The organism is Azotobacter chroococcum (assembly GCF_004339665.1).
Lineage (GTDB): Bacteria > Pseudomonadota > Gammaproteobacteria > Pseudomonadales > Pseudomonadaceae > Azotobacter > Azotobacter chroococcum.
The window spans coordinates 1-55,576 of sequence record NZ_SMMU01000005.1 but is presented as its reverse complement, the minus strand read 5'-3'; the positions used below and the strand labels follow the sequence as shown (position 1 = coordinate 55,576).

General features: G+C 66.9%; 49 protein-coding genes, 1 tRNA gene and 1 pseudogene (1 of these 51 cut by a window edge). 28 read left to right on the top strand and 23 right to left on the bottom strand.

Annotated elements, in window-relative coordinates; genetic code table 11:
- Positions 1 to 2,028 carry the 5' portion of a DNA mismatch repair protein MutS gene (gene mutS / locus EV691_RS06555; protein WP_131301283.1) on the bottom strand. It extends 540 nt beyond the left edge of the window, so only the first 2,028 of its 2,568 coding nucleotides appear in the window; the start codon lies at positions 2,026 to 2,028; its stop codon lies off the left edge, out of view.
- 71 nt (positions 2,029 to 2,099) lie between these two features.
- Between mutS and EV691_RS06550 the strand changes: the two genes are divergently transcribed.
- From EV691_RS06550 to recX, 3 genes are all read left to right on the top strand, one after another.
- Positions 2,100 to 2,633 carry a CinA family protein gene (locus EV691_RS06550; RefSeq protein WP_131301281.1) on the top strand — a complete coding sequence of 178 codons (534 nt, stop codon included), beginning with the start codon at positions 2,100 to 2,102 and terminating at the stop codon, positions 2,631 to 2,633.
- Between the two features lie 86 nt (positions 2,634 to 2,719).
- The gene (gene recA, locus EV691_RS06545) at positions 2,720 to 3,769 is read left to right on the top strand and encodes a recombinase RecA (RefSeq protein WP_131301279.1); all 1,050 of its coding nucleotides are present in this window, start codon (positions 2,720 to 2,722) and stop codon (positions 3,767 to 3,769) included.
- 8 nt (positions 3,770 to 3,777) lie between these two features.
- Complete coding sequence (gene recX, locus EV691_RS06540; RefSeq protein WP_131301277.1) at positions 3,778 to 4,248, top strand: recombination regulator RecX; 471 nt, start codon at positions 3,778 to 3,780, stop codon at positions 4,246 to 4,248.
- A 232-nt stretch (positions 4,249 to 4,480) separates the two neighbouring features.
- On the opposite strand, the gene EV691_RS06535 is transcribed toward recX, so the two are convergent.
- Together EV691_RS06535 and EV691_RS06530 are read right to left on the bottom strand one after the other, a co-directional pair.
- Positions 4,481 to 5,560, bottom strand: coding sequence for an LOG family protein (locus tag EV691_RS06535; RefSeq protein ID WP_039802693.1), 1,080 nt, complete (start codon positions 5,558 to 5,560; stop codon positions 4,481 to 4,483).
- A 147-nt stretch (positions 5,561 to 5,707) separates the two neighbouring features.
- Positions 5,708 to 7,114, bottom strand: a complete 1,407-nt coding sequence (locus EV691_RS06530; RefSeq protein ID WP_131301275.1) for an MBL fold metallo-hydrolase RNA specificity domain-containing protein — start codon at positions 7,112 to 7,114, stop codon at positions 5,708 to 5,710.
- Between the two features lie 248 nt (positions 7,115 to 7,362).
- Between EV691_RS06530 and EV691_RS06525 the strand changes: the two genes are divergently transcribed.
- Positions 7,363 to 9,792: a phosphoketolase family protein gene (locus tag EV691_RS06525; RefSeq protein ID WP_131301273.1), complete on the top strand. Its 2,430-nt coding sequence runs from the start codon at positions 7,363 to 7,365 to the stop codon at positions 9,790 to 9,792.
- Between the two features lie 31 nt (positions 9,793 to 9,823).
- Here EV691_RS06525 and EV691_RS06520 read toward each other — a convergent pair whose 3' ends face one another.
- The gene (locus EV691_RS06520) at positions 9,824 to 10,222 is read right to left on the bottom strand and encodes a quorum-sensing-regulated virulence factor family protein (protein ID WP_131301271.1); all 399 of its coding nucleotides are present in this window, start codon (positions 10,220 to 10,222) and stop codon (positions 9,824 to 9,826) included.
- A gap of 199 nt (positions 10,223 to 10,421) precedes the next feature.
- Between EV691_RS06520 and EV691_RS06515 the strand changes: the two genes are divergently transcribed.
- Together EV691_RS06515 and erdR are read left to right on the top strand one after the other, a co-directional pair.
- The gene (locus EV691_RS06515; protein WP_165496607.1) at positions 10,422 to 11,132 is read left to right on the top strand and encodes a tRNA-uridine aminocarboxypropyltransferase; all 711 of its coding nucleotides are present in this window, start codon (positions 10,422 to 10,424) and stop codon (positions 11,130 to 11,132) included.
- A 197-nt stretch (positions 11,133 to 11,329) separates the two neighbouring features.
- Positions 11,330 to 11,977, top strand: coding sequence for a response regulator transcription factor ErdR (gene erdR / locus EV691_RS06510; RefSeq protein ID WP_131301267.1), 648 nt, complete (start codon positions 11,330 to 11,332; stop codon positions 11,975 to 11,977).
- A gap of 22 nt (positions 11,978 to 11,999) precedes the next feature.
- Here erdR and EV691_RS06505 read toward each other — a convergent pair whose 3' ends face one another.
- On the bottom strand, positions 12,000 to 12,926 hold the full coding sequence (locus EV691_RS06505; RefSeq protein ID WP_131301266.1) for a LysR family transcriptional regulator: 927 nt from the start codon (positions 12,924 to 12,926) through the stop codon (positions 12,000 to 12,002).
- Positions 12,927 to 13,042: 116 nt separating this feature from the next.
- Between EV691_RS06505 and fpr the strand changes: the two genes are divergently transcribed.
- The gene (gene fpr, locus EV691_RS06500) at positions 13,043 to 13,819 is read left to right on the top strand and encodes a ferredoxin-NADP reductase (protein ID WP_131301264.1); all 777 of its coding nucleotides are present in this window, start codon (positions 13,043 to 13,045) and stop codon (positions 13,817 to 13,819) included.
- Positions 13,820 to 13,883: 64 nt separating this feature from the next.
- Here the strand turns inward: fpr and tsaA are convergent, their stop codons facing one another.
- Positions 13,884 to 14,576 carry a tRNA (N6-threonylcarbamoyladenosine(37)-N6)-methyltransferase TrmO gene (gene tsaA / locus EV691_RS06495; protein WP_131301477.1) on the bottom strand — a complete coding sequence of 231 codons (693 nt, stop codon included), beginning with the start codon at positions 14,574 to 14,576 and terminating at the stop codon, positions 13,884 to 13,886.
- A gap of 146 nt (positions 14,577 to 14,722) precedes the next feature.
- Complete coding sequence (locus tag EV691_RS06490; RefSeq protein WP_131301262.1) at positions 14,723 to 16,243, bottom strand: fumarate hydratase; 1,521 nt, start codon at positions 16,241 to 16,243, stop codon at positions 14,723 to 14,725.
- A 185-nt stretch (positions 16,244 to 16,428) separates the two neighbouring features.
- Between EV691_RS06490 and EV691_RS06485 the strand changes: the two genes are divergently transcribed.
- Positions 16,429 to 17,586, top strand: coding sequence for a GGDEF domain-containing protein (locus EV691_RS06485; RefSeq protein WP_131301260.1), 1,158 nt, complete (start codon positions 16,429 to 16,431; stop codon positions 17,584 to 17,586).
- 46 nt (positions 17,587 to 17,632) lie between these two features.
- On the opposite strand, the gene pyk is transcribed toward EV691_RS06485, so the two are convergent.
- Together pyk and EV691_RS06475 are read right to left on the bottom strand one after the other, a co-directional pair.
- On the bottom strand, positions 17,633 to 19,084 hold the full coding sequence (pyk, locus tag EV691_RS06480; RefSeq protein ID WP_131301258.1) for a pyruvate kinase: 1,452 nt from the start codon (positions 19,082 to 19,084) through the stop codon (positions 17,633 to 17,635).
- A gap of 60 nt (positions 19,085 to 19,144) precedes the next feature.
- A complete protein-coding gene (locus EV691_RS06475) occupies positions 19,145 to 20,071 on the bottom strand; it encodes a universal stress protein (protein WP_131301256.1) in 927 nt (308 codons plus the stop codon).
- Between the two features lie 203 nt (positions 20,072 to 20,274).
- Between EV691_RS06475 and EV691_RS06470 the strand changes: the two genes are divergently transcribed.
- A complete protein-coding gene (locus tag EV691_RS06470; protein WP_131301254.1) occupies positions 20,275 to 20,640 on the top strand; it encodes a PilZ domain-containing protein in 366 nt (121 codons plus the stop codon).
- Here EV691_RS06470 and EV691_RS06465 read toward each other — a convergent pair.
- From EV691_RS06465 to EV691_RS06440, 6 genes are read right to left on the bottom strand one after another with little or no spacing between them, the layout of a single operon-like run.
- Complete coding sequence (locus tag EV691_RS06465) at positions 20,637 to 21,968, bottom strand: DUF58 domain-containing protein (protein ID WP_131301252.1); 1,332 nt, start codon at positions 21,966 to 21,968, stop codon at positions 20,637 to 20,639. The two genes, EV691_RS06470 and EV691_RS06465, sit on opposite strands and share 4 nt — an antisense overlap.
- Positions 21,965 to 22,951 (bottom strand): AAA family ATPase, encoded by a 987-nt coding sequence (locus tag EV691_RS06460; RefSeq protein ID WP_131301250.1) that lies wholly within the window; start codon positions 22,949 to 22,951, stop codon positions 21,965 to 21,967. Before EV691_RS06460 ends, EV691_RS06465 begins: the two co-directional genes overlap by 4 nt.
- Complete coding sequence (locus EV691_RS06455) at positions 22,948 to 24,105, bottom strand: DUF4350 domain-containing protein (protein ID WP_131301248.1); 1,158 nt, start codon at positions 24,103 to 24,105, stop codon at positions 22,948 to 22,950. Before EV691_RS06455 ends, EV691_RS06460 begins: the two co-directional genes overlap by 4 nt.
- The gene (locus EV691_RS06450) at positions 24,102 to 25,595 is read right to left on the bottom strand and encodes a DUF4129 domain-containing protein (protein WP_207390277.1); all 1,494 of its coding nucleotides are present in this window, start codon (positions 25,593 to 25,595) and stop codon (positions 24,102 to 24,104) included. The genes EV691_RS06455 and EV691_RS06450 overlap by 4 nt, the downstream gene beginning before the upstream one ends.
- Positions 25,582 to 26,559, bottom strand: a complete 978-nt coding sequence (locus EV691_RS06445; protein ID WP_131301246.1) for a stage II sporulation protein M — start codon at positions 26,557 to 26,559, stop codon at positions 25,582 to 25,584. The genes EV691_RS06450 and EV691_RS06445 overlap by 14 nt, the downstream gene beginning before the upstream one ends.
- The gene (locus tag EV691_RS06440) at positions 26,556 to 27,284 is read right to left on the bottom strand and encodes an RDD family protein (protein WP_131301244.1); all 729 of its coding nucleotides are present in this window, start codon (positions 27,282 to 27,284) and stop codon (positions 26,556 to 26,558) included. Before EV691_RS06440 ends, EV691_RS06445 begins: the two co-directional genes overlap by 4 nt.
- Positions 27,285 to 27,406: 122 nt before the next feature.
- Between EV691_RS06440 and sbcB the strand changes: the two genes are divergently transcribed.
- A complete protein-coding gene (gene sbcB / locus EV691_RS06435; RefSeq protein WP_039802730.1) occupies positions 27,407 to 28,837 on the top strand; it encodes an exodeoxyribonuclease I in 1,431 nt (476 codons plus the stop codon).
- 76 nt (positions 28,838 to 28,913) lie between these two features.
- Here sbcB and mvaT read toward each other — a convergent pair whose 3' ends face one another.
- Positions 28,914 to 29,294, bottom strand: a complete 381-nt coding sequence (gene mvaT / locus EV691_RS06430) for a histone-like nucleoid-structuring protein MvaT (protein ID WP_039802732.1) — start codon at positions 29,292 to 29,294, stop codon at positions 28,914 to 28,916.
- Positions 29,295 to 29,816: 522 nt separating this feature from the next.
- On the opposite strand from mvaT, the gene purU reads away from it, so the two are divergent.
- The 12 genes from purU (at position 29,817) to pcaC (ending at position 41,087) form a co-directional block, all read left to right on the top strand.
- A complete protein-coding gene (gene purU / locus EV691_RS06420; protein ID WP_039802735.1) occupies positions 29,817 to 30,668 on the top strand; it encodes a formyltetrahydrofolate deformylase in 852 nt (283 codons plus the stop codon).
- A gap of 140 nt (positions 30,669 to 30,808) precedes the next feature.
- On the top strand, positions 30,809 to 31,741 hold the full coding sequence (gene pcaQ / locus EV691_RS06415; protein WP_131301242.1) for a pca operon transcription factor PcaQ: 933 nt from the start codon (positions 30,809 to 30,811) through the stop codon (positions 31,739 to 31,741).
- Between the two features lie 125 nt (positions 31,742 to 31,866).
- Positions 31,867 to 32,586 (top strand): protocatechuate 3,4-dioxygenase subunit beta, encoded by a 720-nt coding sequence (pcaH, locus tag EV691_RS06410; RefSeq protein ID WP_131301240.1) that lies wholly within the window; start codon positions 31,867 to 31,869, stop codon positions 32,584 to 32,586.
- Between the two features lie 13 nt (positions 32,587 to 32,599).
- On the top strand, positions 32,600 to 33,205 hold the full coding sequence (pcaG, locus tag EV691_RS06405; RefSeq protein WP_131301238.1) for a protocatechuate 3,4-dioxygenase subunit alpha: 606 nt from the start codon (positions 32,600 to 32,602) through the stop codon (positions 33,203 to 33,205).
- Positions 33,206 to 33,209: 4 nt separating this feature from the next.
- Positions 33,210 to 34,256 carry a cell division protein ZapE gene (zapE, locus tag EV691_RS06400; RefSeq protein ID WP_131301473.1) on the top strand — a complete coding sequence of 349 codons (1,047 nt, stop codon included), beginning with the start codon at positions 33,210 to 33,212 and terminating at the stop codon, positions 34,254 to 34,256.
- 114 nt (positions 34,257 to 34,370) lie between these two features.
- Positions 34,371 to 35,210, top strand: a complete 840-nt coding sequence (locus EV691_RS06395) for an IclR family transcriptional regulator (RefSeq protein ID WP_131301236.1) — start codon at positions 34,371 to 34,373, stop codon at positions 35,208 to 35,210.
- Between the two features lie 183 nt (positions 35,211 to 35,393).
- Positions 35,394 to 36,248, top strand: a complete 855-nt coding sequence (locus EV691_RS06390; protein ID WP_131301234.1) for a CoA transferase subunit A — start codon at positions 35,394 to 35,396, stop codon at positions 36,246 to 36,248.
- On the top strand, positions 36,245 to 37,027 hold the full coding sequence (locus EV691_RS06385; protein ID WP_131301232.1) for a CoA-transferase subunit beta: 783 nt from the start codon (positions 36,245 to 36,247) through the stop codon (positions 37,025 to 37,027). The genes EV691_RS06390 and EV691_RS06385 overlap by 4 nt, the downstream gene beginning before the upstream one ends.
- On the top strand, positions 37,024 to 38,229 hold the full coding sequence (pcaF, locus tag EV691_RS06380) for a 3-oxoadipyl-CoA thiolase (RefSeq protein ID WP_131301230.1): 1,206 nt from the start codon (positions 37,024 to 37,026) through the stop codon (positions 38,227 to 38,229). Before EV691_RS06385 ends, pcaF begins: the two co-directional genes overlap by 4 nt.
- A gap of 211 nt (positions 38,230 to 38,440) precedes the next feature.
- A complete protein-coding gene (locus EV691_RS06375) occupies positions 38,441 to 39,793 on the top strand; it encodes a 3-carboxy-cis,cis-muconate cycloisomerase (RefSeq protein WP_131301228.1) in 1,353 nt (450 codons plus the stop codon).
- Positions 39,794 to 39,803: 10 nt separating this feature from the next.
- The gene (gene pcaD, locus EV691_RS06370; RefSeq protein ID WP_131301226.1) at positions 39,804 to 40,592 is read left to right on the top strand and encodes a 3-oxoadipate enol-lactonase; all 789 of its coding nucleotides are present in this window, start codon (positions 39,804 to 39,806) and stop codon (positions 40,590 to 40,592) included.
- Positions 40,593 to 40,694: 102 nt separating this feature from the next.
- Complete coding sequence (pcaC, locus tag EV691_RS06365; RefSeq protein WP_089168853.1) at positions 40,695 to 41,087, top strand: 4-carboxymuconolactone decarboxylase; 393 nt, start codon at positions 40,695 to 40,697, stop codon at positions 41,085 to 41,087.
- Between the two features lie 49 nt (positions 41,088 to 41,136).
- Here pcaC and EV691_RS06360 read toward each other — a convergent pair whose 3' ends face one another.
- The 4 genes from EV691_RS06360 to EV691_RS06345 form a co-directional block, all read right to left on the bottom strand.
- Positions 41,137 to 41,970 carry an aldo/keto reductase gene (locus EV691_RS06360; protein ID WP_131301224.1) on the bottom strand — a complete coding sequence of 278 codons (834 nt, stop codon included), beginning with the start codon at positions 41,968 to 41,970 and terminating at the stop codon, positions 41,137 to 41,139.
- A gap of 17 nt (positions 41,971 to 41,987) precedes the next feature.
- A complete protein-coding gene (locus EV691_RS06355; protein ID WP_131301222.1) occupies positions 41,988 to 43,697 on the bottom strand; it encodes an FAD-dependent oxidoreductase in 1,710 nt (569 codons plus the stop codon).
- A 211-nt stretch (positions 43,698 to 43,908) separates the two neighbouring features.
- The gene (locus tag EV691_RS06350; protein WP_131301220.1) at positions 43,909 to 45,174 is read right to left on the bottom strand and encodes an OprD family porin; all 1,266 of its coding nucleotides are present in this window, start codon (positions 45,172 to 45,174) and stop codon (positions 43,909 to 43,911) included.
- Positions 45,175 to 45,622: 448 nt separating this feature from the next.
- Positions 45,623 to 46,903, bottom strand: coding sequence for an OprD family porin (locus EV691_RS06345; RefSeq protein WP_131301218.1), 1,281 nt, complete (start codon positions 46,901 to 46,903; stop codon positions 45,623 to 45,625).
- 459 nt (positions 46,904 to 47,362) lie between these two features.
- Between EV691_RS06345 and quiC the strand changes: the two genes are divergently transcribed.
- Both quiC and EV691_RS06330 read left to right on the top strand, forming a co-directional pair.
- On the top strand, positions 47,363 to 49,261 hold the full coding sequence (quiC, locus tag EV691_RS06335; protein WP_131301216.1) for a 3-dehydroshikimate dehydratase QuiC: 1,899 nt from the start codon (positions 47,363 to 47,365) through the stop codon (positions 49,259 to 49,261).
- Between the two features lie 96 nt (positions 49,262 to 49,357).
- Positions 49,358 to 50,023, top strand: coding sequence for a TetR/AcrR family transcriptional regulator (locus tag EV691_RS06330; protein ID WP_131301214.1), 666 nt, complete (start codon positions 49,358 to 49,360; stop codon positions 50,021 to 50,023).
- A gap of 111 nt (positions 50,024 to 50,134) precedes the next feature.
- Here EV691_RS06330 and EV691_RS06325 read toward each other — a convergent pair whose 3' ends face one another.
- Positions 50,135 to 50,989 carry a shikimate dehydrogenase gene (locus EV691_RS06325; protein ID WP_131301212.1) on the bottom strand — a complete coding sequence of 285 codons (855 nt, stop codon included), beginning with the start codon at positions 50,987 to 50,989 and terminating at the stop codon, positions 50,135 to 50,137.
- Positions 50,990 to 50,993: 4 nt separating this feature from the next.
- Positions 50,994 to 51,437, bottom strand: coding sequence for a type II 3-dehydroquinate dehydratase (gene aroQ, locus EV691_RS06320; RefSeq protein ID WP_131301210.1), 444 nt, complete (start codon positions 51,435 to 51,437; stop codon positions 50,994 to 50,996).
- Between the two features lie 337 nt (positions 51,438 to 51,774).
- On the opposite strand from aroQ, the gene EV691_RS06315 reads away from it, so the two are divergent.
- The 3 genes from EV691_RS06315 to EV691_RS06305 all read left to right on the top strand — a co-directional run bounded on the left by EV691_RS06315 (position 51,775) and on the right by EV691_RS06305 (position 54,577).
- A tRNA-Gly gene (locus tag EV691_RS06315) sits at positions 51,775 to 51,848 on the top strand.
- An 825-nt stretch (positions 51,849 to 52,673) separates the two neighbouring features.
- A complete protein-coding gene (locus tag EV691_RS06310) occupies positions 52,674 to 53,843 on the top strand; it encodes a hypothetical protein (RefSeq protein WP_131301208.1) in 1,170 nt (389 codons plus the stop codon).
- A gap of 11 nt (positions 53,844 to 53,854) precedes the next feature.
- Positions 53,855 to 54,577: a DUF892 family protein gene (locus EV691_RS06305; protein ID WP_131301206.1), complete on the top strand. Its 723-nt coding sequence runs from the start codon at positions 53,855 to 53,857 to the stop codon at positions 54,575 to 54,577.
- On the opposite strand, the gene EV691_RS23280 is transcribed toward EV691_RS06305, so the two are convergent.
- Positions 54,561 to 54,737, bottom strand: coding sequence for a hypothetical protein (locus tag EV691_RS23280; protein ID WP_165496606.1), 177 nt, complete (start codon positions 54,735 to 54,737; stop codon positions 54,561 to 54,563). The two genes, EV691_RS06305 and EV691_RS23280, sit on opposite strands and share 17 nt — an antisense overlap.
- A gap of 237 nt (positions 54,738 to 54,974) precedes the next feature.
- Between EV691_RS23280 and EV691_RS06300 the strand changes: the two are divergent.
- Positions 54,975 to 55,496 (top strand): annotated as a pseudogene (locus EV691_RS06300) (IS5 family transposase); the annotation flags it as partial.
- Positions 55,497 to 55,576: the final 80 nt, after the last annotated feature.

The window sequence follows — 55,576 nt, the reverse complement described above, 5'->3', positions numbered from 1 at the left end:
GGTTTCGCTCATCTCCACCATGAAGGTGGAGCGTCCGCCGGCCAGGTCGTCGCTGGAGCCGATGCGGGTGAAGATGCGATCCACCAGAGACAGCTCGCAGCTCTGCGCCGGGACGAAGCTGCCGATGTGGGCGAGCAGCACGATCAGCGCCGTCTGGCGCATGTAGGTGGATTTGCCGCCCATGTTCGGCCCGGTGATGACCAGCATCCGGGTGCTGTCGTCGAGTTCCAGGTCGTTGGCGACGAAGGGCGTATCCAGCACCTGCTCGACCACCGGATGGCGGCCCTGGCGGATGCGCAGGCAGGGCTCGTCGACGAAACGCGGGCGATCGAGGTCGAGGTTCAGCGCCCGTTCGGCCAGATCGGCCAGCACGTCCAGTTCGGCCAGGGCGGCCGCAGTGTCCTGCAGCGGCGCCAGCTGGGCGATGAGTATTTCCAGGAGCTCCTCGTAGAGCGCCTTCTCCCGCGCCAGGGCGCGGCTCTTGGCCGACAGGGCTTTGTCTTCGAAAGCCTTCAGCTCGGGGGTGATGAAGCGCTCAGCGCCCTTCAGGGTCTGCCGGCGGATGTAGTCGGCCGGCGCCTGTTCGGCCTGCACTCGCGGCAGCTCGATGTAGTAGCCGTGGATGCGGTTGTAGCCGACCTTGAGGTTGGGCAGGCCGGTGCGCGCCTTTTCCCGCGCCTCCAGATCCATGAGGAACTGGCCGGCGTTCTCGCTGAGGGAGAGCAGTTCGTCCAGCTCGGCGTCGTAGCCCTGCTTGAGCACGCCACCGTCGCGAATCACCGCGGGTGGGGTGTCGATGATGGCGCGGGCCAGCAGGTCGGCCAGCTCCGGATAGGTGCGGATGCTGCCGGCCAGGGCCTGCAGGTGCGGCGCCTCCAGAGGGATCAGTGCCGTCTGCAGCTGCGGCAGTGCGGCGAGGGCGTCGCGCAGGCGAGCGAGGTCGCGCGGACGGGCGTTGCGCAGGCCGATGCGGGCGAGAATTCGCTCGACATCGCCGATCTCCTTGAGCTGCGGCTGCAGGCTCTCGAAGCGGTAGCTCTCCAGCAGGCAGGCGACGGCGTCCTGGCGTGCCTCCAGTACGGTGCGGTCGCGCAGCGGGCGGTTCAGCCAGCGGCCGAGCAGGCGGCTGCCCATGGCGGTCTGGCAGCGGTCGATCACCGACTGCAGGGTATTGTCGCGCCCGCCGGTCAGATTGACGTCCAGCTCCAGGTTGCGGCGGCTGGCGCCGTCGAGGATCACGGTGTCGTCCAGACGCTCGTGGCGCAGACTGCGCAGGTGCGGCAGGGCGGTGCGCTGGGTTTCCCTGGCGTAGGCCAGCAGACAGCCGGCGGCGCCGATGGCTAGGCTCAGGCCGTCGCAGCCGAAGCCTTTGAGATCCTGGGTGGCGAACTGCTGGCAGAGACTTTTGTAGGCGCTGTCTCGGTCGAAGTCCCAGGGGGCCCGGCGGTGTGCGCCGCGGCGCTTCTCCAGCGGCAGGCCGGCCGGCCAGTCGTCGGGGTAGAGCAGTTCCGCGGGGTTGAGACGCTCCAGTTCGGCCAGCAGATTTTCCCAGCCCTTGATCTCCTGCACACTGAAGCGCCCACTGGTGATGTCCAGCACCGCCAGGCCGAACAGGCGCTCGTCACCGAGCACTGCGGCCAGCAGGTTGTCGCGGCGCTCGTCGAGCAGCGCCTCGTCGCTGATCGTGCCGGGGGTGATGATGCGCACCACCTGGCGCTCCACCGGACCCTTGCTGGTGGCCGGATCGCCGATCTGTTCGCAGATCGCCACCGATTCGCCGAGCTTGACCAGCTTGGCTAGATAGCCCTCGACCGAATGGAAGGGAATCCCGGCCATGGGAATCGACTTGCCGGCCGACTGGCCGCGGGCGGTGAGGGTGATGTCGAGCAGCTTGGCGGCCTTCTTGGCGTCCTCGTAGAACAGCTCGTAGAAGTCGCCCATGCGATAGAACAGCAACTGGTCCGGATGCTCGCGCTTGAGCTTCCAGTATTGCTGCATCATGGGCGTGTGTTCGGAGAGATCGCTCATCAACCAGGCCTTGCGTACAAAAGGCGCTAGTGTACGGTATCGCCCTGCTGAGATTCAGCTTGGAGAACACCATGGACGAAATCACCCGACTCGCCAGCGAACTCGGTGCAGGCCTGCGCACCCTCGGCGAGCAGGCGAGCACCGCAGAGTCCTGCACCGGCGGCGGCATCGCCGAGGCGATCACTCGCATCCCCGGCAGTTCGGCCTGGTTCGAGGCCGGCTACGTCACCTATTCGAACCGCCAGAAGAGTGCCCAAGTGGGGGTGCCGGCCGAGTTGCTCGAATGTTTCGGTGCGGTCAGCCGGGAGGTTGTCGAGGCCATGGCGCGTGGCGCCCAGGTGCGCAGCAGTGCCCGCTATGCCGTGGCGGTGAGTGGCGTCGCCGGGCCCGATGGCGGTTCGCCAGAAACTCCGGTCGGCACCGTCTGGCTGGCCTGGGCCGATGGCGAGCGGCTGTTTGCGGCGCGTCGACAGTTTCCCGGCGACCGCGGTGAGGTGCGCCGACAAACGGTGCAGGAGGCCTTGGCCGGTCTGATCCGCCTGATTGCCGGTGAGGCGCCCGAAGGAGGTGCTGGACATCACGGAAATGGGCTGGAGCAGGGGTAGGCGAGCGGACTTTTCCTGTGCTCTAATACTGTCTACTTATACAGTGTGCGATGGCCGCAAGGCCTTCTGAATACGCGAGGTCTTCAATGGACGAGAACAAGAAGCGCGCCTTGGCTGCGGCTTTGGGCCAGATTGAAAAGCAGTTCGGCAAGGGCGCTGTCATGCGCATGGGCGACCACGAGCGCCAGGCGATTCCGGCCATTTCCACCGGCTCCCTGGGGCTGGACATCGCACTCGGCATCGGCGGCCTGCCCAAGGGGCGGATCGTCGAGATCTACGGCCCCGAATCCTCCGGCAAGACCACCCTGACCCTGTCGACCATCGCCGAGGCGCAGAAGCAGGGGGCCACCTGCGCCTTCGTCGACGCCGAGCACGCGCTCGACCCGGATTATGCCGCCAAGCTTGGGGTGAACGTCGACGACCTGCTGGTCTCCCAGCCGGACACCGGCGAGCAGGCCCTGGAGATCACCGACATGCTGGTGCGCTCCAATGCGGTGGACGTGATTATCGTCGACTCGGTGGCGGCACTGGTGCCCAAGGCGGAGATCGAGGGCGAGATGGGCGATGCGCACGTCGGCCTGCAGGCGCGTCTGATGTCCCAGGCGTTGCGCAAGATCACCGGCAACATCAAGAACGCCAACTGTCTGGTGATTTTCATCAACCAGATCCGCATGAAGATCGGCGTGATGTTCGGCAACCCGGAAACCACCACCGGTGGCAACGCCCTGAAGTTCTACGCCTCCGTGCGTCTGGACATCCGCCGTACCGGCGCGGTCAAGGAGGGCGACGAGGTGGTGGGCAGCGAGACCCGCGTCAAGGTGGTCAAGAACAAGGTGGCGCCGCCGTTCCGCCAGGCCGAGTTCCAGATCCTCTACGGCAAGGGTATCTACCGCAACGGCGAGATCATCGATCTTGGCGTGCAGCTCGGTCTGCTGGAGAAGTCCGGTGCCTGGTACAGCTACCAGGGCAACAAGATCGGCCAGGGCAAGGCCAATGCGGCCAAGTTCCTCGAGGACAACCGGGAGGTCGCCGCGGCCATCGAGAAGAGCATCCGCGACCAGCTGCTCGCCGCGCCTGCCGGTGCCCGGCCGGCGGCCGTGGCCGACGAGCCGGCCGACGCGGACCTCGACTACTGAGTCCGTCCATGACGAGCCTGCTCGACAGCCCCGCCGCGGTACGGCGGGCCGCCATGGATCTGCTGGCGCATCGCGAGCACGGCCGGGTCGAGCTGGCTCGCAAGCTGGGCCGGCGCGGCGCTCCGGCGGAACTGATCGAGGCGGCCCTCGACCGTCTGGCGGACGAGGGGTTGCTCAGCGAGGCCCGCTATCTGGAGGCCTTTGTGGCCAGCCGCGCCCGGGCTGGCTACGGCCCCCTGCGGATTCGCGAGGAGCTGGCCCAGCGCGGCCTGCCGCGCCAGGCCATCGAGCAGGCGCTGCGCGAGAGCGGTCTGGACTGGGCTGAGCTGCTGAGCGAAACCTGGCGCCGCAAGTTCGCCGGCTGCCTGCCCGGCGATGCGCGCGAGCGTGCTCGTCAGGGGCGTTTTCTCGGCTACCGCGGCTTTCCCCCCGAGCTGGTCGGTCGGCTGCTGCGCGGCGGTCTGTCCGACGACTGCTGAAAAGTTCGGTGTCGCCGGAGGGAGGCATTCGGCGGTTGCCGCGATATTGCCCAGGTCGAGGCGCTTTCCTCCATCTCGCCATGCCGCTGACCGTAGACACGCTTTTGCCATGTCATGATGACGGTGCGTGGCTTTTGTGTGCCCGCACCCGCCCCGCGCTGGTATCGCGTCGATGGAGACGTTGAGCGGGCGCGGGCAGCCTGGCTGTGCAGGCCCAATGGCGTCGTGCGGGTCAGGCCTTGACGGCCCAGTTTTGCGAGAGGTTGATGAAGTTGAGCAGTTCGCGCAGCCGGCCGTGGTCGCGGGCGTTGAAGATGAAGCTCAGACGCATCAGGTGGCAGAGCTCCGGTTCGTCCTGTTCGCTTTCGCAGTAGCCCTGTTGCTCGAAGGTGCCACTCAGGCAGAGGTCGGTGAACTCGCTGCGCAGGTGTTCCAGCGCTGCTTCGCTCAGGGCGTGATGCAGGCGGATGACGAAGCGGTCCTTGATCCAGCGGCTGGAGTGGTAGTTGCGGTAAAACTGGGCGATTTCCTCGGCCGCCTCCTCGGCGCTGTTGGCCAGGTGAAGCAGGTGCATGTCGCTGGGCAGGATGTAGCGGTTGCCTTCCAGCTGCTTGCGGATGAACTGCAGGGCATCCGCCCAGTAGGTGCCGCCCGGCTCGTCCAGCAGGACGATCGGAACCAGCGGACTCTTGCCGGTCTGGATCAGGGTCAGCACTTCCAGCGCTTCGTCCAGGGTGCCGAAGCCACCCGGGCAGAGGATCAGCGCGTCGGCTTCCTTGACGAAGAACAGCTTGCGCACGAAGAAGAAGTGGAAGGACATCAAGTTCGGCGTGCCTTCGACCGTGGCGTTGGCATGCTGCTCGAAGGGCAGGGTGATGTTGAAGCCGAGACTGTTTTCCAGGCCGGCCCCTTCGTGCGCGGCGGCCATGATGCCACCGCCGGCCCCGGTGATGACCATCAGGTCGTGGCGTGCCAAGGTGTGGCCGAGCTCGCGGGCCAGGGCGTACAGCGGGTGTTCGATCGGCGTGCGCGCCGAGCCGAATACGGTGACCTTGCGGCGGCGCTTGAACTGTTCGAGGCGGCTGAAGGCCAGTTCCATTTCGCGTAGGGTCTGCAGCATGATCTTGGCGTCCCAGCGGTTGCGGTCGGCCTGGGCCATGCGTATGACGGTGTAGAGCATCTCCCGGTAGAGGGGGAGGTTGGGACTGGTTTCGGGAACGATCTCATCGACCAGCGCATCGACGAGGGTGTTGATGTCGACGCCGCTGGTCTGGAAATGACGAGAGAGGAACTCGTCCGATTCGAAAGCCATGGACTTCTCCTTGGGCGCGGAATCTTGACGATGCTGCGGGCAGCATCGCTCCGATGGCAGGCCTGGTCATCATGACGGCCCGGTATGGCGGTGGTCGGTCCATTATCATCATTCCGGCTCGCGCAACCATCTTACTGCCGCTTTGGCTTAGATTGCTATTTGCTCGCCTCGCTCGGGAATGTTGGCTGTCCAGTTCAGGCGCTCGTGCAGGACCTGCTGCAGAACCTGCATCTTTTCCAGCTCCCCGTGGACCAGATAGAGCTCGGGGCGGTGGTCGAAGTGCCCTACCCAGTCGATCAGTTGGGACTGTCCGGCGTGGGCCGAGAAGCCGCCGAGGGTATGCACCTGGGCGCGCACGGCGATGCGCTGGTGAAGCACCTTGACGGTGCTGGCGCCGTCGACGATGCGCCGTCCCAGGGTGCCCTGCGCCTGGAAGCCGGGGAACACCAGATGGCATTCCTCGCGCCACAGATTGTGCTTGAAGTGGTGGACGATGCGTCCGCCGGTGCACATGCCGCTGCCGGCGATGATGATGGCGCCGCTCTTGATCCGGTTGATCGCCATCGACTCCTCGGGGGTGGGAGTCGTGCGCAGGACCGGCAGCCAGTCCTCGGCACGCTTGACGCCCCTGGCCTGCAGCAGGCTGCGGTCCACCGGATCGAATTCTTCGGCGAAGCGCGAATAGATGGCATTGGCGCGGATCGCCATGGGGCTGTCGAGGAACACCGCCTGCTGGGGCAGGCGACCCTCCTGGTAGAAGCGCCCCAGGTAGAAGAGCAGATCCTGGGTGCGGCCGACGGCGAAGGAGGGAATCAACACGTTGCCGCCGTCGCGATGGGCCTTCTGCAGGATTTCGGCGAGTTCGTCGAGGGTTTCCTCGCTGTGGCGGTGGTCGCGGTCGCCGTAGGTGGATTCGAGCAGAACCACGTCGGCCCGCGACAGCGGCGTCGGGTCGCGCATCAGCGGCGTGCAGGTATTGCCGAGGTCGCCGGAGAACACCAGATGGCGGGTCAGATGGTGATCGTGCAGTTCCATCTCGACGATGGCCGAGCCGAGGATGTGCCCGGCCTCGTGGAAGGTGACGATCACGCCCGGGGCCACTTCCAGCGCGTTGCCATAGGGCTGCGGGCGGCACAGGGAGAGTGCCTTCTCGGCGTCGGCCGTGGTGTAGAGCGGTTGCACCGGCGGTTTGCCGAGGCGGGCCCGCCACTTGTTCTCCCATTCGGCATCGTTTTCCTGCAGGTGGGCCGAGTCCAGCAGCATCAGGTTCATCAATTCACAGGTGGCTTCGGTGGCGAAGATCGGCCCCCGGTAGCCGGTGGCGGCCAGGCGCGGCAGCAGGCCGCTGTGGTCGATGTGCGCATGGGAGATGACCACGGCATCGAGGGTGCCGGGGTCGAAGGGAAACGGCCGGGCGTTGACCTCCTCTTCCTCGCGGCGTCCTCCCTGGCGCATGCCGCATTCGAGCAGCACACGGCTGCCGTCGCGGGTTTCGACCAGGTAGCAGGAGCCGGTCACTTCTTGAATCGCACCGAGAAAGCTGAGCAGGGCCATGATATTTCCTTGACTGCAGACGACTGGGACGGCGTGCCGGCGATGGCCGCCAGCCTGTCCTGATATGAGTCATCATAGTCGCAGACCGAACCAATCGATATATGAGCGCGCCTCGTTCCTGCCCGATCAGGAAAGGCTGGCCGGGAATGTCGTGCCTGCGCTGCCGGTCGGCCGATGGGCAGTGCCGGCGAGTCCAAGCGCGGGGAAGATGGCATAGACTGCAATGGATATTCACGATGGAGCCCGCAATGCCACAGATTCTCCCGCCCCTCGCCGAGCTGGACGAGCACGCCCGGGTCGAGCCTTCGTTTGAGCAGTGGCGCCAGGGCTACGGCCCCCTGCAGCATGCCGCCGAAACCCAGGCCGGGGTGTTCCGCCTGGCCCACCAGCTGGTCCAGACCGGCCTGCAGCCGGATGTGGCCAGCGTCTACCGCCTGCTGCACGCGCTCGACCGGCTGACCGCCGCGGGGCTCTGGCTGGTGGTGCACATGACCTATGCCCGGCGCGTGCGCCTGGACGGCGCGCCGCTCGAGGCCGCGGACTTCAAGGCCGATCCGGAAGGCCATACCGGCGGCGCGCTGAACATGGTGCCGGCCTATGCCGGCTACCTCGCGCTGAACGTCCTGAGTGGCGAGAACCGCGGCTGGCTGATGGGCCAGGGGCACTGCGTGGCGGCCATCGATGCGCTCAATCTGCTGACCGGCAACCAGCTGCCCGAGCAGGCCCTCGCCTATCCCTGCGACGAGGCCGGCATGACCCGCTTGGTGCAGGACTTCTACGGCTACCGGCAGGCCGCCGACGGCCGTCCGGCCGCGCCGCTGGGCAGTCACGTCAACGCCCATACCGCCGGCGGGATCGCCGAAGGCGGCTACCTGGGCTTCGCCGAACTGCAGTACGCGCACTTGCCCCTGCCGGGCGAGACCCTGGTGGCCTTCCTCTCCGACGGTGCCGCCGAGGAGCAGCGCGGTAGCGACTGGATGCCGCGCTGGTGGCGCGCCGAGGACTGCGGCGTGGCGCTGCCGGTGATGATCGCCAACGGCCGGCGCATCGAGCAGCGCACCGAGCTGGGCAGCCACGAGGGACTGGAGGGCTTCCGCCAGCACCTGCGCCGCTGCGGCTTCGATCCGATCGGCTTCGACGGCCGCGATCCGGCGGCCTTTGCCTGTACCCTCTGGGAAATGCAGCAGCGCCTGGGGCGGCGGGTGGAGGAGCTGGAGCGGGGTATCCTGCGCTACCCGCTGCCGATCCCCTACGGCATCGCCGAGACGGTGAAGGGTTTCGGTTTCTACGGCGCCGGCAGCAATGCGGCGCACAACCTGCCGCTGCCGGACTGCCCGCAGCGCGACGCCGATTCGCGGGAGCTGTTCAACCGCCATGCGGCAGCCCTGTGGGTACCGCCGCCGGAGCTCTCCGCCGCCTGCGGCCTGTTCAGCGCGGCGCGTCAGGGCCGTCCTCTGGCGCGCGACAACCCGCTGGCCACCCGCCATCCGCCAGCGCCGGCACTACCTGCGCTGCACTACCGCAAGGCGGGCGAGCAGACCTCGCCGATGAGCGCGCTGGACCGCTTCTTCGTCGACCTGGTGCAGGCCAATCCGGGGTTGCGCCCGCGGGTCGGCAACCCGGACGAGCTGGCCAGCAACCGCCTGGGCGGCGTGCTCAAGGCGCTCAGGCATCGCGTCTGCCAGCCCGAGAGCGAACTCGAGGCGCTGGACGGCAAGGTCATCACCGCGCTGAACGAGGAGGCGGTGGTCTCCGCCTGTCTGGGCAACCAGGGCGGGCTCAACCTGGTGGCCAGCTACGAGGCCTTCTGCGTGAAGATGCTCGGCGCGGTGCGCCAGTGCCTGATCTTCGCCCGCCAGCAGAAGGAGGCCGGCCGTCCGGCCGGCTGGCTGGGCTGGCCGCTGGTGGCCACCTCGCACACCTGGGAGAATGGCAAGAACCAGCAGTCGCACCAGGACACCACCTTCAGCGAGGCGCTGCTCGGCGAGATGGGCGACATGCTGCGGGTGCTCTTCCCGGCCGACCACAACAGCCTGCTGGCCCTGCTGCCGTCTGTGTACGAGGCGCGTGGCCAACTGGCCTGCCTGGTCGTACCCAAGCGCGAGCGCCCGGTGCTCTTCGAGCGCTCGCAGGCCGAGCAACTGGCCCGCGAGGGAGCGCTGATCGTCGAGGAGCAGGCCGGCGCCGAGCCGCTGCTGCTGATCGCCAACGGCAGCTACCAGCTGGCGGAGATGCTCCGCGCAGCCGCGCGCCTGAAGGCGGCAGGTCAAGCCTACCGACTGGTCTATCTGCAGGAGCCGGGACGCTTCCGCGCGCCGCGTGACCGCTGGGAGGCGACGGCGCTGGCCGACGGCGAGCTGATCGCCCGGCTGTTCCCGGACAGCCATGGACGCCGCGTGCTGCTGAGCCACATGCGTCCGGAGGTCGCCCGTGGCCATCTCTGGCCGATCCTGCCGGACGCGCGCCGCACGCTGGCGCTCGGCTACCGCAACGCCGGCGGCACTCTGGACGAAGCCGGCATGCTGTTCGCCAACCGCGCCAGCTGGGCCCACGTCCTGGAGGCCTGCAGCACCCTGCTGGGGGGGCCGGTCACTGCGCTGCTCACCCGGGAGGAGGCCGACCTCCTCGCCGGCCACGGCGATCCAGCGCAGTTGCGCGCCTTCCGCCCAGGCAGCTGAGCGACACCTGTCGCGTTGCCGGCTGCACCGCTTACAGGTTGCAGTCGGCGGCGCGGTAGCGTTCGGTGGTCACCGGGCGGTTGCTCTGGTATTCGCTGAACTGGTAGCGCAGCACGGCGCCCTTGGCGAGCAACTGGCGAAAGCCCCGGTTGCTGCACACGCTGCCGAGCAGCTGGTTGCGCACGGTGTCGGGATGAGAGCGCATTTGCTGGGCATGCGAGGCGCGTACACTGAGGTGGTTGACCAGTTCGTTGCCTTCCACCGTGTAGCCTTGGTCGAGGATGTCCTCGTTGATCGCACGCGGGGTGCCTACGCTGCTTTCCTTGGCCACCTTCTCCAGCATCTTGGTCAGCTCGAAATCCTTCAGGGAGGCGGCCAGGGCGGTCGTCGGCAGAAGGAGGCAGAGGGCAAGGGCAGTCGGTCGCAACATGGGAATCTCCTGAAGGTGGGTTGCCGGCGATCCGGGCCGATATTCCGGCAAGTCGAGGCGTCGCATTATAGGTGCGTCGGCGGCGGCGACAATCGCGGCATCCCGCCCGGTTGGCCCGCACGCTCTGCTAGACTGCCGTCCCCGATTCCTGCCCGTACCGACGATTGTGCCCATTCCCTGTGACCCTTGTGCCTTACCTGTGAGCCATGCTGTGTCCCGCCTGCGCGAGGAGCGCCTGGCGCGCAGCCTGAAACCCTTTCAGGCGCGCGGCTCGCGGACGCCGCGCTGCCCGGCCTGCCGGGTGCCGCTCAGCCACTGCCTGTGCGCCTGGCGCCCGCGGGTCGAGACCGAATCCGGCGTCTGTCTGCTGATGCACGACATCGAGCCGCTCAAGCCGAGCAATACCGGCTGGCTGATCGCCGACGTGGTGGCCGATACCGCGGCCTTCGGCTGGTCGCGTACCGGGGTGGATGCGCGCCTGCCGGCGCTGCTCGGCGATCCGCAGTGGCAGCCCTATGTGGTGTTCCCCGGCGAGTACGCGGCGCCGCAGCGGGTGGTCGGCGAGGTGCACCGCGAGGCTGGCCGGCGACCTCTGTTCATCCTCCTCGATGCCACCTGGACCGAAGCGCGCAAGATGTTCCGCAAGAGTCCCTATCTCGACGACCTGCCGGTGCTCGGTCTGCAGCCGGAGCAGCTGTCGCGCTACCGTCTGCGCCGCTCGAAGCGCGACGATCACCTGTGCACCGCGGAAGTGGCCGCGCTCTGTCTAGAGCTGGCCGGCGACCGGCGTGCCGGCGAGGCGCTGGCGGCCTATCTGGATGTGTTCACCGAGCACTACCTGGCGGCCAAGCGGGGCCGTTCCGCGGGCCTCGACGACGAGCTGCACCGGCGTCTGCGCACCTTTCTGTGAGGCTGCTCGCCGCTGGAAAACTGCATACCGGGCAAGCTAAGCGGCCCGCCCATTCCGAAAAACGCGTAAACTGCTGTTTTCCGCCTGAATGATCGGCCGCGCCCGTTCTGCGGGTGTGGAGTCGTTGGTCAGGTTGCCTTGGCCTGTCCCGGCTCGCTGTCGCATCAGGTCTTCACGACAAGAAACGGAATCCGCCAATGCTTTCTTATGAAATCCTGATCGCCGATGACCACCCGCTATTCCGCAGTGCCTTGCAGCAGGCGCTGACCATCGGGCTGGGCCCCGTGGTGCGGCTGGTGGAGGCGGACAGCATCGCCGCGCTGGAGGCCCGCCTGGAGGAAAAGGCGGACTGGGACCTGGTCCTGCTCGATCTCAACATGCCCGGCGCCCACGGCTTTTCCGGGCTGGTCCTGCTGCGCGGACAGTACCCGCAGATTCCGGTGGTGATGATTTCCGCCCAGGAGGACGCCGCGGTGGTGGCACGGGCCCGCGAGTTCGGCGCGACTGGCTTCATTCCCAAATCCAGCGCCCTGGAGACCCTGCAGCAGGCGGTGCGCGCGGTGCTCGACGGCGATGAGTGGTGGCCGCCGCAGCTCCAGGAAACGGTCAGCGTTTCCGCCGAGGCGAAGGCCGCCAGCGCCGGTCTGGCCAGCCTGACGCCGCAGCAGTTCCGGGTGCTGAGCATGGTCTGCGACGGCCTGCTGAACAAGCAGATCGCCTATGAGCTGAGCGTCTCCGAGGCGACCGTCAAGGCCCATGTGACGGCGATTTTCCGCAAGCTCGGGGTGCGCACCCGCACCCAGGCGGCCCTGCTGCTGCAGCAGCTGGAATCGCTGCCGGCCTGACCCCTGGTGCAGCCGCCGCTCGTCAGGCGATCGGCGGCAGGACGATCTCGTCGCTGCGCCGCACCCCGGCGGTCAGTGCCCGGCACTGTTCGAGGAATTCGCGCATGGCGGCGGTGTGCAGCTTCTGCTTGTGCCAGAGGAAGCAGAACTGCCGCTTCAGGTCCAGCTCCGTGGTTTCCACCGGCACCAGGCTGCCGCGCCGGAAGGCATCGCGCAGGGCCAGGCGGGAGATGCAGCCGATGCCCAGGCTGGACTCGACTGCCCGCTTGATCGCCTCGGTATGCTCCAGCTCGAGGCGGATGTTCAGCGCCGGATGATGATGGCGCATGGCCTGGTCGAAGGTCAGGCGGGTGCCCGAACCCTGTTCGCGAAGAATCCAGGCCTCGCCGGCGAGCTCGTCCAGGCTCGCCCGGCCGCGCTGCGCCAAGGGGTGCTGCGGAGCACAGAACACCACCAGCTCGTCTTCCACCCACGGCTGCAGCTCTACGTCGGGATGCTGGCAGCAGCCCTCGATCAGGCCGAGATCCAGCTCGTGGTTGGCCACCTGTTGGACGATGTGCGCGGTGTTCTGCACATGCAGCCGGACCCGCGATTCCGGGTGGCGCTGCATGAAGGCGCCGATCAGCAGGGTCGCCAGGTAGTTGCCCACGGTCAGTGTGGCGCCGACGGCCAGCGAGCCGAAGCCTTCCTTGCCGTCGAGCAGATCCTCGATCTCCCGTGCCTGGTTGAGCAGCGCCATCGCCTGGGGCAGCAGTTGCCGGCCCAATGCATTGAGTTTCAGGCGCTTGCCGACGCGATCGAACAGCTGGCAGTCGGACTGGCGCTCCAGTTCGGTCAGCGAGGTGCTGGCCGCGGACTGGGAGAGGGCAAGGGATTCGGCCGCGCGGGTGACGCTTTCCAGGCGGGCCACGGCGGCGAAGACCTCGAGCTGGCGCAGGGTGAATCGCATATCTATATAACCGATTATCCATATCTTGATAATTTACTTAACAGATAGTTTGCCGCCTCCTAGAATTGGCGGCAATAGTGCCGCAAGGCAGCGCCATCCCCTCGAAGGAGCCCCTAATGAGCAACCTGAACGTAGAGCGTGTCCTCAGTGTTCATCACTGGAACGATACCCTGTTCAGTTTCAAGACCACCCGCAACCCCGGCCTGCGTTTCGAGAACGGTCAGTTCGTGATGATCGGCCTCGAGGCCGAGGGGCGCCCCCTGATGCGGGCCTACAGCATTGCCAGCCCGAACTACGAGGAGCATCTCGAGTTCTTCAGCATCAAGGTACAGAACGGTCCGCTCACCTCGCGCCTGCAGCACCTGAAGGAGGGCGACCAGCTGATGGTCAGCCGCAAGCCCACCGGCACCCTGGTGACCGGCGACCTGCTGCCCGGCAAGCACCTCTACATGCTCAGCACCGGTACCGGCCTCGCGCCCTTCATGAGCCTGATCCAGGACCCGGAGGTCTACGAGCGTTTCGAGAGGGTGGTGCTGATCCACGGCGTGCGCCAGGTCAGCGAGCTGGCCTACCAGCAGTTCATCACCGAGCACCTGCCGCAGAACGAGTACTTCGGCGATGCGGTGAGGGAGAAGCTGATCTACTACCCGACGGTCACCCGCGAGTCCTACCGCAACCAAGGGCGTCTCACCGACCTGATGCGCAGCGGTAAGCTGTTCGAGGATATCGGCCTGCCGCCGCTCAACCCGCAGGACGACCGCGCGATGATCTGCGGCAGCCCGAGCATGCTCGACGAGAGCTGCGACGTGCTGGACAGCTTCGGCCTGAAGATCTCCCCGCGCATGGGCGAGCCGGGCGACTATCTGATCGAGCGCGCCTTCGTCGAGAAGTAGAGCTCATCTCCCGTCCCGCGAGGCCCGGCCTGTCCGGGCTTCTTCGTTTTGCGCGGCGTGCCGTTCAGGCGGGTAACACTTCCAGCACGCGAATCCGTTCCGGTTGCGGGTAGTGCCAGCGCACCTCCACATCCCAGAAGCGCACCCCGTAGCGGCGCGACGGTTCCGGCACCTGGTAGGCCGGCCGTGGATCCTGGGCCAGGCACTGCTCGATCAGCTCGATCAGCGGTTCGCCGAGGCGCACGGCATGCGCCTGCGCCTGCAGCAGCGCCGGCTCGCTCCACTCCAGCGAGATCACCGGCGGCGGCGCTTCGGCAATGGCGTTGCGGGCCTGCGGGAGGCAGTCGGCATAGGGCACGTAGGGCTTGACGTCGAGCACCGGCGTGCCGTCCAGCAGGTCGATGCCGGACAGCCACAGACGTCCCGCCTCGACCTTCTCCAGCCTGACCACCGACTGGCCGATGCCGTTCGGCCGGTGGGTCGAGCGGCTGGCGAACACCCCGAGCGAGCGGTTGCCGCCCAGGCGGGGAGGGCGGACCTTGAGGCGCGGTTTGTCCTCCAGTGCCTGGTGGAAGAGAAACAGCAGCCAGACATGGCTGACCTGTTCGAGTCCCTCGATGGCCTGCGCCTGGTCGAAGGGAGGCAGCAGCTCCAGCATGCCGCGGGCGGCCGGGGCCAACTGCGGCTGGCGCGGAATGGCGAATTTCTCCTTGAAGCAGGAGCGCAGGTAGCCGATCGGCGAAACGGAATGGGACATGGCGACGGGCGGGTGAAGACGGGGCGCCATGGTAGCGCTTTCGCGCCGCTCGCGGGACTTCGCGCTCCCGAAAAGCAACAGGCCCATGCGCGGGGCATGGGCCTGTTGCGAGATGCCCGCCGAGCTGGCGGGCCCGGAGTGCAGGTTTAGCTCAGCTTCACCAGGGAGTCGGCGATCTTCTGCTTCCACAGCGCCGGGCCGGTGATGTGCACCGACTCGCCCAGGCTGTCGACGGCCACGGTGACCGGCATGTCCTTGACCTCGAATTCATAGATGGCTTCCATGCCCAGTTCCGGGAAGGCCAAGGTCTTCGAGGCCTTGATCGCCTGGGCGACCAGGTAGGCGGCACCGCCGACGGCCATCAGGTACACGGCCTTGTTGTCCTTGATCGCCTCGATGGCGATCGGGCCGCGCTCGGACTTGCCGATCATGCCCAGCAGGCCGGTGCTTTCGAGGATCTGACGGGTGAACTTGTCCATGCGGGTGGCAGTAGTCGGGCCGGCCGGGCCGACCACCTCGTCACGCACCGGATCGACCGGGCCGACGTAGTAGATGAAGCGGCCTTTCAGGTCCACCGGCAGCTTCTCGCCGGCGTTCAGCATGTCGACCATGCGCTTGTGCGCGGCATCGCGACCGGTGAGCATCTTGCCATTGAGCAGCAGGGTCTCGCCCGGCTTCCAGCTCTGCACTTCTTCCGGGGTGACGGTGTCGAGGTTGACGCGACGGGCGCTCGGACCAGCTTCCCAGACGATTTCCGGATAGGCGTCCAGCGGCGGGGCTTCCAGGCTGGCCGGGCCGGAGCCGTCGAGCACGAAGTGGGCGTGACGGGTGGCGGCGCAGTTGGGAATCATGCACACCGGCAGGGAGGCGGCGTGGGTCGGGTAGTCCTTGATCTTCACGTCGAGGACGGTGGTCAGGCCGCCGAGGCCCTGGGCGCCGAGGCCCAGCTGGTTGACCTTGTCGAACAGCTCGAGGCGCAGTTCCTCGATCTTGTTCTGCGGGCCGCGAGCCTTCAGCTCATGGATGTCGATCTCGTCCATGAGGGATTCCTTGGCCAGCAGCGCGGCCTTCTCGGCGGTACCGCCGATGCCGATGCCGAGCATGCCCGGCGGGCACCAGCCGGCGCCCATTTCCGGCACGGTCTTCAGCACCCAGTCGACGATCGAGTCGGAGGGGTTGAGCATGGCCATCTTCGACTTGTTCTCGGAGCCGCCGCCCTTGGCCGCGACATCCACTTCCACCTTGTCGCCGGGGACGATGGAGTAGTGGATGACCGCCGGGGTGTTGTCCTTGGTGTTCTTGCGGGCACCGGCCGGGTCGGCCAGGATCGAGGCGCGCAGGACGTTTTCCGGCAGGTTGTAGGCGCGGCGCACGCCCTCGTTGATCATGTCGTCTACACTCATGGTGGCGCCGTCCCAGCGGACGTCCATGCCGACCTTGACGAACACGGTGACGATGCCGGTGTCTTGGCAGATCGGGCGATGACCGGTGGCGCACATGCGCGAGTTGATCAGGATCTGGGCAATGGAGTCGCGGGCAGCCGGCGACTCTTCGCGCAGGTAGGCCTCGTGCATGGCCTGGATGAAGTCGACGGGGTGGTAGTAGGAGATGAACTGCAGGGCGTCGGCGACGCTTTGAATCAGATCATCTTGCTTGATCACGGTCATGCTGCGCTCCTTTATTGGGCAGGAACTTCGATGCGCCGAACCCGTGTCCGGTGCGAAAAATCGCCGCAGTATAACGTGCCCGGGACGACCGGGAGCAACCGCTTTGGCCAAAGACGTATGGCGGCTAGGCAGGCGTCTGCCCAGCCGGTACAGTGTCCAATTGGCGTTGTCACGGGATGGACCCCATGAACACTTCCACTACGCCGCTGGAGCCGCAGGCCCTGCAACGTTTGTTGCTGAACCGCTTTGCCATGGCGCAGGGAACCTACGCCATGGTGTTGCTGCTGCTGACGCTGGCGATCGTGACCGGCCATGGCCGGGTTTCGCTCGACGTGCTGCTGCTTGGCGCCATTCCGCTCGTGCTCAGCCAACTGGTGTTCTTCCTGCTGTTGCGCAGCGGGCGCAACCTGCGCCTGCGCGACCCCGGGATGATTGAGGCGCAGGTGCTGGTCGCGCTGTTCTGGCAGACCGTCCTGCTCGGCTGTCTGGATGATGCAGCGCGCAGCACCTTGCTGGCATTCTACATGCCGATCCTGCTGTTCGGTCTGTTCCAACTGCCTCCGCGCGCCTTCGCGCGTTGTGCGGCTTTCGCCTTCGTCGGCTTCGTCGGACTCGAATGGTCGGACGCCTCCTTCCAACTGCAGTTTGCCGCCGAGCCGCCTTTCCTGCAGCTGGCTACCCTGTCCGCCTTGCTCTTCTGGCTCTGCCTGTTCGGCCGCCACGTCAATGCGATGCGCCAGCGCATGCGCCAACGGCGCCATGCCCTGGTGGCGCACCAGAACACCTTGCGCGGCATGATGCGCCAGCTGGAGGATCAGGCTTCCACCGACGAGCTGACCGGGCTCTGCAACCGGCGGCATTTCCTGCGCCTGGCGGAGCACGAGCTGACCAACCTGCCGGCCCAGGCCCAGTACGGCCTGGCCCTGATCGACCTGGACCATTTCAAGCGCATCAACGACCGCTATGGACATGCTGCCGGGGACCGGGTCCTGCAGACCTTCGCGACGCTGGCGCAGGCCTGCCTGCGCGAGGGTGACGTGCTGGCCCGCTACGGCGGCGAGGAATTCGTGCTGCTGCTGCCCAATGTCAACCTGGACCAGATTTCGATCTGCTGCGAGCGGCTGCGCGAAGCCTTCGCCGCCGCCGAGCCACTGGGGCTGTCGCTGGGCGGTCTCAGCCTGTCGATCGGCATGACCCGCCTGCAGCACGGCGACGACCTGGACCTCGCCCTGCAGCGTGCCGATCAGGCCCTGTACCGGGCCAAGCACAATGGCCGGAACCGCTGCGAGGCGAGCTGGGAACCCAGCGATGCCCGTGCCGATCGTCGCTCGGCTTCCTCCTGAAAGAAATGGCCGCCCGGAGGCGGCCATGCGATTCAGACCCTGCGGATCAGGCCAGCGGCTCGCCCACGTGGAGGATCTTCATGCCGTTGGTGCCGCCGGTAGTATTGTAGCTGTCGCCCTTGGTGAGGATCACCCAGTCGCCCGGCTCGACCACCCCGCGCTTGAGCAGTTCGTCCACCGCCGCCTGGCTGAGCTTCTCCGGCGCCACGGCCGCCGGGTCGAAGGGTATCGTGTAGACGCCGCGGAACAGCGCCACGCGCGCCTGGGTTTCGCGGTGCGGCGAGAAGGCGAAGATCGGCACCGAGGAACGGATGCGCGACATGATCAGCGGCGTGTAGCCGCTGTCGGTGAGGCTGATGATCGCCTTCACGCCGGGGAAATGGTTGGCGGTGTACATGGCCGCCAGAGCGATGCTTTCGTCGCAGCGCTCGAAGATGTGGCCGAGGCGATGGCTGGAACGGGTGCTGGTCGGATGACGCTCCGCGCCCAGGCAGATGCGCGCCATGGCCTGCACCGCTTCCACCGGGTATTCACCGGCGGCGCTTTCCGCCGAGAGCATCACCGCGTCGGTGTTGTCGAGCACGGCGTTGGCCACGTCCGAGACTTCCGCACGGGTCGGCATCGGGCTGTGGATCATCGACTCCATCATCTGCGTCGCGGTGATCACCGCCTTGTTGTAGCGTCGGGCATGGAGAATGATCTTCTTCTGGATGCCGACCAGCTCGGCGTCGCCGATTTCCACACCGAGGTCGCCGCGCGCCACCATCACCGCATCGCTGGCGCGGATCAGGCCGTCGAGGGTCGCGTCGTCGGCGACTGCCTCGGCACGCTCGATCTTGGCCACCAGCCAGGCCTTGCCGCCGGCCTCGTCGCGCAGGCGCCGGGCCAGCTCCATGTCGGCGGCGTCGCGGGGGAAGGATACCGCCAGGTAGTCCAGGTCCAGTTCCGCGGCCAGCTTGATGTCCTGCTTGTCCTTGGCGGTCAGGGCCGGTGCGGTGAGGCCGCCGCCGCGCCGGTTGATGCCCTTGTGGTCGGACAGCGGGCCGCCGATCAGCACCGTGCAGTGCAGCTCGTCGGCAGTCTTCTCGAGGACCTGCATGACCACCCGGCCGTCGTCGAGCAGCAGTTCGTCGCCGACGTTGCAATCCTTCACCAGGTCCGGGTAGTCGATGCCCACCACCTCCTGGCTTCCCGCATCGCGCGGATGGGTGACGGAGAAGCGGAAGTGGTCGCCGACGGCCAGCTCGATCCGCTTGTCGACGAACTTGGCGATGCGGATCTTCGGCCCCTGCAGGTCGCCGAGCAGGGCAACGAAGCGGCCATGCCTGGCGGCCAGTTCGCGGACCAGATGGGCACGGGCGCGGTGTTCGTCCGCGCTGCCGTGAGAGAAGTTCAGGCGGGCGACATCGAGCCCGGCGAGGATCAGCTGCTCGAGACGTTCGGGCGAGCTGGTGGCCGGGCCGAGGGTGGCGACGATTTTGGTGCGGCGAAACGTCATGCGGAACTCCTTATGGGACGCTGCCTGCGAGGCTACTACGCCGGAGGGCTTTAGTCATTGTCATGCCGCACTACTTTCCCCGGGCTGCGGCCTGAGCACCAGGAGGTCGCACTCCAGCGCCTCCAGTACCCGCTCGGCGGTATTGCCGATCAGCGCGTTGTCCAGATGGCCGCGGGCGACGGCGCCCATCAGCAGCAGATCGACCTGCCGGTCGCGCACGAAGCGGGGAATCACCTCTTCCGGATAGCCCTGTTCCAGATGACGGTGGCTGGCAGGAATCGCATAGGGCGCAAGCAGTTGCTCGAAGGCCTGGCGGTGCTGCCGGCTGCCGCGCTCGACATAGGCGTCGTAGGTGGCGACCAGCTCGGCATCGAAGACCAGGCTGCGTGGCAGCGGCGCATAACAGTGCAGGTAATGGGCGTCCAGCTGCAGGCGCTCGGCCAGTTCGCGGGCAGTGGCGATCAGGCGATGATCAAGATGGGCAGGCTTGTCGGCGCTGTGCAGCGGATCGAGGGCCGCGCACAGGCGCTGGCCCCGCCACTGGCCGGGATGCACAAGCCAGAGTGGTACCGGGCAGTGGCGAAGCAGCTGCCAGCAGGTATTGCTCAGCCGCAGGCGCTCGAGCAGGCCATGGCTGTGGGTGGCGGCCTTGAACAGCAGGTCCGGCTTCAGCTCCTCGACCCGGGCCAGGATCATTCTGTGCAGCGGCTTGCCCCAGCGTGTCTCGACCTGTACCTGCAGGCCTTCGGCGCGCAGCGGGGCGGCCAGCGCCTCGAGCCGCACGTGGCGGTGGGCGAGCAGTGCGGCGCGTGCCTGCTCGGTCTGCCGGTCGTCGAACAGCAGGCTGCCCTCCAGGGCGGGTTCGAACTCGCAGACCAGCAGTTCCAGGGCGGCACCGCTGCTGCGAGCCAGCCAGGCGGCCCGCTCCAAGGCCGGCTGGGCCTCCTGGGTGGGGTCGATCACGACGAGCAACTGGCGCAGGTTCATCATTGTCTCCTTGGCTCTTGGCATTGCGCAGTGCACCCGGGCGGCGGCCAGGATGTCCGATGCATAACAGACTAACTCAAGCGGGATATTGCGTACCGACGGGAGCATAAAAGCGAAGCGGCTGGTCTCTGATAATGGGACACTGGTTCCTAACCGACCTTGGGGTCATACTCAAAAACCGGACTAGCGATTTGTCATTAATCATGCCTATCCAGCGCCGTATCGAACGTCATCAACTGCCTTACTATCTCAAGGTGTTCAATCGGGTCACCGACAAGCCCATGGGCTATATCGGCAACATCTCCCGGGAAGGTCTCATGCTGATCAGTCCATGGCCGATGCTGGTGCTGGCCGAGTTCGACATGCGCCTGAAGATTCCGGGGCGCGAAGGCCAGCAGCACTACATCGACTTTTCCGCTACCTGCCGCTGGACCCGCGAGGACGTGACGCCCGGCAGCTTCGACTCGGGCTTCGAGCTGGCCGATCCGCCCGTCGGCTACCTCGAACTGGTCGACGTCCTGCGCCAGTACTTCACCTTCCATCCCAACCCCAACGCCGCATCGGCTTAGAGCACGCCGGCCCGTTTCCAGGCCAGGTAGCGGCCGACCAGCTCGGGCCCCAACTCGGCGGGGCGCACGTCGAGCAGCGGGATGCCTGCTGCCGCCAGGTGCTGGTGCAGGGCGGCGCGGGCGTTGAGGTAGTCGATCGTGCCGCAGTAGGCCAGGGCGTCCGCATGGCTTTCCACCGGCGTGTGGCTCAGCCGGTCGAGCACTTCCTCGCGCAGGCTGGCGACCAGCACCCGATGGTGGCGGGCCAGGCGGCGGACCGCCGCCGGCAGCTCGCCGTCGTCCTCGTCGCGCAGGTTGCTGAGGATCACCACCAGGGCGCGGCGGCGCTGGCGGCGCAGCAGCAGGTTCGCCGCGGCGGCGAAGTCCGCCGGGCGGCGGGTGGTCTGCAGGTCGTGGACGGCATTGAGCAGGGCGTGCAGCTGGGCGTCGCCCTTGGCCGGAGCCAGGTAGCGGTCCTGCTCGCCGGCGAGGGTCGCCAGCCCCACCGCGTCACCCTGGCGCAGCGCTACGTAGGCGAGTAGCAGGCAGGCGTCGAGGGCGTGGTCGAAATGGGCGAGTTCGCCGTCCCGGCTGCGCATGTGCCGGCCGCAGTCGAGCAGGAAGAGGATCTGCTGATCGCGCTCGTCGCGGTATTCGCGGACGATGGGCGTGTGCTTGCGCGCCGTCGCCTTCCAGTCGATCTGTCGCAGGGTGTCGCCGTCGCGGAATTCGCGCAGCTGGTGGAAGGCCTGGCCGAGACCGCGGCGCGGCAGCTGGCGCATGCCGAGACGGCCGAGCCAGGTGTCCAGCGCCATCAGCCGGGCCCGGTAGAGGCGGGTGAAGTCCGGGTAGACATGGGTCTCGCCGGGCAACTCCAGCCGGCGCCGTCCCTGCCATAGCCCGAGCGGGCTGGGCAGAATGATTTCGCAGTGCCGGAAGCGGAAATGCCCGCGCTCGAGGGGGCGGATCCGGTAGCCGCACTCGGTTGCTTCGCCGGGCCGCAGCTTCAGGCGCAGCGGCAGCGGCTCACCGCTCATGCCGGCCGGCAGGTGATCGAAGATTTCCACGGACAGCGCCAGCCGATAATCGTGCTCCAAGCTCAGGCGCACCTCGCTCCAGCGGCCCTGCGACAGGTGGCCCGGCAGCCGGCGCTGCAGACGGGGCGAGGGGCGCCAGTGCAGCCAGGCGGCATCCAGGCCGGCGAGCAGCAGCAGGGCGGACAGCAGTCCCCACCAGAGTGCCCCGAAGGCCGGCGATTCCTCGCCGTACAGGGCCGACTGGACGCCGAGCGGCAGGGCGGCGAGGAACAGGACGCCGAGCAGGATGAGAAGCTGGCGCGAGGGCTTCATGGCCGCGGCGCCGCGACCTGGTCGAGCAGCTGCAGCAGCACCTGATCCACCGACAGGCCCTCGATGTCCAGCTCTGGCGCCAGGCACACCCGGTGGCGCAGCACGGCCAGGGCGCAGTCGCGGATATCGTCGGGCGTCACGAAGTCGCCGCCGCGCAGCAGGGCGCGGGCCCGGCCGCAGCGCACCAGATCGATCGACGCGCGCGGCCCGGCGCCCAGGGTCAGGCCGGCGCCGTCGCGGGTGCGGCGCACCAGGCGCACGGCGTAGTCGAGCACCTGCTCGTCGAGCGGCACCTCGCTGGCCAGTTGCTGCAGCGCCAGCACGTCGGCGGCCTGCAGCAGGGGACGCAGCTCGGCGACCTCGAGCATGTCGGCGCGGGTCGAGCGGGCCGCCTGGCGGACCAGGGCCAGCTCGTCGGCGGCCTCCGGGTAGTCCATGCGCAGCTTGAGCATGAAGCGATCCAGTTCGGCCTCCGGCAGCGGATAGGTGCCCTCCTGCTCGATCGGGTTCTGCGTGGCCAGCACCAGGAACGGCTGCGGCACCGGCAGGGCGCGACCCTCCAGGGTCACCTGGCGCTCCTGCATGACTTCCAGCAGGGCCGCCTGGGTCTTGGCCGGGGCGCGGTTGATCTCGTCGGCGAGCAGCAGGTGGGTGAACACCGGCCCCTTGCGCAGCTTGAACTGCTCGCTGGCGAGGTCGTACACGGCATGTCCGGTGACGTCGCTGGGCATCAGGTCGGGGGTGAACTGGATGCGCCCGAAGTCGCCGCCGAAGCAGCGGGCCAGGGCCCGCACCAGCAGGGTCTTGCCGAGTCCCGGGACGCCCTCGACGAGCACATGGCCGTTGGCGATCAGTGCGGTCAGCAGGTCGTCGATGGCCGCCTGCTGGCCGATCACCGCCTTGCGGATCTCCGCGCGCAGGGCCTGGAGCAACTGGCCGGCCTGCTGGCGGGAGAGCGTTGGGGGAGTGCTTGCATCCTTCATAGGGCGTTCCTGAGTCGTTGCAGGTCGGCGACCTGGCGGGTGAAGTCGGCGGCCGGCAGCGCTTTGCCCAGCGGCCGCATGAGCCGGCCGATGTGCCCGGCTGGCAGCCGGGCGAAGCGGGCCAGCAGCTGCCACTGCGCCTCCTCGGGCAGCTCGGCGAAGCCCGGATCGCGCTGGCCGGCGCGGCGCCGGATATCCTGCTGGAGGCCCTGCAGCAGGCTGGCCTGGCCGCAGCGGTGGAGCAGGAAGTCGGCACCGGCGCGCAGGTGTTCCTCCAGTTGCCGGCGTGCCGGGCCGGCGACCGGCAGGGGCGGGCCCTGGCGCAGGCTGGCGCGCCACACCAGGCCGCCGGCCAGCAGGGCGAGCGCCAGCAGGGCGGCGGGAAAATGGCGCAGCAGCAAGGTCGCCAGGCTGTCGCCGGCGACCCGGTAGACCAGGGTGACCTGGCTGTCCCGGCTCAGGTGCCAGAGCAGCCAGGCGTGGTCGTGGGCGCCGATTTCTCCGTTCTCCCAGATCCAGGCGTCGGTCAGCACCGTGACGCGGCCCTGTTCGTGGCGCACCTGCAGCAGATGGGTGGCCTCGCCGCTGTTGGCCCAGGCGTAGGCGCGGTGGCGGCTGTCGTAGAGGTGGAAGGCGTTGTCGAAGGCCAAATAGGCCGGCGTCCTCTCGTTCTGCACGTAGAAGCGGGCCAGCTCTGCCCGGCGCCGGTAGCCGTTCCGCGGCTCGCCGATGGCCAGGTCCGCGCTCAGATGCTGCTGGATGCCCAGCCCGTCGAGCAGCAGGTCGCCGCTGCGGCCGGTCTTTTCGTCCCACAGCCGTTCGGCGACGAACACCAGGTGCCCGCCGGCGGCAACCCAGTCGAGCACCCGTTCGGCCTGGCGCGGCGTCATGTGCTCGCGACCGCCGAGCAGCAGCAGGGTCTGGGCGCGCCCGGGGCTGGCCGCCAGGGTCTCCAGGCCGCTGGCGCGCTGCACCTCGAGGCCCTGGCGGCGCAGGAAGAGTTCGGCGGCCAGGTAGGGATTGGCGCGGGCCTGCGGCGTCGGGCCGCGTTCGACGATTTCCCGGTAGGGATGCAGCTGGCCGAGCAGCCAGGCCCCCAGCAGCGCCAGGGCCAGCCCGCTGGCTGCCAGGGCGAGGCGGCGCGCTCCGCTCATGCCGTGCCCCCGCTGCCGAACTGGCGCCGCCAGGCCGCGAGCAGTTCGTCCTTCAGTTCGGCCGGTGGCAGACGCTTGCCGTAGGCGAGGTTCTGCCAGTGCCGGGTCAGGGTTTCGGCGAGCTGCTGCAGTTCGGCCCGCTCCAGCCGGCGGACCCGGCGCAGCACCTCGCCCTCGGTGTCGGCCTCGCTCAGCGGCAGCCGGTAATCCTCGCGTAGGCGCTCGAGCAGACCGCGGTAGAGCAGGGCCAGCGCCTGCCCGGGATCGTCGGCCCACAGCCGCTCGGCCTGCGTGGCGATGTCCGCGGGCAGTGCCGCCGGAGCGGGGTGGGGAGCTGCGTGCTCGGCTGGCGGCGGCGGGGCGCGTCGGGCGAACGGCAGGCGGCGCCCGGCGAAGGCCGCCAGCCAGTCGCGGTAGCGCCAAGCCAGCAGCACGGCTCCGGCACCGACGGCTGCCCACAGGAGGATTTCCAGCGCCTCGGCCAGCCGGCGAGCGAGGGGGGAGGGGGCGGACGGCCGGACGTCGACGTCCGGCGCCTGCGCCGGATCGCCGAAGCGCCAGCGGGTGATTTCTTCGCGGTGGCTGAAGGGCGGTTGCTCGAGCAGGGCCTGGACGTCCGCGCGGGCCGCTTGGCGGCCCAGCGCCTGGGCGGGCTGCGGGGCCGGCGGCTGGGCTAGGGCCGCGTCGGGAAGCGCCAGCGCCAGGCCGGCGGCGAGCAGCAGGATGCCGGTCGTGGTGCCCAGGCGCCGGCGCAGGCGCTGGAAGGCCACTTCGAGATCCCAGGCCTCCAGGTGCACGCGGCGATTCAAATAGAGGCCGAAGCCGCAGGCGATATACAGCGGTTCCCAGACCATCAGCACCAAGGCATAGAGCCCGTTGGTCAGATGCTCCAGCCACAGCCGGTCGGGCGGTGTGCCCTCCAGCAGTTGCTGCCAGTCGAGCGCGAGGCTCGTCTGCGCTGGCAACAGCAGATAAAGGAAGGCCAGCAGGCCGAGCCAGAGGGCCAGCTCCAGATGCAGGCCGACCAGGGTCAGCCAGCCGGCGCCGCGCTTGCCGGGCCCTGTCGCGAGCACGGCGCGACGCTGCTGCAGCTCCTTGCCGGCGAGTCCCTCGAGCAGCAGCACCGGCAGATCGAAGCTGCGCGTCGGGCTGAAGCGGCGCCGGGTCAGGCTGGCCAGCCATTCCGCGCGGAGCAGACCGGGCAGGGCGCGCAGGCTCTCGCCCAGGCGCGGCGTCGCGCCGAACAGGGCGCGGGAGAGGATGAACAGTGGCAGGCGCTCGCCGAGCGGCTTCAGCCACCAGAAGATCAGCAGCACCCAGCCGGGACTCTCCCAGAGCAGCAGGCTGAGCAGGGCCAGCAGCGGCAGGGCGGGCAGCGCCCAGGCGAGCATCAGCAGGCCGGCATGGCGCTGCGCCAGCAGTACGCCGAGGTCCATGGCTTCCCAGGGGCTGCGCGGGCGGAGGACCGCGACGCTGTCAGTCAGGCGCATGGCGCGTGCGTCCGGCAAGCAGGAAGTAGGCCGCCACCAGCCCCCAGAACAGGACGCCGACCGCGTACTTGAGCGGCGCTCCGGGAAGAGTCATGGACGACCAGTAGGCCTCGACGAAGGCGGCGACCAGCAGCAGGAGCAGTACCCCGGCGACCAGCCGCACGCTGCACGCCGCAGCTTGGCGCAGGGCCTCGCCGCGTGTCAGGCGGCCGGGGGCGAACAGCGCCCAGCCGAGCTTGAGGCCGGCGGCGCCGGAGAAGGTGATGGCGGTCAATTCGAAGGCGCCGTGGCCGATCACGAACGGCCAGAAGGTGTCGGTGTAGCCGATGCCGCTCAGGTGGCCGGCCACCGCACCGATCGACAGGCCGTTGACGAGCAGGAAGAACAGGCTGCCGAGGCCGAACAGCAGGCCGCTGGCGAAGGTCTGGAAGGCGATGCCGAAGTTGTGCATGACGTAGTAGCCGAACATCATCCAGTCGGCCGCGGAACTGCGCTCGCCGAAGCGGCCGAGGCGGCTGACGTCGGGGTCGTACATGGCCTCCATCTGCGCCACCTGCTCGGGGGTGAGCAGGCTGTAGACCAGCTCCGGAAACAGGTAGACCAGCAGGCCCATGCCGAACAGGCTGGCGTAGAACAGCAGGCTGGCGGCCAGCACCAGGCGCCACTCCTCGCGCACCAGGCGGGGAAAGCCGCCGAGCAAAAAGCCGATGCAGCGTGCACCCAGGTGGCTGCGGTGGCGGTAGAACTGGCGGTGGCCGCGCAGCGCCAGCTGCTGCAACTGCTCGACCAGCCGGCTGCCGTAGCCGCGCTGCTCGGCCAGCGCCAGCTGCCGGCAGAGGCGCCGGTAGGCGGCGGGGAACTGGCGGCTGTCCGGCCCGGCCTTGCCGTGCTCGAGGGCGTCGAGCTGGCGGGCGAAGGCCTGCCACTCGGCCTGGTGGCGTCGTTCGAAGGCGTTCTGCTTCATGACGGACCCATGAGTTCGCGGGCGATGCCGAGCAGCCGGGCCTCGGCCTGCGCTTCCGGCACCTGCAGCGGCCCGGCGAGGATGCCCGCCAGTTCGCGGCGGCGCCCGGTGGACAGCCCGGCCTGGCGCTCCGCGAAGGCGAGCAGGGCGCGCCGCTCGTCTGCCTGCAGGGCGAAGGGGAGCGGCTGCGCGGCGACCTCGGGCAGGGACGGGCGCGGCTGCGCTCGTTCCCGGTAGACCACCAGGGTGCCGGCGGCCAGGTCGCCCAGGCGCTTGAAGGCCGGATGGGCGAGGCAGCTGAGGATGCCCAGGCTGTAGCCGAACGGCAGCAGGTCGACGACGCGCAGCAGGTTGCGGGTCAGCGAGGCGGCCCAGCCGACCGGGGTGCCGTCGTCGTGCAGCACTTGCAGGCCGAGCAGCTGCTTGCCGGGCGAGCGGCCCTGGTTGAGCACCTCGAAGAGCACCATGTACCACCAGGTCACGAGGAAGAAGGTCAGGCTGGCCAGGCCCATGCCCAGTTCGCCGAACTGGCCGAGGAGCAGGAAGGCCAGCAGCAGGATCAGCCCGCGGACCATCAGGTCGACGGCGAAGGCCAGGGCGCGCGGCACCAGGCCCGCAGGGTGCAGCACGAGGTCGATGCCTTCGGGCGTCTCCACCAGATAGCGGGTATCCAGAGGCGGCTGCCGGACGGTGCCGTCGGAGGGCTGGGCGGGGGACGCGGACATCGGTCGGCCGTGCTCGCACTGAAAGCCCGATGCTAGCCAGCCGCCGGCCGCCAGGCAACCGCCCCGGTCCGGTTCGGGGCGAATGGTAGACTGGCGCCATTCCATCGACGGGAATCTCCCCAGTGACCTCCAGCATCTTCTGGTACGACTACGAAACCACCGGCATCAATCCGCGCTGCGACCGCCCCCTGCAGGTGGCGGGAATCCGCACCGATGAAGAGCTCAACGAGATCGGCGAGCCGCTGAACCTCTACTGCCGGCCGGCCGACGACATCCTGCCGCATCCGGCGGCCTGTCTGGTCACCGGCATCACCCCGCAGCTGCTCGCCGAGCGGGGCCTGTGCGAGGCCGAGTTCGTGACCCGCCTGCACGCCGAGCTGGCCCGCCCCGGCACCTGCACGGCCGGCTACAACAGCCTGCGCTTCGACGACGAGATCAGCCGTCACGCGCTCTACCGCAACTTCTTCGATCCCTACGCCCGCGAGTGGCAGGGCGGCAACAGCCGCTGGGACCTGATCGACCTGCTGCGCACGGCCTACGCCCTGCGTCCCGAGGGCATCCACTGGCCGCAGGAGGAGGGCCGGGTCACCCTCCGCCTGGAGCGGCTCACCGCGGCCAACGGCATCGACCACGGCCAGGCCCACGACGCCCTGGCCGACGTGCGCGCGACCATCGCCCTGGCCCGGCTGCTGCGCGAGCGTCAGCCGAAGCTGTACGGCTATCTCTATCAGTTGCGCAGCAAGCAGCGGGTGCTGGATCAGATCAGGCTGCTGCATCCCCTGGTGCACGTCTCCGGGCGCTTCGCCGCCGAGCGAGGCTACCTGGCGGTGGTCCTGCCGCTGGCCTGGCATCCGTCCAACCGCAATGCCCTGATCGTCTGCGACCTGCAGGCCGACCCTGCGCCATTGCTCGATCTCGATGCGGAAGTTCTGCGCCGGCGTTTGTATACCCGTCGAGAAGATATGGCCGACAATGAATTGCCGGTCCCCCTGAAACTCGTGCATATCAATCGTTGTCCGGTATTGGCGCCCTTGTCGGTATTGCGCGAAAAAGATGTTGGGCGTCTGCAACTGGACATGGCAGAGTGCCAAAGGCGCGTGGACTTGTTGTCTGCGGCCCAAGGAGTGTGGCAGGAAAAACTGCCGCAGATTTATGTGGGCGATGAATTTTCCGCCAGCGAGGACCCGGAGCAGCAGTTGTATGGCGGATTCTTTGGTGATCGGGACCGGCGTCTTTGCGAACAAGTGCGCCGGGCCGAGCCGCAAAGTCTGGGCAGGCAAAACTGGGGGTTCGACGATGCGCGTCTCCCCGAGTTGCTGTTCCGCTATCGGGCGCGCAATTTTCAGGAAACTTTGACGGCCGCCGAAGGCGAGAGTTGGCGGGATTTCTGCCGGCGGCGTCTGAACGATGCTGCCTGGGGAGCACCCAACACACTGGAGGGTTTCAATGTGCAGCTGGAGCAACTGCTCGTCCAAGCTGACAGTGAGCATCGATCGATACTGCTGGCCTGGCGCGAATATGCACGGCAGTTGCGCGAGCGCTATGCCATGTGAGGTATTGCGCTAAATCAGTACTTATAAGGGAGCGCCGGCAGTGCCGGCGCTCCCTTGATTATCCGGCAACTTCTGCTCAGTCGAGCAGAGTGGCCCAGCCCTCGACGACATCGGCGCCGTACTGGGCTTTCCATTCCTTCAGGGTCTTGTGATTGCCCCCTTTGGTTTCGATGGTTTCATTGGTGTAGGGGTTCTTGTACTGCTTGACCTTGCGGGCGCGCTTGGCAGGCGCCGGGGCCGGCTTGGCACTGCGTGCGCCACGCGCGGACTTGGCATCCGGATCGAGCAGGGCATTGATGTCGCGCAGGGACTTTTGATATTCCCCCATCAGCTTGCGCAGTTTGCCCTCGAACTCCAGTTCTTTCTGCAGCTTGTCGTCCTGGGAGAGATTCTTCAGGCGTTCCTGAAGCTCCTTGATGGCCTCTTCGGTGGCGCGGTATTCGTTGATCAGGGACATTTTACTTACCTTGAACCCCGGAGGGGTGATTAGACGAGTTCTGGGACAATGATAGTCAGGCATTGTTGGCAAGTAAATATCCAGGAGAACTTTGTTCAACTTTAGTTACGGCCTTTGTCGCCGTATGCAGAAAGTCGCCGTGGAAATAGCCGCAGCAGGATTTATAGGCCGCTAATACTTGGGCAGAATCAGTCCTGGCGCGACTCTGGCCATGACCACCGTTAATAGAATCACCGGCACAGTCGCCGTGGCGCATGTCGACAAAATCAAGTGAACGGCCGGCGGACCGCTAATAAAGGGGCTTCGAGAAGAGTTCCGTGCCGGCCTGTTTGATGTGACCCTTCAATCCACAACAGCGCGGCGATATCCCGCCTTTATCCGTCGCTGCAGTGCAATCCGGCTGTTGTGCGAAGTGGCGCGGCTGCTTGTTGGCCGATCTCCCCGGCTCGCGTGTGGGTTACTGAAGTTTTCCGGCGCTGTGGCTAGAATGACGCTTTCGCGAGTTCTGGAGTTGTTCCCATCATGCGTACATTTCGGCTGGTGATCGCCTGTCCCGACCGGGTCGGCATCGTCGCCAAGGTCAGTAATTTCCTGGCCACCTACAACGGCTGGATCACCGAGGCGAGCCACCATTCGGATACCCACAGCGGCTGGTTCTTCATGCGCCATGAAATCCGCGCGGATTCCCTGCCGTTCGATCTCGAGGAGTTCCGCCGCGCCTTCGCACCGATCGCCCGCGAGTTCTCCATGGAGTGGCGGGTCACCGACTCCAGCCAGCTCAAGCGCGTGGTGCTGATGGCCAGCCGTGAATCGCACTGCCTGGCCGACCTGCTGCACCGCTGGCACAGCGGCGAACTGGCTTGCGAGATCCCTTGCGTGATCGCCAACCATGACGAGCTGCGCAGCATGGTCGAGTGGCACGGCATTCCCTATTACCATGTGCCGGTCGATCCGCAGAACAAGGAGCCGGCCTTCGCTGAGGTGTCCCGGCTGGTCCGCGAGCATGCCGCCGACACCGTGGTGCTGGCCCGCTACATGCAAATCCTGCCGCCGCAGCTGTGCCAGGAGTTCGCCATGCAGGTCATCAACATCCACCACAGCTTCCTGCCGTCCTTCGTCGGTGCCCGGCCCTATCACCAAGCCTCGCTGCGCGGGGTGAAGCTGATCGGCGCGACCTGCCACTACGTCACCGAGGAGCTGGACGCCGGCCCGATCATCGAGCAGGACGTGGTGCGCATCACTCACCGGGACAGCGTCGAGGACCTGGTGCGCCTCGGCAAGGACGTGGAGAAGATGGTGCTGTCCCGCGGGCTGCGCTATCACCTCGAGGACCGCGTGCTGGTGCATGACAACCGCACGGTGGTGTTCGCCTGAGAAGGGTGGGGCCGGCAGGCTGACGGGCAGCCTGCCGGTCGTGCGCCGGCCGGGCGCCTTGGCGGGACTGGTGCCCTGATGGACAATTTCTCGCACAGCCGGCGGAGGCGCTCTCCGCCGGGCCGATCCCGGGGTTGCCCATGCTCGTCGACAACCGCATCAAATTCCGCCATCTGGTCAGCTTTCTCGAGGTGGCCCGCCAGCGCAGCTTCGCGAAGGCGGCCGACGCCCTGGCGGTGTCCCAGCCGGCGATGTCCAAGACCCTCAAGGAACTGGAGGAGATTCTCGACGCCCGGCTGTTCGAGCGCAGCAAGTCCGGGGTTTCCCTGACCCCGGCGGGCATCACCTTCCTGCGCTATGCCGGACCCTGCGTGCAGGCCCTGCGCGACGGCGTCAACACCCTGCGCGGCGACAGCCAGGCCGGCGGGGTGGTGCGTGTCGGGGTGCTCTCGACGGTGGAGAGCCAGGTGGTGCCGGAGGTGGTGCTGCGCCTGCACCGGAAGCATCGGGCGCTGGTGGTCAGCGTCGCCACCGGTCTCAGCGCCTATCTGCTCGCGCAATTGCGGGTCGGCGAGCTGGACTTGGTGGTCGGGCGGATGACCGACAGCCCGGAGATCCGCGGGCTGACCTTCGAGCACCTTTATAGCGAGTCCATGGCGCTGGTGGTGCGGCCCGGGCACCCGCTGCTCGAGACCGATCTGTCCGATCTGGCGCTGCTCGGCGACTACCCGCTGATCCTGCCGCTGGCCGGCACCACCATCCGCCAGTATGCCGAGAGCTTCTTCGTCCAGTGCGGCATTCCCCTGCCGGCGCAGCGCCTGGAAACCCTCTCGCCGGTGCTGAGCCGGCGCTATGTGCTGTCCAGCGACGGGCTCTGGCTGGCGCCGCTGGATGCGGTGCGCCTGGACCTGCAGAACGGCGAGCTGGTCGAGCTGGCGCTGGGGGTGCGCGAGGCCGGCGGCTCGATCGGCTTCTGCTGGAACTCGGCGCTGCCGCTGCCGCTGGCCGCGCAGTGGTTCTGCGATGAGCTGCGTCAGGTGGCGAGGGAGCTGGGCGGAGGTGTAGATACATAACCGATAGGTTATGTATGAGGGCGTTCTTTTCAATTTCCATCCAGGCTCTCGGGTGTGACACTTCGTCTCGCGTAGCCGCCTTGCGGTTCTAGCGACTCCACAATCCCAAGAACAAGGAGCCTGAGATGTCCGAGCTCGATACCCGCCGTTTCGTCGCCCGTGACCGGAATTGGCAGCCGAAAGGCTATACCCCAGATTACAAGACCACCATCGCCCGCTCGCCGAGCCAGGCCTTGGTCAGTATCCCGCAATCCCTGTCGGAAACCACCGGCCCGGACTTTACCCATCTGAAGATGGGCAAGTACGACAACGACCTGCTGCTCAACTTCAACCACGGCGGTCTACCGGTCGGCGAGCGCGTCATCATGTGCGGTCGGGTGATCGACCAGTACGGCAATCCGGTTCCGCATACCCTGGTGGAAATGTGGCAGGCCAACGCCGGCGGCCGCTACCGTCACAAGAACGACAGCTACCTGGCGCCGCTGGACCCCAACTTCGGCGGGGTCGGCCGCACCCTGACCGACGCGAACGGCTACTACTACTTCCGTACCATCAAGCCGGGTCCCTACCCGTGGCGCAACGGCCCGAACGAGTGGCGCCCGTCGCACATCCACGTGTCGATCAGCGGCCCGTCGATCTCCACCAAGCTGATCACCCAGATGTACTTCGAGGGCGACCCGCTGATTCCGAAATGCCCGATCGTCCGCACCATCGCCAACCCGGACGCCGTCGAGACCCTGATCGGCCGCCTGGACCTGAGCAGCAACGTGCCCATGGACTGCCTGGCGTACCGCTTCAACATCGTGCTGCGTGGCCAGCGCCAGACCCGTTTCGAGAACCAGTGAGAAGGAGCCGACCATGAACTACGAACTGCTGCCGGAAACCCCCTCGCAGACCGCCGGTCCCTACGTGCACATCGGCCTGGCTGGCGCTGCCGCCGGCAATCCGACCCGCGAACAGGAAATCTGGAACGAGATGGCCAGGGATGACGCCCCGGGCGAGCACATCATCCTGATCGGCAAGGTCATCGACGGCAACGGCCACTTGGTCCGCGACTCCTACCTGGAGCTCTGGCAGGCCAACCACGAAGGCGTCTACGACACCGTCTACGACCTGGAGAAGTCGTTCAACGGCTTCGCCCGCACGGCGACTACCTTCGACGCCGGCGAGTGGACGGCGAAGACCGTCAAGCCGGGCGTGGTGAAGAACGCCGCCGGCAAGCCGATGGCACCGCACATCAACGTGTCGCTGTTCGCCCGCGGCATCAACATCCAGCTGCAGACCCGCATCTACTTCGAGGACGAAGTCGAGGCCAACGCCGCCGATCCGGTGCTGAACCTGATCGAGCAGCCGGAGCGTCGCAAGACCCTGATCGCCAAGCGTTGCGAGGTGGACAACAAGACCGCCTACCGCTTCGACATCCGCATCCAGGGCGAAGGGGAAACGGTGTTCTTTGACTTCTGAGGTCATGCACCGGCCGGCGCCCGCGCAAGCGGTGCGTCGGCACTTCGCAGAGCGACTGGCGGCGTCGGGCTTTCAAGCCGACGCCGCGCAGTCGTTTGCGCTCGGCCAGTTGGCCGAGTGGCTGGAAGAGCTGCTGGGCGGCCGGCGCAACTGGCTGCGCCGGCCCGTCACCGGCCTCTACCTGTGGGGTGGGGTGGGGCGTGGCAAGAGCTTCGTCATGGACTGCTTCTTCCAGGCCGCGCCGCTGGCGGCCAAGCGCCGCGTGCACTTCCACGCCTTTTTGCAGGAGCTGCAGGTGCGTCTGCTGGCCCACACCGGACAACCCGATCCCCTGGCGAGGGTCGCCGGAGAGCTGGCCGGCGAGGTGCGCCTGCTCTGCTTCGACGAATTCCACGTGCACGACATCGGCGACGCCATCCTCCTCGGGCGCCTGCTCGAGGTGCTGCTGAAGGCTCAGGTGGGGGTGGTGATCACCTCCAACTATGCGCCGGCGGCGCTCTGCCCGAACCCCCTGCATCACGAGTGCTTCAAGCCGTTCATCCGCGTGCTCGAGCGGCACCTGCGCGTCGTCGAGCTGGACGGTGGCGTCGACTACCGCTCCTGCGGCGGCCGTGACTGGGGCCAGTACCACTGGCCGGAGTCGCCGCACAGCCTGCAGGACTGGCGCCGCGAGCTGGGCCTGGCCGTGCCGGCGGAGCCGCTGGCGGTCAACCGGCTGAGCCTGGCGCCGCTCGGCCAGGACGCGCGCAGCCTCTGGCTGGACTTCGCCGCGCTGTTCCCGGTGCCGTCCTCGACCCGCGACTACCTGTGGCTCTGCGCGCGTTTCGAGCGCATCGCGATCAGCGGGTTGCCCTGTCTGGACCGGCATTCGCTGGACGTCCAGCAACGCTTTTTGAATTTCGTCGACATCGCCTACGACGCCGGCATCGAGCTGCTGCTGAGCAGCGAGACGAGCCTGGAGAACCTCTGCCGCGAACGGGTCCACGAGGACTTCGCGCGCACCCGTAGCCGCCTGGCCCAGCTCCGGCCGCGGGTGCTGGCGGACTTCTAGCGCGACGCCGGACGCTCGATTGTGATCGCTCGGCGGCTGGCCGATAATCGAGCATGCCGCGTTCGCCTCTTTCCGCCATTCCCTTTTCGGGGGCGAGCCAGCCAAGGAGACTTCATGAGTGAGTTGCGTCAGGCCGTGCCCACCCTCGCGCCGCCGCCCTACATTTCCCCCGCCAAGCGCATCGAGGCGCTGAGCGGCGATCCGAACTTCATGACCTCCCTGGCACGTGGCCTGGCGGTGATCGGTGCCTTCCAGGAGCGCAAGCGCCACCTGACCATCGCCCAGATCAGCCACCGTACCGAGATCCCCCGGGCCGCCGTGCGCCGTTGCCTGCACACCCTGATGAAGCTCGGTTTCGCCACCACCGACGGGCGCACCTATTCGCTGACGCCCAAGGTGCTGACCCTCGGTCATGCCTACCTGTCCTCCACGCCGTTGGCAGTGTCCGCGCAGACCTACCTCGACCGGATCAGCGAACAGCTGCACGAGGCCTGCAACCTGGCCACCCTGGAGGGCGAGGAAGTGCTCTACATCGCCCGTTCGGCGATTCCCCAGCGGCTGATCTCGGTCGATCTCAGCGTCGGCTGCCGGTTGCCGGCCTACTGCACCTCGATGGGACGCGTGCTGCTCGCCGCGCTGGACGACGTCAGCCTGCAGGAATACCTCGAGCACGCCGACCTGCTGCCCAAGACCAGTCGCACCCTGCATACCCGCGAGGCGCTCTGGGAGTGTCTGCAGCAGGTCCGCCGGCAGGGCTGGTGCATCGTCGACCAGGAGCTGGAACAGGGCCTGCGCTCGCTGGCGGTGCCGGTCCAGGATTCTTCGGGGCGGGTGCTGGCGGCGATGAACGTCAGCACCCATGCCGGGCGGGTATCCATCGCCGAGCTGGAAAAGCGCTACCTGCCGATCATGCTGAGCGCCAGTCGCGACCTGAGCGCCCAGTTGTTCGCCTGACGAGCGCCCGGCCACGGGGTGTGCCGTCCCGCGCCCCCGATCGCTCGATAGCCTCCTCACAAGCCGTTCGATAAACGAACGAATTGGCGATTATCGGATTGTTCCGCCCCGCTCTTGCCCGTACTTTGGCTGCAAACCGCGCCGCCTCCGGCGCAGCCGATCCCCGACAAGAGCACGTACGAAATGGCCGAAATCCTCACCCTGCGTGAAGCGGTGCAGCGCTTCGTCAACGACGGCGACACCGTCGCCCTCGAAGGCTTCACCCACCTGATTCCCACCGCCGCCTCCCACGAGCTGATCCGCCAGGGCAAGAAAGACCTGACCCTGGTGCGCATGACTCCCGACCTGGTCTACGACCTGCTGATCGGCGCCGGCTGCGCGAAGAAGCTGATCTTCTCCTGGGGCGGCAACCCCGGCGTGGGTTCCCTGCATCGCCTGCGCGACGCGGTGGAAAAGGGCTGGCCGCAGCCGCTGGAGATCGAGGAGCACAGCCACGCCGACCTGGCCAACGCCTACGTGGCCGGCGCCTCCGGCCTGCCTTTCGCGGTGCTGCGCGCCTACGCCGGCTCCGACCTGCCGAAGGTCAACCCGCTGATCAAGAGCGTCACCTGCCCGTTCACCGGCGAGGTGCTGGCCGCAGTGCCCTCGGTGCGCCCGGACGTCACCGTGATCCACGCGCAGAAGGCCGACCGCAAGGGCAACGTGCTGATCCAGGGCATCCTCGGCGTGCAGAAGGAAGCCGCACTGGCCGCCAAGCGCGCCATCGTCACCGTCGAGGAGATCGTCGACGACCTCAAGGCGCCGATGAACGCCTGCGTCCTGCCGACCTGGGCGCTGGCCGCGGTCTGCCTGGTGCCCGGCGGTGCCCATCCGTCCTACGCTCACGGCTACTCCGAGCGCGACAACCGTTTCTACCAGGACTGGGACCCGATCGCCCGCAGCCGCGAGAGCTTCACCGCCTGGATCGACGCGTTCATCCGCGGCACCGCCGACTTTTCCGAGTACAAGGCCAAGCTGGCCGCCCAAGAGGCCAAATAATGACTTACTCCACCAATGAAATGATGACCGTCGCCGCCGCCCGCCGCCTGGGCAACGGCAGCGTCTGCTTCGTCGGCATCGGCCTGCCGTCCAAGGCCGCCAACCTGGCGCGCCTGACCCACGCCCCGGACGTGGTGCTGATCTACGAATCCGGCCCGATCGGCGCCAAGCCTTCCGTGCTGCCGCTGTCGATTGGCGACGGCGAGCTGGCCGAGACCGCCGACACCGTGGTGCCGACCGGCGAGATCTTCCGCTACTGGCTGCAGGGCGGGCGTATCGACGTGGGCTTCCTCGGCGCCGCCCAGGTCGACAAGTACGGCAACATCAACACCACGGTGATCGGCGACTACCACAAGCCCAAGGTGCGCCTGCCCGGCGCCGGCGGCGCGCCGGAGATCGCCGGCAGCGCGAAGAAGGTGCTGATCATCCTCAAGCAGTCGCACCGCACCTTCGTCGACAAGCTGGCCTTCATCACCTCGGTTGGCCACGGCGAGGGCGGCGACCACCGCAAGCGCCTCGGCCTGCCCGGTGCCGGTCCGGTGGCGATCATCACCGACCTGTGCATCATGGAGCCGGAAGCCGGCACCCACGAGTTCATCGTCACCGCCCTGCATCCGGGCGTGACCCGCGAGCAGGTGATCGAGAACACCGGTTGGCAGATCCGCTTCGCCGATCAGCTGGCGGTGACCGAGGCGCCGACCGAGACCGAACTGGTCGCCCTGCGCGATCTGGAAGCCCGCACGGCCGCTGCCCACGGGCAGCTGGGCGGTGAAGAATGAGCCGCGACGTCTATATCTGCGACGCCGTCCGCACCCCCATCGGCCGCTTCGGCGGCGCGCTGGCCGCGGTGCGCGCCGACGACCTGGGTGCGACTCCGCTGAAAGCCCTGCTCGAGCGCAACCCGCAGCTCGATCCTGAAGCCATCGACGATGTGTTCTACGGCTGCGCCAACCAGGCCGGCGAGGACAACCGCAACGTCGCGCGCATGGCGCTGCTGCTCGCCGGCCTGCCGGAGACGGTGCCGGGCGTGACCCTCAACCGTCTGTGCGCCTCAGGGCTCGACGCGGTGGGCACCGCCTTCCGCGCCATCGCCAGCGGCGAGATCGAGCTGGCCATCGCCGGCGGCGTCGAGTCGATGAGCCGCGCGCCCTTCGTGATGGGCAAGGCCGACGGCGCCTGGTCGCGCAACATGAAGATCGAAGACACCACCATGGGCTGGCGCTTCATCAACCCGTTGCTGAAGGCCCAGTACGGCGTGGAAGCCATGCCGCAGACCGCCGACAACGTGGCCGAGGACTATGGCATCTCCCGCGCCGACCAGGACGCCTTCGCCCTGCGCAGCCAGCAGCGCGCCGGCCGCGCCCAGGCGGAAGGCTTCTACGCCGAGGAAATCGTCCCGGTGATAATCAAGGGCAAGAAGGGCGACACCGTGGTGGCTGCCGACGAGCATCCGCGTCCGGACACCACCCCCGAAGCCCTGGCCAAGCTCAAGCCGGTCAACGGCGAGGGCAAGACCGTCACCGCCGGCAACGCCTCGGGCATCAACGACGGCGCTGCCGCGATGATCCTGGCTTCCGCCGAAGCCGTCGCCAAGTACGGTCTCAAGCCGCGCGCCAAGGTGCTCGGCATGGCCAGCGCCGGCGTCGCGCCGCGCGTGATGGGCATCGGCCCGGTGCCGGCGGTGCGCAAGCTGTGCGAGCGCCTGAACCTGGCGGTCGCCGACTTCGACGTGATCGAGCTCAACGAAGCCTTCGCCGCCCAGGGGCTGGCCTGCCTGCGCGAGCTGGGCATCGCCGACGACGACGCGCGGGTCAACCCCAACGGCGGCGCCATTGCCCTCGGCCATCCGCTGGGCATGAGCGGCGCGCGTCTGGTGCTGACCGCCCTGCACCAGCTGGAGAAGTCCGGCGGCAAGAGGGGCCTCGCCACCATGTGCATCGGCGTCGGCCAGGGCCTGGCGCTGGCCATCGAGCGCGTCTGACCCTGCTCGGGGCCATCGTAGGGTGGGTAACCGCGTAGCGTTACCCACCAGGAAGCGGGTGGTGGAAAACGCTGGCGCGGTTTTCCACCCTACGAAACTGTAGGAGCGAATGCATTCGCGATAGGGTGAACGCCAGTCGCGGATCAATTCGCTCCTACAGGTACGCGCTGCCAACCTAGGCTGTACTGCCATCGCTTTCAGGATGATCGTCTTGAGCAACCAACTGTTCGATGCCTACTTCACCAGCGCGCCGATGCGCGCGGTGTTTTCCGACCGCGGGCGGCTGCAGGGCATGCTCGACTTCGAGGCCGCGCTGGCGCGCGCCGAAGCGCAGGTCGGACTGATTCCCGCGGCCGCCGTGGCGCCGATTGCCGGTGCCTGCCGCGCCGAGGCCTATGACGTCGCCGCGCTGGCCACGGCCATCGCCACCGCCGGCAACTCGGCGATCCCGCTGGTCAAGGCCCTCGGCCGGCAGATCGCCGCCGTGGATGCCGAGGCCGAGCGCTACGTGCACCTCGGTACGACCAGCCAGGACGCCATGGACAGCGGCCTGGTGCTGCAGTTGCGCGCCGCCGTCGAGCTGTTCGAAACCGAGCTGGCGCAACTGGCCGAGGATCTCGCCGTGCAGGCCGAGCGCCACGCCGCCACCCCGCTGGCCGGCCGCACCTGGCTGCAGCACGCCATCCCGGTGACCCTCGGCATGAAGCTCGCCGGGCTGCTCGGCGCCGTCACCCGCCAGCGTCAGCGGCTGGCCGAATTGAAGCCGCGCCTCTTGGTCCTGCAGTTCGGCGGCGCCGCCGGCACCCTGGCGGCGCTGGGCGAGCACGCCCTGCCGGTGTCCGAGGCGCTGGCCCGCGAACTGGACCTGAGCCTGCCCGAGCAGCCCTGGCACACCCAGCGCGACCGTCTGGTCGAGTTCGCCGGCTGGCTCGGCCTGCTCGCCGGTACCCTCGGCAAGCTCGGCCGCGACCTGTCCCTGCTGATGCAGACCGACGTCGGCGAAGCGTTCGAGCCCTCCGCGCCGGGCAAGGGCGGTTCCTCGACCATGCCGCACAAGCGCAACCCGGTCGGCGCCGCCGTGCTGATCGGCGCCGCCACCCGTGCGCCGGGGCTGGTCGCCACCATGCTGTCGGCGATGCCCCAGGAGCACGAGCGCAGCCTCGGTCTCTGGCATGCCGAGTGGGAAACCCTGCCCGAGCTGTGCTGTCTGGTTTCCGGCGCATTGCAACAGGCGCGCCTGCTGCTGCCGGGGCTGGAGGTGGATGCCGCGCGCATGCGCGCCAACCTCGACCTGACCCGCGGCCTGGTGCTCGCCGAGGCGGTGAGCATCGCCTTGGCCCAGAGGATGGGCCGCGAGCGTGCCCATCATCTGGTCGAGCAGTGCTGCCGCCAGGCCGTCGCCGAGGGGCGTCACCTGCGCGCCGTGCTCGGTGCCAACGCCGAAGTGAGCGCCGAGCTGTCCATCGCCGAACTGGATCGCCTGCTCGATCCGTCCCATTACCTTGGCCTGGCGCAGCGCTGGGTCGTCCGTGCCGTGGCCGAACACCGCGCCACCCACTGCTAAGGAGTCATAGATGCCGACCGTGCAACTCGCCGATGGCGCACTGAACTACCAGATCGACGGCCCCGCGGGCGCGCCGGTGCTGGTGCTGTCCAACTCGCTGGGCACCGACCTGCGCATGTGGGATACCCAGATCCCGGCCTTCGCCGGGCACTTCCGCGTGCTGCGCTACGACACCCGCGGCCACGGCCATTCGCTGGTCAGCCCGGGGCCGTACAACGTCGAGCAGCTCGGCCGCGACGTGCTGGCGCTGGCCGATGCCCTCGACATCCAGAAGTTTTCCTTCTGCGGCCTGTCCATGGGCGGGCTGATCGGCCAGTGGCTGGGCGTCAACGCCGGCGAGCGCCTGCACAAGCTGGTGGTGTGCAACACCGCGGCGAAGATCGGCAACGACGAGGTCTGGAACACTCGCATCGACACCGTGCAGAAGGGTGGCCAGCAGGCCATGCGCGACCTGCGCGACGCCTCGATCGCGCGCTGGTTCACCTCGGAATTCGCCGCCGCCCAGCCAGGCAAGGTCGAGCCGATCGTCGGCATGCTGGCGCAGACGGCGCCCGAGGGCTATGCCGCCAACTGCGCGGCGGTGCGCGATGCCAACTTCCGCGAGCAGCTCGGCGCCGTCGCCGTGCCGACCCTGATCGTCTGCGGCACCCAGGACGCGGTGACCACCCCGGAGCACGGCCGCTTCATGCAGGAGTGCATCCAGGGCGCCGAGCGGGTCGAGTTCCACGCCGCGCACCTGTCCAACGTCGAGGCCGGCGAAGCCTTCACCCTGGCGGTGCTGGATTTCCTCCGCAAGTAAGGCACGCGCTGGGTGGACAACGCGCGCAGCGGTTTTCCACCCTCTGCTCTGCCCCCCATCAATGCTCGGCTCGTTTCCGGCGCGCCGAGCGGGAGTACCGCAATGGATGAAAAAGAACGCTACGACGCCGGCATGCAGGTGCGCCGCGCGGTGCTCGGCGACGCCCACGTCGACCGCAGCCTGAAGAACCTGACGCCGTTCAACGAGGAGTTCCAGGAGATGATCACCCGGCATGCCTGGGGCGACATCTGGACCCGTCCGGGCCTGCCGCGCCACACCCGCAGCCTGATCACCATCGCCATGCTGATCGGCATGAACCGCGAGGGCGAGCTGAAGCTGCACCTGCGCGCGGCGAAGAACAACGGCGTGACCCGCGACGAGATCAAGGAAGTGCTGATGCAGAGCGCCATCTACTGCGGCATTCCGGCGGCCAACGCCACCTTCCACCTGGCCGAGGAGGTCTGGGACGAGCTGGGCGTGGAATCGCTCGGCTGAGTTGCCGCCGGATGCCGGCTGGCAGGCCGGCATCCGCGGTGGTCACGCTTTATTCGTCGCAGGCATCCCACGCGGGGGCGAACTCGGGGCTGACCAGGCGCTGGTTTTTCGGCAGGGCATCGATCAGGGCGCGGTCTGCGTCGTCCAGCGTCACCTCCAGCGCGCCGAGGTTGATGCGCTGGTTGGCGACGCTGCCGGCCTTGGGAATGGCCGCGACCGCGGGCTGGTCGAGCAGCCATTTCAGGGCGATTTGTGCAGGCTGGGCCCGATGCTTGGCGGCGATATCGCGGATTTCCGCCACCTCCGCAATGCGGTTGCGGGCCAGCGGGCTGTAGGCGATCAGCGCCATGCCGTGTTGGCGGGCGTAGTCGAGCAGCTGCCGCTGGCCGAGCAGGACGTGGTATTCCACCTGGATGGCGGAGAGCGGCGCGCCCAGTTCCTCGACCGTCCGGCGCAGCAGCGGCAGCGGGAAGTTGGCCACGCCGATGTGCCGGGCCTTGCCTTCCTCGCGCAGGGCGACCAGCGTCTCGATGCTGCGCGGCAGGTCCCAGTCCTTGCCCGGCCAGTGGATCATGAACAGATCGACGCGGTCGCTGCGCAGGGCGTCCAGGCTGCGCTCCAGCGAGGCGCGCATGGCCGCCGGCTGCAACTGGTCCCACCAGACCTTGGTGGTCAGGTGCACCGCTTCGCGGGGCACCGGCGACTGTTCCAGCGCCCGGCCCACGGCCGCCTCGTTCTCGTAGGCGGCCGCCGTGTCGATATGCCGGTAGCCCAGCTCCAGGGCGCTCTGTACGGCGCGCCTGCATTCCTCGCCGAGCATCGGCCAGGTGCCGAGGCCCAGTCTGGGCAGAACCAGCCGGTCATGGGTGACGATGTTCTGCATGGGTTCTTCTCCTATCGTCATTCCGCAGTGACGGCGCCGGCGACATGGCGCGCGGCGATGTAGCCGAAGGTCATCGCCGGACCGAGGTTGATGCCGCCGGAGGGGTAGTGGCCGCCCATGATGCTGGCCATGTCGGTGCCCGCCGCGTACAGCCCGTCGATGGGCGCGCCATTGCCGTCCAGCACCTGGGCGTGGGCGTTGGTCTTCAGGCCGGCGAAGGTGCCGAAGCAGCCCGGCTCGACCTTGACGGCGTAGAAGGGGGCGCTGGCGATCGGCGCGAGGCAGAGGTTCGGGCCGGTATGCAGGGGATCGCCCTGCTTGCGGTTGTAGGGGGTCGAGCCCTTGCCGAAGGCCGGGTCCTTGCCCTGGTAGGCCTGCAGGTTGTATTCCTCGACGGTCGCGGCCAGTCCGGCCGGGTCGATGCCGCAGGCTTCGGCCAGTTCCTCGAGGGTCTTGCCGCATTTCAGATAGCCCGAGCGCAGCGCGCCGGCCAGCGGCACCGGGAACGGGCGGGCGAAACCGAGCCCGTAGCGGCGCTGGAAACGATGGTCGCAGATCAGCCAGGAGGCCACCGGCTGGCCTTCCGGCGCGCTGGCCAGCATGGCCGCGACATAGTCGTAGTAGCCGTTGGCCTCGTTGACGAAGCGCTTGCCGTCGGACAGCACGCCGATCACGCCGGGCTTGGCGCGGTCGATGATGTGCGGGAAATGGCCGAAGTTGCCGTCCCAGTGCGGCACGCGGGACACCGGCGCCCAGGCCACCGGCGAGGCGAGGTCGGTGACCAGCCGGCCGCCGGCGGCCTCGCCCAAGCGGATGCCGTCGCCTTCGCAGGCGGCCGGCGGCAACGCCAGATGTTCGCGGCCGGTGGGCGTGCGCGGGAACAGCGCCTTGCGCAGGGCGACGTCGTTGGGAAAGCCGCCGGCGGCGAGCACCACGGCCCTGGCGTGGATGGCGACATCGCCGCGGGCGGTGGCCACCACCGCGCCCCGGACCTGGCCGTCCTTTTGGATCAGCTGCCTGGCCGGCGCCGACTCCCAGAGTTGCACGCCCAGGTTTTCGGCGGACTTGGCCAGGCGGGCGACCAGCGCCACGCCGTTGACCAGCTGCATGGCCCGGCCATGGAAGGCCAGGTCCCACAGGTGCTGGAGGAAACGCCTGCCGACGTGCAGGGTGGAGCGCAGCGAACGGGTCACGCTCAGGAACGCCGCCAGATCCGGGCCGGCCATGATCGGCATGCCCATGAAGGAGGTCTCGCGCATGGTCCTGCGCAGGCGGCGCAGCAGCGGGCCGACCTTGCGGCCGTTGTAGGGCGCGGCGATCACCTGGTGGCCGCCGGTGGCGGTGCCCGGGGTGTCGCCGTGGATGTCGGGAATGCCGTTGCCGTCGACGAACTGCAGCGCGGTGTGCTTCTCGAAGAAGGCGACCATGTTCGGGCCGTTGTCGAGGAAGGCGTCGACCAGCGCCGCGTCGTAGCGCTCGCCCAGCTCATGTCTGAGGTAGGTGCGCGGTTGCTCGGGGTCCTCGTGGATGCCGGCGCGCCTGGCCAGCGGGTTGCCGGGCACCCACATCCAGCCGCCGGACCAGGCGGTGGCGCCGCCGAAGACCGGCTCCTTTTCCACCACGATGACTTTCAGGCCGTGCCAGGCGGCGGTGACCGCGGCCGACAGGCCGGCGGCTCCGGAGCCTATGACAAGCAGATCGCATTCGACAGACGGGGACGTGGGCATTCGGGACTTCTCCTGGGGCCTGGCGCCGTGGGGGACCAGCCCGGCCGTGCATTTTTATGATTGTGGAACATGGTTCCAATAGTAATGCGGGGCGGCACTCACGCCAAGCCCGGATGCTGGCGCAGCGATATTCGACGGGGGCGAGCCAGCGGCATGGCCGCCGCTCGGCGGGAGTGCGGCCCGCCTGTCCGGCGGGCTGGGGGAGGAGGCTTCAGAATAGCGAGATCGGGTAATTGACGATGATGCGGTTTTCGTTCCAGCTGGTGTTGGTGCCCCAGTTGGCGCGCTTGGTGGAGTTGCGCAGCTTGACGGAGAGGTTTTTCAGCGAGCCGCTCTGGACGACGTAGGCCAGTTCGTTCTCGCGGCTCCAGGTCTCGCCGTTGGTCACGCCGTTCCGGTGCACGTTCCTGCCGTCGATGTAGCGGCTCATGAAGGTCATGCCGGGAATGCCGAGGCTGGCGAAGTCGTAGTCGTGGCGGATCTGCCAGGATTCTTCCTTGGGATTGTTGTAGGGGCCGGCATAGACGTCGTTGGGCAGGGGATCGGCGCTGGTGCCGTTGACCTGCAGCCAGCGGTCCTTGCCGGTGAGTTTCTGGTAGGCGAAGGTGAAGGTGTTGCTGCCGGTCTTGAGGGCGAAGCGGCCGAAGAAGGTCTTGTTGTCCAGGTCGCCGGCGAGGGCCTGGCCGTCCTCCTCGCCGTCGAAGAGGCCCAGCTTGGCGTTGAGCGATGTCTTGTCGCCCAGCGGCTGGGTATGGCGGATCTCGAAGTAGCGCTGTTTGTAGAGGTCCTCCAGTTGCGCGAACCAGGCGCTGAGCATGGTCCTGCCGTCGTTGAAGGTGTATTCGACGCCGCCGAAGTTGAAGCGGTCGGAGCTGCCGCCGCTGATGCCGTCGATGGTCATGTCCTGCATGCTGGCATCGTTGCGCGGACTGGTCTCGCGCATTTGTCCGGCATAGATCGTCACATTCTTGATTTCCTTGGAGGTGAGCATGCCGCCCTGGAAGGTCTGTGTCAGGCCGCGTCCGTCGTCCGAGCTCAGAATGGGCAGTACCGGGTTCCATTCGCCGACCTTGAGTTCGGTATCGGAATAACGTGCCTTGAAGGCGACGCCGAAGCGGCCGAAATCGTCGGCCGGGTCGCCGTCCTTGCCGACCGGCAGCAGCTGGGTGCCGCCGGTGCCCTTGCCGCCATCGAGCTTGACCGACCAGAGCCCGAGCAGGTCGATGCCGAAGCCGACCGGACCCTCGGTGAAGCCCGATTGCACGTTCAATATGAAACTCTGCGTCCACTCCTCGGCCTTGCCCCGGGTGGCCCCGTGGTCGTAATCGCGGTTCAGATAGTAGTTGCGCAGGTTCAGGGTGCCCTTGGCGTCCTCGAAGAAGGCGGCATGGAGCGGGCCGGACGAAAGGGATGCGGCGATCGCGAAGGGAAGCGCGATTCGGCAAGGCTTCACCAGCCGAACAGGGGGAACTCTCATTATTGTTGTTCCTGAAAAGGTGACTGCCGGGCATGCAGGCGCCCCTCCGCCATGGCGGACGTCTACACATTCGGGGGCTTCGGCGCTGTGGCTACTGCCGGGGCGGGCTGGGTCTGGACATGGGGGCGGGGCCTCGAACCTATTGTTGTTGTTATCGAAAGCGCCCCGGTCGTGCGCTGGGGCTGCTTGGGCTATCGGCCTTCAGGGCGGATCCTGACGGCGCTATGACAATGCTAGTAACAAAAGCTTTCAGCAGCCTTTCATGAGACTTGCAGGGCGTGTCCGCCGATTGGCGGCATGGGTTCGTGACCGTTGCCCGTTCGGTGGCTGGGCATGTTTTCCCCGCGGCGCTGCGCCGAGGCCTTGCGCCTTCCGCGCATTTTCGCGGAAGCAAAAAAAGACCCGCCGTGAAGGCGGGTCAAACTCTCGCAGAGGCAAAAGGTAACGATCAGAACAGTGATAGCGGGTACTGGACGATCAGGCGCTGCTCGTTGAACTGGTTGTTGCTGCCGTAGTCGCGGCGCATGGTGGTGTTGCGCCAGCGCAGGGTCAGGTTCTTCGCCGCGCCGCTCTGCACCACATAGGCCAGCTCGCTCTCGCGGCCCCATTCCTCGCCGTCGTCGACGGCGCCGACGTGGATGTTCTTGCCGCTGATGTAGCGGGTCATGAAGGTCAGCCCCGGCACGCCCTGGGCGGCGAAGTTGTAGTCGTAGCGCAGCTGCCAGGAGCGCTCGCGGGCGTTGTCGTAGCTGGAGTTGTAGCTGTCGTTGGCCAGGGTGCCGCCGCTGGTGCCGTTGACCCGCAGCCACTTGCTGTCGCCGCTGACCCGCTGCAGGCCGAGGTAGAAGGTGTGCGCGTTGTGCTTGAGGGAGAACAGCCCGGACAGCACCTTGTTGTCGAGATGGCCTTCCAGCGCGCTGCCGTCGTCCTCGCCGTCGAAGTAGCCGATGTTGGCGCCCAGGCTCCAGTCCTCGCCGAGCGGCTGGGTGTGCAGCACCTGGAAGTAGCGCTGCTTGTAGATGTCCTTCAGGCGCGCATACCACATGCCGACGGTGGTCCGCTTGTCGTTGAAGGTGTATTCCGCGCCGCCGAAGTCGAAGTCGTCGGACTTGCGGTCGCTGGTATAGGGGCTGGTGCCGAACAGCGTCATGTCCTCCATGCTGCCGTCGTCGCGCGGGCTGTTGCCGGTGATGTGGCCGGCATACAGGGTCAGGTTCCTGATGTCCTTCGAGGTGAGCATGGAGCCCTGGAAGGTCTGCGGCAGCGAGCGGCCGTCGTCGGAGCGGAGGATCGGCAGCACCAGGTACCACTCGCCGACGCGCAGCTCGGTTTCGGAGAATTTCATCTTGCCGGAGACGGCGATCCGACCGAATTTGTCGGCCGGGTCGCCGTCGCGGCCGAGCGGCAGCAGCTGGGTGCCGCCGGTGCCCTTGCCGCCGTCGAGCTTGACCGAGTACAGGCCGAGCACGTCGACGCCGAAACCGAGCGGGCCTTCGGTGTAGCCGGACTTGAGGTCGAGGATGAAGTTCTGGGTCCATTCCTCGGCCTTGCTGCGGGTGGCGTTGTTGCCCTTGAAGTCGCGGTTGATGAAGAAGTTGCGCAGGGTCAGGGTGCCCTTGGCGTCTTCGACGAAGCCTGCGGCGTTCGCGGCGAGGGGCAGGGCCAGGATTGCGCCGAGAGTCAGGCTTGCGCCACTGCGTGCCGTCGACAGCAGGTCGCGTGAAGTCATTATTGTTCTCCGTTGGTTTTCGTAAGGCATGAGCTGCTCCTCCGGCCGGACACGGGGTGGCAGAGGAGGTAAGGCGGTAGTCCCCGGCCGGCAGGATCTCGACTGTCGGCGGAAAGCGCGATCAGCGGGGACGGGCCGGGAGGCCGAGGTAGCAGGGGGGCGGTGAAGCGGAAAGGCGCGGCATCGGGAAATTCCTCTTGAAATTATTGTTGGAATCGTGAGGTCCTGGGGTGTTCCCAAGTGGAGGTCATGGTTGCCGTCCGATCCGGTGGGGGTCAATCGGGGGAGTGGGCTTTGGTGCGGTAATCGAACGAATAGTTAACCAGTTGGTACATTCGTGTTGCCCGCTTCGTAGTCTCGTCCAATAATTGATTCGGATTTCCCCCTTCGCCAGTCCGACCTGCCCGCCATGTGGCTCCGGCAGCCGCTGGCGGCCGACTGCTCCAGTGCGGAGGACTCATGCACCGTTCCATTGCCACCGTCTCGCTCAGCGGAACCCTGCCGGAAAAGCTCGAGGCGATCGCCGCCGCCGGCTTCGACGGCGTGGAGATCTTCGAGAACGACCTGCTCTACTACGGCGCCAGTCCGCGCGAAGTGCGCAAGCTGGCCGCCGACTTGGGCCTGGCCATCACCTTGTTCCAGCCGTTTCGCGACTTCGAGGGTTGCCGCCGCGACCGTCTGCAGCGCAACCTCGACCGCGCCGAGCGCAAGTTCGACCTGATGCAGGAGCTGGGCACCGACCTGGTGCTGGTGTGCAGCAACGTCGCCGGCGACTCCCTCGGCGACCGGCAGATCCTCGTCGACGACCTGCGCCTGCTCGCCGAGCGGGCCGGCGCGCGCAACCTGCGCATCGGCTATGAGGCGCTGGCCTGGGGTCGCCACGTCAACACCTGGCAACAGGTCTGGGAGATCGTCCGGGAGGCCGACCATCCCAGCCTGGGGATGATCCTCGACAGCTTCCACACCCTGTCGCTGAAGGGCGACCCGAACGCCATCGCCGAGGTGCCGGGGGAGAAGATCTTCTTCGTGCAGATGGCCGATGCGCCGCTCCTGGCCATGGACGTGCTGGAGTGGAGCCGGCATTTCCGCTGCTTCCCGGGGCAGGGCGAGTTCGACCTGCCGGGCTTTCTCGCGCCGATCCTCAAGAGCGGCTACCGCGGGCCGCTGTCGCTGGAGATCTTCAACGACGGCTTCCGCGCCGCGCCGACCCGCGGCAATGCGCTGGACGGCTATCGCTCGCTGCTCTACCTGGAGGAGAAGACCCGCCTGCTGCTGGAGCAGCAGGGTCAACCGGTGGAGCCCGGGGTGCTGTTCGCGCCGCCGCCGGCCAGCCGCTACGACGGCATCGAGTTCCTCGAGTTCGCCGTCGACGACACCCATGCCGCCCGGCTGAGCCACTGGCTGACCCAGCTCGGCTTCGCCGAGGCCGGCCGTCATCGCTCGAAGAACGTCAGCCTGCTGCGCCAGGGCGACATCAACCTGGTACTCAACGCCGAACCCTATTCCTTCGCCCACAGCTATTTCGAGGCCCATGGCCCGTCGCTGTGCGCCACCGCGCTGCGGGTGCGCGACGGCCATCAGGCGCTGGAGCGCGCCTGCGGCTTCGGCGGCCAGCCGTATCGCGGCCTGGTCGGCCCCAACGAGCGGGAGATTCCCGCGGTGCGCGCGCCGGACAGCAGCCTGATCTATCTGGTCGACCGCGATGCCGAGGGCCACAGCATCTACGAGACCGACTTCGAGCTGAAGGGCACTGCCGACGGCGGCGTGCTGCAGCGCATCGACCATGTGGCCATGGCCCTGCCGGCCGAGGCCATGGACTCCTGGGTGCTGTTCTACAAGAGCCTGTTCGACTTCGCGGCCGACGACGAGGTGGTGCTGCCCGACCCCTACGGGCTGGTCAAGAGCCGCGCCGTGCGCAGCCGCTGCGGCTCGGTGCGCCTGCCGCTGAACATCTCGGAGAACCGCAACACGGCGATCTCCCGTTCGCTGTCGACCTATCGCGGCTCCGGCGTGCACCACATCGCCTTCGTCTGCGACGACATCTTCGCCGCCGTCGAGCGGGCCAAGGAAGCCGGCGTTCCCCTGCTGGAAATCCCGCTGAACTACTACGACGATCTGGCCGCACGCTTCGATTTCGACGACGACTTCCTCAGCAAGCTGGCCTACTTCAACATCCTCTACGACCGCGATGCCCAGGGCGGCGAGCTGTTCCACGTCTACACGGAGCCGTTCGCCGAGCGCTTCTTCTTCGAGATCCTGCAGCGCAAGGACTACGCCGGTTACGGGGCGGCCAACGTCGCCGTGCGCCTGGCGGCCATGGCCCAGGCGCGCAGCGGGCACAGCAAGCCCAGGCTGTGAGGCGGTAAGGCCACGGCGCTTTCCCGCCGTGGCTTTTCTCCTGCGGTGCGGCCATGAATAATGGCGCCATCCTTCCCCCCTAAAGATGCGCTTTCCATGCCGGACACCAAGCCTGTCGCCGAGCCCGCCGTGCGTCCTCGCCAGCCGCGCAAGAACAACCCGGAAAAGACCCGCCAGGACATTCTCCTCGCGGCCATCCACGAGTTCGCCGAGCAGGGGCTGAGCGGTGCGCGGGTCGACGCCATCGCCGAGCGCACCAGCACCTCAAAACGGATGATCTACTACTACTTCGGCAGCAAGGAGCAGCTCTACCTGGCCGTGCTGGAGAAGCTCTACGGCGACATCCGCACCACCGAAGCCGCGCTTCGCCTCGACGAACTGGACCCGCAGGCGGCCATCCGCCGGCTGGTCGAGTTCACCTTCGACCACCACGACGCCAACGTCGACTTCATCCGGGTGGCGAGCATCGAGAACATCCACCATGGCGAGCATATTGCCCGGTCGCCGCTGATCCGTTCGCTGAGCAAGTCGATCGTCACCCAGATTGCCGCGATCCTCGCGCGCGGTGCCGATGTCGGGGCGTTCCGCGCCGGCATCGATCCACTCGACCTGCACCTGCTGATCAGCTCGTTCTGCTTCTTCCGGGTGTCCAACCGCTACACCTTCTCGACCATCCACCAGGTCGATCTCGGCGAACCGCAGGCCAAGGCACGGCACAGGGAGATGATCTGCGAGGCGGTGATTCGCTATATCCGGGCGTAGGGAGGGGGCTTCCAGTCCGTCGGAGGAAGTGGAGCGCGGCTGATAGGGCTGTCTGGCTGCGGGGCGGGGGGGCTTGGCCACTGCCGGGACAGTGGCCAATTCCGGCCGGATTCAGCCGAGGCTGGCGAAGTTCGCCATCATCCGTCCGGCATCGGCCTGGGCGCCGCTGAACAGCTCGAACGCCTTGACCGCCTGGAACACCGCCATGTTGCTGCCATCGAGGGTCAGGCAGCCGAGGGCGCGGGCGGTGCGCAGCAGCTCGGTTTCCAGCGGGAAGTAGATGATCTCCGCCACCCACAGGTCGGCATGCAGCAGCTCGGCCGGCAGCGGCATGCCGGGCAGCTTGGCCATCCCCACCGGCGTGGTGTTGACCAGACCCTGGGCCTCGGCCATGGCCGCGGGCAGGTCGCTGCCGGCGGCCGCGCGGCCGGCGCCGAAGCTGGCGTTGAGGTTGGCGGCCAGGTCGGCGGCGCGGCTCGGCTCCACATCGAAGACGGTCAGCTGGCGCACGCCGGCCTGCAGCAGGGCATGGGCCACCGCGGCTCCGGCGCCGCCGGCGCCTATCTGCACCACGCGCTCGCGCGCCACGCCCGGCAGGCCACGGCGGAAGCCCTCGGCAAAGCCCAGGCAGTCGGTGTTGTGGCCGATGCGCTTGCCGTCCTTGAACACCACGGTGTTGACCGCGCCGATGCCGCGGGCCTCCGCCGACAGCTCGTCGAGCAGCGGGATGACCGCCTGCTTGCAGGGGAAGGTGATGTTCAGGCCGGTGAAGCCCATGCGTTCGGCGGCGCTCAGCAGTTCCGGCAGGGCTTCGCTGCTCAGGCCGAGCTTGTCCAGATCGATCAGCCGGTACAGGCAACGGATGCCCTGGGAGTCGCCCTCGTGCTCGTGCATGGCCGGGGTGCGCGAGGCCTGGATGCCGGCGCCGATCAGGCCGGCGAGGATGCTGTTTGGTTTGGCGATCATGGGCTCAATCCTTCTTCAGAAGCTGACTGAAATGCTGCAGGGCCATGCGGTAGCCATGGCTGCCGAGGCCGCAGATCACACCGACGGCGATGTCCGACACGAAGGAGCGGTGGCGGAAGGGCTCGCGCTTGTGCACGTTGGACAGATGAACCTCGATGACCGGCAGTTCGCTGGCGAGCAGGGCGTCACGGATGGCGACCGAGGTGTGCGTCCAGGCGGCGGGATTGATCAGAATGCCGGCGCAGCGACCGCGGGCCAGGTGGATCCACTCGATCAGCTCGCCCTCATGGTTGGTCTGGCGGAATTCCACGGCCAGACCGCATTCCTCGGCGGTGCGTGCGCAGAAGTCGGCGATGTCGGCCAGGGTTTCCCGCCCGTAGGTGGCCGGCTCGCGTGTGCCGAGCAGGTTGAGATTGGGGCCGTTGAGCACGAGGACTGTGTGTGTCACACGATTCTCCATTGTTATTAGGTAATTGGAGGTGCACGGCTAAAATGTACCGTATGGTTAATTTGGTCAATCCACCGGGAGCCGCCCCAGGGAGCGTGGTGGTGGGGCGACTGCGGACGTGCCGGCCGGACAGGGCCTGCAACCCCCGACGGCAGGGGCTTCCCGTGGGTTGCGGAGTCCGCTGGCGGTGACGAACAAAGTGTGCGGTTATCGACCGGTAGGCCACTCGGGCCGGGGAGAACGCTAGGGCTGGCGGTGGGAAAGCCTCGCTGGCAAAGCTGGCAAAGAAAGATTGCGCTTCACCTGCCAGCCTGCTTCTGGTAAAAAGGCACCGCTCGCGGGCGTCGTATAATGGCATTACCTGAGCTTCCCAAGCTCATGACGAGGGTTCGATTCCCTTCGCCCGCTCCAGATTTCTCAAGGCCTCCAGTCTGATTCGCTGCAAAGTGTCGATCACTGGGGGCCGTTTGGGGGTCCGTTTGATAGCGCGAGTGCGTGAGTGCATCGAGTGCAAATGGAAGAGAGCGATCCCCCTAGAGACGATACTCGCCATATGCGCCATAGCATTTTTCAGTTCGGCATCGGAAAAAGATTAGAAAGGTTATCTGCCGATTAAAAACGCCTGAAAGCTACAGTCGACGCGGCCTGCAGCGATTCTGCAAAAGGTTAGAAACGGGTTAGGAACTTACCTTTTCATAAGGTTAGAAACTCGTTTCTCTGAGTCCTTATAAATCAATGACTTAGAGTGAAACTACCTTTCTTCTAACCATTTCTAACTCTCTCAAGGTCATGGCTGTAGCCCTAGTGCCATGCGGGTTTCAGCAGTGCAAAACTGCTTTTCTAACCGTCTAACCTTTTTCCGGCGCCGTCCTGAAAAATGGCTCTCAGCCTGCTCCTGTCGCTTTCTGCCTTGAGCGTCCAGCCCCTCACCGTGAAGGGATACGAAGGCTTTCCTCGCCACCAATGCCCCCCACACAGCGCCCAGCCTGCTTGCCCTGCGCTGCACCGAAGGTCTGAAGAAAAAGCGACTCCTTTAGCCCGCAGGTGCCGTGGGGGGACAACTGCGCGCGCGGGGTCCAATCCGCCAGGCTAGGGTCTGGCTCGGAGTTAGAGAAGGCATGCGGAAGCATGCTCCGCTGTCCCTCCGCTTATCGTGCAACTGCAACCATGCCACACGGTTTCGAGTCAACTCGGGGGAGGCTGATAACTGCCTCTCTCAATCCTCAGGAGGCCCAAATGGAAACCCTGACTAGTCTACTCGACGCCAAAGGTTGTCCCTTGGAGAAACAGAAGTTCACTTGGAGGGAGATGGCCGGCAAACCCATCAGCAAACTGGATGACGATGCGTTTACGCGTGTTCGCATCATTCTGATGAACGGCATCGAACTCGATGCCCTGCGTCTCAAGCACATCGGCGCGCGCTTCCATGGCGAACTGCGCCTGTCCTTGGCCGAGGTGCGCCGTGCTGAGCAGCACCAGGCCACCATGGTCAACTGGCTGCTTTCCGCCGATCATTCGCCGCTCGAGACCACGATCGCTTATGAACAAGTCGCCATCGAGGTGACTGCGGCGGTGGCACAATCCGAACCCGATGCCTACCAGGCCCAGACTTACCGGTTTGGCCTGCTGGAGGATTTCGATCACCTCTACCGCTATTCGGCTCTGCTCGACCGGCTGGAGGGCAAGGATGCAAACAACATTCTCCAAGGCTACACCGACATCATTCCCGGTAGGCCCACCACCTTTCACCACCGGGCGCCCGAAGATGATCTACGCGATGCTTACCAGCGCGATTCGGCGGCGCTGATCACCAAGATCCACGCGGCCATGATTACGGCGGCGGAATATCAGACTCACGACTACTACATGAATATCGGCCCTAGCTTCGCCGACCCGCTAGCACGCCAGCTTTATGCTGAAATTGCCTCGGTCGAAGAGCAGCATGTTACCCAGTACGGCTCGTTGCAGGACCCGAATGAAAGCTTCCTGGAAAAATGGCTGATCCATGAAGCCATGGAGGCCTATAACTACTACAGTTGCGTAGACCAGGAGACCAACCCGCGCATCAAGGCGATCTGGGAGCGCTTCCTCGACTACGAACTGGGCCACCTCAATCTGGTTTCCGAGTTATTCGAGCGGTACGAACGGCGCGACGCCGGAGAAATCCTCACCGGTCCGTTGCCCCAAATGGTCGAATTCAAGAGCCAGCGAAAGTTCGTGCGCCAGGTGCTCGCCGATGAGGTCGACCTGCGCGCCAAGGGCAACGAATATGTGGATCGTCGGAACGAGGGTGAAGCGAGCCCCGATTATCGCAACCAGCTTAATTCGGCGGGTGTCCCCGCCGAAACCGTCTCGGCCGGTTACCAATGGGCGCCGGGTACGGAACTTAACCTTAAAGCCTCCTGAGGAGAGCGGTCATGCAGAACGCTACCCAGATCGGACTCAACCACACTGGCGCACGGCTGTCGCCACTGGACAGCGAGCAACAGATCAAGGCCTCTCAGGAGGTACTACCGGATGTTCCAGGCAACGAGCAAAGGCTCGCGCTGGAACGTACCGAGCTGGCGTCCGAAGCCGAGACCATCGGTTCGGTGCCGCTGCCCGGCTCGACTAAGGGCATGCTCAAGACCGCGCTGAACACGCTGGTTGGAGTCAACCCGGAAGTATTGATCGACAAGCTTGGCGAGCGCCTGGCTTTTGAGCGGAGCGGTACCCGCCTCTATGAAGCTCTGATGGCAAAGGTGCAGGCCATTGAAGATGTGGATACGGAAGATATGCTCGAGACTTTGCAAAACTTCCATGATGAAGAGGCGGAGCATTTCAAGCTGCTTGAAGGGGCTCTGGAAAGGCTGGGAGCAGATCCGACGGCGATGACGCCTTGTGCCGATGTAGTGGGTGTGTCGGCTGCTGGCATACTTCAGGTGGTCAGTGACCCACGGACCAACCTGGCGCAATCGCTCAATGCCCTGCTGACCGCCGAGCTGACCGACAATGCCGGCTGGGAATTACTGATCCGGCTAGCCGAGACCAGCGGCCAGAATGAGATTGCCGACTCCTTCAACAAAGCCTTGGCACAGGAACAAATGCATCTGGAAACGGTGCGAAACTGGCTGGCTATGGAGGTCATGCGCCAGGTCTGATATCCGCTATGTCCAGGGTACTGGCCAAGGCGAACAGCCCCATCGCGCCTGCTTCCATATCTATCCGGCACGCGCCAACGGCAAATTGACCGTCCAGCGGCTGGAAGAACATGGAATAGCTGAAAGCTATCAAGCACACGGAGGCGAAGAAAGACTTCATCCTGTTGCCCGCCGCTGGATAGTCGAGCGCAGCCTCAGCTGGTTGATCGGACTCGGACGGCTAAGCCGAGACTACGAGGAGTTGGCAAGCGGACAAAGAAAAGCCGCCTCGAGGGCGGCTTGATCGGTAGGGGCAGGTGATCAGGCCAGGGCGGCCAGCTCGTAGGGCCTGAGGAAATCCTGAAAAAGACTTCCCGGTTCTGGTGAAATACGTCCGTCCCCTTGCCCGATTTTCCCGATGAAGCAGTTGTCCTTCGCCGACGCCGAGTACGCCGGCAAGCGCAAGCAGACCCGCCGCGAGCGCTTCCTGCTCGAAATGGACCAGGTGGTGCCGTGGTCTGGGCTGATCGCCCTGATCGAGCCTCACTACCCGAAGGGCGAAGGCGGTCGGCCCGCCTACCCGCTGGCAGCCATGCTGCGCGTGCACCTGATGCAGAACTGGTTCGGCTACAGCGATCCGGCGATGGAGGAAGCGCTGTACGAAACCACTCTCTTGCGCCAGTTCGCCGGCCTGGGTCTGGAGCGCATCCCGGACGAAACGACCATCCTCAACTTCCGCCGCCTGCTGGAGAAGCACGCACTGGCCGAAGGCATGCTGGAGGTGATCAACAGCTACCTGGGCGAGCGCGGACTGTCGCTGCGCCAAGGCACCATCGTCGACGCCACCCTGATCCATGCGCCGAGCTCGACGAAGAACAAGGACGGCAAGCGCGACCCGGAAATGCACTCGACGAAGAAGGGCAACCAGTACTACTTCGGCAGTGCGACCTGAAAGTCGCATGGGTTTCTGTTTCGCGGCCGCGTCCGACGAAACCGATTGTTCCACCAACCGTTCCCTAC

What these genes read in the sequence shown, in the direction of transcription:
- EV691_RS06550 (WP_131301281.1), top strand. Translation starts at nt 2,100, where the DNA reads ATGGACGAAATCACCCGACTCGCCAGCGAACTCGGTGCAGGCCTGCGC.
- recA (WP_131301279.1), top strand. Translation starts at nt 2,720, where the DNA reads ATGGACGAGAACAAGAAGCGCGCCTTGGCTGCGGCTTTGGGCCAGATT.
- recX (WP_131301277.1), top strand. Translation starts at nt 3,778, where the DNA reads ATGACGAGCCTGCTCGACAGCCCCGCCGCGGTACGGCGGGCCGCCATG.
- EV691_RS06535 (WP_039802693.1), bottom strand. Translation starts at nt 5,560, where the DNA reads ATGGCTTTCGAATCGGACGAGTTCCTCTCTCGTCATTTCCAGACCAGC.
- EV691_RS06530 (WP_131301275.1), bottom strand. Translation starts at nt 7,114, where the DNA reads ATGGCCCTGCTCAGCTTTCTCGGTGCGATTCAAGAAGTGACCGGCTCC.
- EV691_RS06525 (WP_131301273.1), top strand. Translation starts at nt 7,363, where the DNA reads ATGCCACAGATTCTCCCGCCCCTCGCCGAGCTGGACGAGCACGCCCGG.
- EV691_RS06520 (WP_131301271.1), bottom strand. Translation starts at nt 10,222, where the DNA reads ATGTTGCGACCGACTGCCCTTGCCCTCTGCCTCCTTCTGCCGACGACC.
- erdR (WP_131301267.1), top strand. Translation starts at nt 11,330, where the DNA reads ATGCTTTCTTATGAAATCCTGATCGCCGATGACCACCCGCTATTCCGC.
- EV691_RS06505 (WP_131301266.1), bottom strand. Translation starts at nt 12,926, where the DNA reads ATGCGATTCACCCTGCGCCAGCTCGAGGTCTTCGCCGCCGTGGCCCGC.
- fpr (WP_131301264.1), top strand. Translation starts at nt 13,043, where the DNA reads ATGAGCAACCTGAACGTAGAGCGTGTCCTCAGTGTTCATCACTGGAAC.
- tsaA (WP_131301477.1), bottom strand. Translation starts at nt 14,576, where the DNA reads ATGTCCCATTCCGTTTCGCCGATCGGCTACCTGCGCTCCTGCTTCAAG.
- EV691_RS06490 (WP_131301262.1), bottom strand. Translation starts at nt 16,243, where the DNA reads ATGACCGTGATCAAGCAAGATGATCTGATTCAAAGCGTCGCCGACGCC.
- EV691_RS06485 (WP_131301260.1), top strand. Translation starts at nt 16,429, where the DNA reads ATGAACACTTCCACTACGCCGCTGGAGCCGCAGGCCCTGCAACGTTTG.
- pyk (WP_131301258.1), bottom strand. Translation starts at nt 19,084, where the DNA reads ATGACGTTTCGCCGCACCAAAATCGTCGCCACCCTCGGCCCGGCCACC.
- EV691_RS06475 (WP_131301256.1), bottom strand. Translation starts at nt 20,071, where the DNA reads ATGAACCTGCGCCAGTTGCTCGTCGTGATCGACCCCACCCAGGAGGCC.
- EV691_RS06470 (WP_131301254.1), top strand. Translation starts at nt 20,275, where the DNA reads ATGCCTATCCAGCGCCGTATCGAACGTCATCAACTGCCTTACTATCTC.
- EV691_RS06465 (WP_131301252.1), bottom strand. Translation starts at nt 21,968, where the DNA reads ATGAAGCCCTCGCGCCAGCTTCTCATCCTGCTCGGCGTCCTGTTCCTC.
- EV691_RS06460 (WP_131301250.1), bottom strand. Translation starts at nt 22,951, where the DNA reads ATGAAGGATGCAAGCACTCCCCCAACGCTCTCCCGCCAGCAGGCCGGC.
- EV691_RS06455 (WP_131301248.1), bottom strand. Translation starts at nt 24,105, where the DNA reads ATGAGCGGAGCGCGCCGCCTCGCCCTGGCAGCCAGCGGGCTGGCCCTG.
- EV691_RS06450 (WP_207390277.1), bottom strand. Translation starts at nt 25,595, where the DNA reads ATGCGCCTGACTGACAGCGTCGCGGTCCTCCGCCCGCGCAGCCCCTGG.
- EV691_RS06445 (WP_131301246.1), bottom strand. Translation starts at nt 26,559, where the DNA reads ATGAAGCAGAACGCCTTCGAACGACGCCACCAGGCCGAGTGGCAGGCC.
- EV691_RS06440 (WP_131301244.1), bottom strand. Translation starts at nt 27,284, where the DNA reads ATGTCCGCGTCCCCCGCCCAGCCCTCCGACGGCACCGTCCGGCAGCCG.
- mvaT (WP_039802732.1), bottom strand. Translation starts at nt 29,294, where the DNA reads ATGTCCCTGATCAACGAATACCGCGCCACCGAAGAGGCCATCAAGGAG.
- purU (WP_039802735.1), top strand. Translation starts at nt 29,817, where the DNA reads ATGCGTACATTTCGGCTGGTGATCGCCTGTCCCGACCGGGTCGGCATC.
- pcaQ (WP_131301242.1), top strand. Translation starts at nt 30,809, where the DNA reads ATGCTCGTCGACAACCGCATCAAATTCCGCCATCTGGTCAGCTTTCTC.
- pcaH (WP_131301240.1), top strand. Translation starts at nt 31,867, where the DNA reads ATGTCCGAGCTCGATACCCGCCGTTTCGTCGCCCGTGACCGGAATTGG.
- pcaG (WP_131301238.1), top strand. Translation starts at nt 32,600, where the DNA reads ATGAACTACGAACTGCTGCCGGAAACCCCCTCGCAGACCGCCGGTCCC.
- zapE (WP_131301473.1), top strand. Translation starts at nt 33,210, where the DNA reads ATGCACCGGCCGGCGCCCGCGCAAGCGGTGCGTCGGCACTTCGCAGAG.
- EV691_RS06395 (WP_131301236.1), top strand. Translation starts at nt 34,371, where the DNA reads ATGAGTGAGTTGCGTCAGGCCGTGCCCACCCTCGCGCCGCCGCCCTAC.
- EV691_RS06390 (WP_131301234.1), top strand. Translation starts at nt 35,394, where the DNA reads ATGGCCGAAATCCTCACCCTGCGTGAAGCGGTGCAGCGCTTCGTCAAC.
- pcaF (WP_131301230.1), top strand. Translation starts at nt 37,024, where the DNA reads ATGAGCCGCGACGTCTATATCTGCGACGCCGTCCGCACCCCCATCGGC.
- pcaD (WP_131301226.1), top strand. Translation starts at nt 39,804, where the DNA reads ATGCCGACCGTGCAACTCGCCGATGGCGCACTGAACTACCAGATCGAC.
- pcaC (WP_089168853.1), top strand. Translation starts at nt 40,695, where the DNA reads ATGGATGAAAAAGAACGCTACGACGCCGGCATGCAGGTGCGCCGCGCG.
- EV691_RS06360 (WP_131301224.1), bottom strand. Translation starts at nt 41,970, where the DNA reads ATGCAGAACATCGTCACCCATGACCGGCTGGTTCTGCCCAGACTGGGC.
- EV691_RS06355 (WP_131301222.1), bottom strand. Translation starts at nt 43,697, where the DNA reads ATGCCCACGTCCCCGTCTGTCGAATGCGATCTGCTTGTCATAGGCTCC.
- EV691_RS06350 (WP_131301220.1), bottom strand. Translation starts at nt 45,174, where the DNA reads ATGAGAGTTCCCCCTGTTCGGCTGGTGAAGCCTTGCCGAATCGCGCTT.
- EV691_RS06345 (WP_131301218.1), bottom strand. Translation starts at nt 46,903, where the DNA reads ATGACTTCACGCGACCTGCTGTCGACGGCACGCAGTGGCGCAAGCCTG.
- quiC (WP_131301216.1), top strand. Translation starts at nt 47,363, where the DNA reads ATGCACCGTTCCATTGCCACCGTCTCGCTCAGCGGAACCCTGCCGGAA.
- EV691_RS06330 (WP_131301214.1), top strand. Translation starts at nt 49,358, where the DNA reads ATGCCGGACACCAAGCCTGTCGCCGAGCCCGCCGTGCGTCCTCGCCAG.
- EV691_RS06325 (WP_131301212.1), bottom strand. Translation starts at nt 50,989, where the DNA reads ATGATCGCCAAACCAAACAGCATCCTCGCCGGCCTGATCGGCGCCGGC.
- EV691_RS06310 (WP_131301208.1), top strand. Translation starts at nt 52,674, where the DNA reads ATGGAAACCCTGACTAGTCTACTCGACGCCAAAGGTTGTCCCTTGGAG.
- EV691_RS06305 (WP_131301206.1), top strand. Translation starts at nt 53,855, where the DNA reads ATGCAGAACGCTACCCAGATCGGACTCAACCACACTGGCGCACGGCTG.
- EV691_RS23280 (WP_165496606.1), bottom strand. Translation starts at nt 54,737, where the DNA reads ATGAAGTCTTTCTTCGCCTCCGTGTGCTTGATAGCTTTCAGCTATTCC.